Here is a 56698-nt window from a genome sequence, read left to right on the forward strand (position 1 = left end):
CCTCAATAGATATCTCGACGACATCCGCAAATTTCCGATGCTGGAGCCGCAGGAAGAGTACATGCTTGGCAAGCGTTATGCCGAGCATGGCGACCGCGATGCCGCGCACAAACTCGTCACCAGCCATCTGCGTCTCGTCGCCAAGATCGCCATGGGTTACCGCGGTTACGGCCTGCCGATCGGCGAAGTCGTGTCCGAAGGCAATGTCGGCCTGATGCAGGCGGTGAAGAAGTTCGATCCGGAACGCGGTTTCCGCCTGGCCACCTATGCCATGTGGTGGATCAAGGCTTCGATCCAGGAATATATCCTGCGTTCGTGGTCTCTGGTGAAGATGGGCACGACGGCCAACCAGAAACGCCTGTTCTTCAACCTGCGCCGGCTGAAAGGCCGCATCCAGGCGATTGACGACGGCGATCTGAAGCCGGAACACGTCAAGGAAATCGCCACCAAGCTGCAGGTGTCGGAAGAAGAAGTCATCTCGATGAACCGCCGCCTGCATGGCGACGCCTCGCTGAATGCGCCGATCAAGGCCTCCGAGGGCGAGTCCGGCCAATGGCAGGACTGGCTGGTGGATGACCATGAGAGCCAGGAAGCCGTGCTGATTGAGCAGGACGAGCTGGAAACGCGTCGCCGCATGTTGGCCAAGGCCATGGGCGTACTGAATGAGCGCGAACGCCGCATCTTCGAGGCCCGCCGCCTCGCCGAAGATCCGGTAACGCTGGAGGAACTCTCATCCGAGTTCGACATCAGCCGCGAACGCGTCCGCCAGATCGAGGTTCGCGCCTTCGAGAAGGTGCAGGAAGCGGTGCAGAAGGAAGCGCTGGAAGCCGCGCGGGCGTTGCGCGTGGTGGACGCGTAAGCAGCGCGCTCTTCACGCCAATGCGCTGACGTTGAATCATCCTCGGCCTTCGGCCGGGGATTTTTTGTTTGTAAAAGGCAGGCGATGGGAAATGGTCTGCCTCTGAGACCCGCGATTGTGCTGGAGGAAAAGCGGTAAGGAAAATATCCGTGCTTCGGAGTATGCCGCTTCCCCCCCTCTGCCCTGCCGGGCATCTCCCCCACAAGGAGGGAGATTGGCAAGACGCGCCCGCGTTGCGCTATCTCGACTGTCAAGAAAGGCGAAACTTTGCCGCGATTCGATCTCCCCACCTGTGGGGGAGATGCCCGGCAGGGCAGAGGGGGGTAAGCGGCACCCACCAACATCCCCAAAAGCCCATCACCCGACAAAGCAAAGACACCGCCGCAGCCATTCCATAAGGACGTCGCCCGTTGCCTTACAACAAAAGGGCGGCCTGAGCCGCCCTTAAACCATCACTGACCGCCAGCGGCCGGTGCTGCCGCCGCCCATTCACTAAGCGCCTTGTCGAAGGCGGCGATGCCGTCATTGCCCTTTTGCAGGGTCAGCAGCGCGCGCCGGCCGTTGCGATAGGAGACCGGAATGTCGATCCAGTTGCGGCTCTTCAGCAGCTCCAGATTGGTCTTCATCGCATCCGGGAAGTCGTTGAGCGCGATCATGTGGAAATCGTCGGTGATCTTGGCCGGAACCGCGATCAGCGCGTTGCCGCGATCCTGCTCGGTGCTCTTCATCGCGATACGCTGGACGCTGTCGATCGCGCCGCCTTCGAAGCCGGGCGAAACCGAGAAGACGATCTCGATCAGATGGCTCGCCGGCAACGACGGATCGGTGTTGCGCTTGAAGGTGATGAGCGCGCTGAGGCCACGGCCGGGAACGGTGATCTGGCCCTGCACGGTGGGCGAAGGCTTGCCTTCCGCGTCATTTTCCTGCTGCAACGACCAGGAAACGCTGCCCTGAATGGCAGTCGGAACCGTCTGACCCAGCACTTCCTCATAGAGGAACATGCGGTCGCCGGTGGCGGCAGCGGCAGGCTGCTGTCCCGCTGGCGTGCCAGCAGGCGTTCCCGCAGGTGCACCGGCATTATTGGCCGGATCCGCGTCCGCAGGCGGCGGCGCGACGTTCTGTTCATAGACAGACTGGCCTTCGGCCGTAACGGGTTGACCGTTCGCACCGGCTGCCGGTCCTTCGTCACGTTCGGTGCCATCGGCCATCAGGCGCTGGGTAAACTTGGTGCCGGTGACCGACCCGTCATCGCCATGCGACTGGGCCTGGTGATTGTTGTTGGCGGCCGGTTGCTGCTGGCCATTCGTGGCCGGCGGCTGCTGGGTCGCAGGCGGCGTCGAAGGCTGCGTCTGCGCCGTATCTGCCGGGGGCGTCTGGCCATTGCCGCCATTCTGCGCGGAACTGACCAGACCGCCGACCATATCGTTCAGCGCATCGCGGTTCATCCACACGGCATAACCGCCACCGGCAAGCAGCGCCACGCCGACAATGGCGAGCACGACCGAGGCATAGTTACGGCGCGGCTTCTTCTTGACCATATAGGCGGGCGTCGCCGCCGCGGCACCAAGACCCGGCGTTTCATCCGAAGCCTGCCGGTTGGACGAGGAAGCGCCGTCATAACCGATCAGCTCGTCCAGATCGTCCCAGGGCGTGCGTTCTTTATTGTCTTTTGCCGCCGCCTTTTCTCCGAAGAGATCATCATCCGCACGCGGCAGCGCCGGCGCGTCCTTGGGCGGAATGGCAATATCCGCATCCTGGAAATAGGACGAGAAATCCTCGACCACGGCTGCCTTTTTCGGCGCCTGCTCTTCCACCTGGCGATGTTCGTCAAAATCGTGCCGGCCGCCAAAGGCGGGCGCATGCTCCACCGCGGCAGGGCCGAAACGGTTATCCGCCTCGCGACGCTCATGCTCTTCGTAAGGGGCCGGCTCGAAATTTACCTCCGGCTCCTGATAGTGCTGCGTTGCATAACCGGCAACGAGCGGACGTTCGCCGCTCTCGTTGCCAGTTTCCCCATAGGCTTCGTCAGCCGGACGCGCGTCATGGTTCTGCGCTTCCTCGAGCTTGCGCCAGTCATCCTCCTCCACCGGCTGCGCCCAATGGGAGGGAACGGAATCATCGGCAGGAGCGGGCACCGTTTCAGGCTCCGCATAGTCATCCTGCGGCTGGTGAGCCGGCTCTTCTTGCGTGCGGGTGAAATAGGTGCCGACCTCTTCGTGGGAAGCGGTCACCAGGGCCGGTGCGACAGGCGCCGGTTCCGGCGCATCATAAAGCTCTTCCGGCTCGTGCTCTCCATGATGCCGCTCCTCTTCAGAGGCATGGGCATCGGGGCGGGGTTCGTCGTGATGGGCGGGCTCTTCGTAAACCGGTTCCGGCTCAGCCGATGCAGGTTCTTCATAAACCGGTTCGTGCTGCACCTCTTCGCGATGGGCTGGCTGTTCCGGTTCGACGTCGTGCTCGGCTTCGGCGGCATGGGCAGCCGGCTCATCGACGGCATCCTGATGCTCATAGGATGCCGCCGTTTCTTCGGCCACCGGGGAGAACGCATCATCCTCGGTGAGCGCCGGCAAGGCCTCGGCATATTCGCTGTCCACCTCGGCAATGGCGGCGTCCAGCTTGGCGATCTGCCGGCGCAACAATTCTTCCGGCGGACGTGGCTTCATATTCTCGAGTTGGCGCACAACCGCACTGCGCGCCTTGTCGTAAACCTTCGCCCGATTTTCGGGAGTATTGTTCGCCAAGCCATCCACGGCCTTGCGAATGACTGCTACAAAATCCGCCATAAGCACTTTCTCGTCGTGACCGGCGACGTACCGGCCCGATATGGTTTATGAATCTAGATCGCCGTGGACATTAGTCCTCAAACGGATCAGTCACAAGTATGGTGTCGTCACGCTCCGGACTTGTCGACAGAAGCGCGACAGGCGCCCCGATCAATTCCTCGACCTGACGGACATATTTGATTGCCTGAGCAGGCAAATCCGCCCATTTTCGGGCACCGACGGTAGATTCTTTCCAGCCTTCCAATGTGACGTAGGTCGGCTCGACCCGCGCCTGCGCGCCCTGGCTTGCCGGAAGGTGATCGATTTCCTGTCCGTCAAGCTTGTAGCCGACGCAGATTTTCAGCTCGTCGAGACCATCGAGAACATCGAGCTTGGTCAGCGCGATGCCGGTAATACCATTGGTGGCGACCGACTGGCGCACCAGCGCGGCATCGAACCAGCCACAACGACGCTTGCGACCGGTAACAGTGCCGAACTCATGACCTTTTTCGCCGAGGAACTGGCCGATTTCGTCATGCAGTTCGGTCGGGAACGGGCCTTCGCCGACGCGGGTGGTGTAAGCCTTGGTGATGCCGAGAATATAACCTAGGGAACCCGGACCCATGCCCGAACCGGCAGCGGCCTGGCCGGCAACCGTGTTGGACGAGGTCACGTAAGGGTAAGTGCCGTGGTCGATATCAAGCAGCGAGCCTTGAGCGCCCTCAAACAGGATGCGCGCACCGGCGCGGCGCTTCTTGTCGAGCAGCAGCCAGACGGTTTCGCTGAAGGGCAGGATGCGCTCGGCAATCGAGCCCAGCTCTTCCATGATGGTTTCATGCGACACTTCGGTCGCGCCAAAACCACGGCGAAGCGCATTGTGATGCGTCAGGATGCGATCGACCTTGGCGGAGAGCGCCTCCATGTCGGCGAGATCCATGACGCGGATGGCGCGGCGGCCGACCTTGTCTTCGTAAGCCGGGCCGATGCCGCGGCGCGTGGTGCCGATCTTGGTGCCGCTGTTGGAGGCGGCGTCTTCGCGCATGCCATCCAGTTCGCGGTGCAGGGAAAGAATGAGCGTGGCATTGTCGGCGATGCGCAGGTTTTCCGGCGTGACCTTGACGCCCTGCACTTCCAGACGACCGATTTCAGCAATCAGCGCATGCGGATCGACCACGACGCCATTGCCGATGACGGCGAGCTTGCCGGGACGCACGACGCCGGACGGCAGAAGCGAAAGCTTGTAGCTGATGCCATCGATGACAAGCGTATGGCCGGCATTATGGCCGCCCTGATACCGCACGACGACATCTGCCCGCTCGGACAGCCAGTCGACAATCTTGCCTTTGCCTTCGTCGCCCCATTGCGAGCCGACCACCACAACATTCGTCATTTCTTGCTTTCCTGCTCATGGCGCTTGCGCGCCCGATAACCCGATGGGAAACCCAAACCCGCGAATGTATACTGCGTTGTTTTACGGAAAGCGACCCTGTTTCTTATGGAGAAATTTGCTTTTTCCGTGACAAGGCGCGGATTTCCCGCATTATCTCGCCCCGTGGGGGACAGGCGCGGGCGCAAGGCCGCGGTTCACCCCCCTGCCATTTTTCCCACCCGATGAAGAAGTGAAACATCCGCGTGCCGTCGAAAGCCTATCTCGCCCTCATCATCGCCACGCTCTGCTGGGGTGGCAACACCGTTGCCGGCAAGCTCGCCGTCGGCCACATCAGCCCCATGGCCTTCACGTTCCTGCGCTGGGTCTTCGCCGTCGCCATCATCTTCGCCATTTCCGTGCCGCAGCTCATCAAAGACTGGCCGGTGGTGAAACAGCGCCTGCCCTATTTCTTCGTGCTCGGCAGTGTCGGGTATACCGCCTTCAACGTGTTTCTCTACACGGCGCTGCAGCATACCTCGGCCATCAATGCCGCCGTCATCCAGGCCGGCATTCCCATGGTCATCTTCGTCCTGAACTTCGTCCTGTTCCGCACCCGCGTGCTGTTCGGCCAGATTGTCGGTTTCTGCCTCACCATTTCAGGCGTGGCGCTGCTCGCCTCGCATGGTGATCCTCTCTCGCTGCTGCAGCTGGAAATGAATGTCGGCGATGCCGTCATGCTGCTCGCCGTGCTGGTCTATGCCATCTACACCGTCATCCTGCGCTGGAAACCGGCTGTGGACTGGCGCACGCTGATGGCGATCCCCGCCTTTTTCGCCCTCCTCACCTCGGTGCCGCTGGTCTTTTTTGAAATGTCGCGCGAAAGCCTGATCTGGCCGGACCAGAAGGGCTGGATGCTGGTGGTCTATGCCGGTATCTTCGCGTCGCTCATCGCGCAGATCCTCTACATCAAGGGCGTGGAGCAGATCGGCGCCAACCGCGCCGGCCTCTTCATCAACCTCGTGCCGGTCTTCGGCACGCTGCTTTCGGTCTTCGTGCTCAGCGAAACCCTGCACACCTATCAGATCGCGGCACTGTTCATGGCGCTTGCCGGCATTGCCGTGGCCGAACGAAAAAAATCGCCGGCTTCCTGAACCAACGAGGATCAGGAAAACCGGCGCAGTCTGGCAGGCATGAACGAGTGGAGCATCGGATCGAAAATCTCGTCCGGTGCCCGAAGGGGAAGGTCAGAGCGCGGTTTCGCGGCTGGCCGGAGAAAAGGCGGCGTTGCCAAGGACGACATCGCCCTTGTCGGTGGTAACAACAAGCACTTTTTCGAGCGATCCGTCATCCTTGAGTGCAAAGGCAAGTCGCAGCGCTTTGGAAGACCAGCCGGCACCGGCAAGGGCCGCGCGCTTGATCGCCGCGCAATCACCACAGTCGCCAAGACTTGCCGACGGCGTTGCCGGAAGATCGGTTGCAAAACCGGAAACATAATCATCGAGCGCGCCCATGGTGGCGTTCACATCGCGGTTGACGCGCAGCAGTTCCTCACGGCGCTCGACCGTCAGCGGCGCGGCAATAGTGGAAACGCATTGGCCGGCGGCAAGAGCGCAGCCATCAAAAGCATCAGGCGCGGAAATACCCATCGCAGTCACGGCGGACTTTTCGACGGCGGCAAAACCGCGGGCAAAACCGGCAGCACCCGCCGCATCGGCATGGGTGGACATGGAAGCAATGGCAATTCCGCAGATGGCGGCAGCAATAATCTTCTTCAACATTTCATACCCCGTTTGCGATCCGCCGGCTTGTGCCGGTCTCGATTTCGTTTCCGGAGCGCCTCTTTTTAAGGGCACTCCCTGTCTGTGATCCCACAATGGCACACCACTGTTTTCAGCCGCTTTAAGCCGATTGCTACAATTTTATCGGTTTTCATTTTTGAACAGCGGGTGCTTTTTTCGAATATGCGCGAGCACCGTCGCCACGGATTCCGGGCAACGTTGGAAACGATGATGGGGCCGCATCGCTGCGGGGGTATGAGATGGTAGTGCAGGGTTTTGCAGACGATGCGGCCCCGGCTCCGACATTTCAGCCTGTGACACACCCGCCAAACCGGTTCCTGTTTGGAGGATGGACACATGCCGGCCGCCTCAACCGTGACATTGGGAAATTCCCCGGTCTCGGCCGCCTGCCCCGTCCACCTTGCGCCGCGCGCGCGCTCAATGACCGGGATGGAGAGGAGTCTACCGCACCCGGCGGCAGCGGGGACGCACGGGGACAAACAAATTCCAAAAAGGGCGAGAAAGAGACGCGCGGCGCATGGTTTCGCCCCATCCCGGACACAGGAATTTTCACCGGGTTAACGGCCGCCCGATCTGGGGCATTTGAATTAACCTTGTCTTAAAACCCGGCGTTAATGGTTAGCAATTTAAGAATAGCGGAACGAAAGGGTTCCGTTATGCGTGGCGTATCTGCCGTTGTTTTCCTGATGCTCGTGCTCGCCGGCTGCGCCACCGCACCGTCGCAGGTCACCAATGCCTGTGCGATCTTCGAGCAGCGGAACGGCATCTTCAACAACTGGCGGCGCGATGCAAAGGCAGCCGAGCGCGAATTCGGCGTGCCCGTGCCGGTCATGATGGCGACGATTTACACCGAATCCGCCTTCCGCCCCTATGCGCGGCCGCCGCGCACCAAGCTCCTGGGCTTCATTCCCTGGACACGCCAGTCGACGGCCTATGGTTATGCGCAGGCGCTTGATGGCACATGGAGTGTTTACCAGCGCGAAACCGGTCGCTGGTCGGCAAGCCGCACCGATTTCACCGATGCGATCCATTTCGTCGGCTGGTACCACGCCAAGAGCCGGCGCGAAAACGGCATTTCGCTGAACGACCCCTATAATCTCTATCTCGCATATTATTCCGGCCATGTCGGTTACGCGAAAGGCAGCTGGCGCAACAATTCCGCCGTCCAGAAAGCCGCCCGCCGCTCCGCCAACATGGCGATGCGTTACGAGGCACAGCTGCAGCAGTGCGGATATCGCTGAGGCAGGGCGGGAATTACCCGCCCTGACGATTCTCTAGGAAAATCCCCCGCAGCGTGCGTTATCCCCCGTAAGCCGCCAGAAAACCCCTGACCGCATCGATCTCGCCGGAGCGGATTTCATGCCCGCCCGGGTGCCACACGGTTTCCACCGTGCCACCCTGGGCCTTCAGGCTCTCTTCCAGCGCCCTGGTCAGCGGCACCGGGCAGATCGGATCGCGCTCGCCCGCCGTGATGAGCACGCGGCGCGTGGGTTTTGCCGGGGAAATCTCCGGCTCGAACGGGATGAGCGGATGCATCAGCACCGCCGCATCAAAAAGCTCCGGCTGTTCGATCAGCACATTGGCGAGAATATTCGCGCCGTTGGAAAAACCGAGGCCGATGACCGGCCCGGCCTGATAATGCTCCCGGTTTGCCTTGATGAAATCGGCCATCTTGCCGGTTGCCCGTTCAAGATCGGCCATGTCGTAAACACCCTCGCCCGTGCGCCGGAAGAACCGCGCCGCACCATGTTCGGAGACATCGCCGACCGGCGAGAGAATGGTGGCCTGCGGCAAAAGACGCGCGCCGAAATCGAAGAACTGGTTCTCATCGCCGCCGGTGCCGTGCAGCAGAACGAAAAGCGGTGCGCCCGCAGTGCCGGCGCGGGATTTGTGGAAATAGCTATCCTTGGTCATGGGAGTATCCTTTCTGGAAGGAAGGAGGTTCAACGGCTTCCGCAAGGTCTCTTCGGCCAAGCAGAGCAGTCATATGGAGCGGATGGGCACGGCTTGTTTCTTCTCCCCGCCGGGGAGAAGTCCGCGGCAGCGGGATGAGGGGGCAAGGGTCGAGATATACGGAGAGCTTGCCCCCTCATCCGACCCTTCGGGCCACCTTCTCCCCGAACGGGGAAAAGAAAAGCGCGGCAATGTCCTGCCAAACGTTATCGAGGGGTTAAACCGTCTTTTCATCCCCAAGCGGTTCCAGCTGCTTTTCCAGCGCGGCACGCAGATGCGCGTGCTGGCTTGGCAGCTTCAGCGCCTCGCCGAGATGGGCGGTATCCTCGTCACGGTCGAAACCGGGCTCGTTGGTGGCCACCTCGAACAGCACGCCACCCGGCGTGCGGAAATAGATCGCCCAGAAATAATCGCGGTCGATGACCGGCGTCACCTGGTAACCCGTATCCATCAGCGCCTTGCGCACTTCCAGCTGCTTTTCACGGTTTTCGACCGCAAAGGCGATGTGGTGCACGGAACCGGCACCCAGCCTTGCGCCTGATATATTCGGCATGGTTTCGATATCGATGACATCAGCACCGTTGCCACCGGGCATACCGAGACGCAGCACGCCGTCCTGACGGTCCACTTCCTCGTAACCCATGAATTTCAGGAGTTCGGCAGTCGCGCCTTCGTCGCGAAGCCGCAGCGAAGCACCCTGAAAACCATGGATCGCCTGATCTTCACCGACGCCATTACCGGTCCATTGCGCGCGATTGTCGTCCCTGACCTCAACCAGCGCGAAACCGTCGCCGTCTGGGCCCGCGAAATGCAGGCGCTTGTTGCCGAAAGCGTCGTCCGATTTCAGGCCATCGACGCCGGCCTTGGAAAGGCGGTCCTGCCAGTAGCCGAGCGACCCTTCCGGAACGGAAAACAGCGTCGTCCCCACCTCCCCGGTGCCGGGACGGCCGCGGGCAATATGCGGGAACGGAAAATAGGTCATGACGGAGCCGGGCGTGCCGGCTTCATCGCCATAATAGAGGTGATAGACGTCAGGCGCGTCGAAGTTGACGGTTTTCTTCACCCGGCGCAGGCCGAGCGTATCGGTGAAAAAGCCGTTGTTCTGGCGCGCACTCGCTGCCATCGAGGTGACGTGGTGCAGGCCCTTGATCTGGTTGAGCATGATTAAACCCCTTTTCGCCGGCAGGCCTCGCAATCGGGCCTGCCCTTTTCATGGCGTTAAGATGGGGTAAGAGCCGCCTCAGGCATAGAGTGGACGACAGGAACGGATTGTTCCCGATCAGTGAACAATAAAATCGACTGTTCAACCAGTCGCGCAGACCATTCTAGTGGTCGTCGGCAGCGCCCATGGTCCAGTAACCCACGGCACGCAGAGATGCCTTCGGGAAGCCGATTTCGTCGGTCAGGAAGGATTTTACCGCTCTCGCCTCGGATTTTTCGCAGGCTGCGAAGACGTGCAGACCGTCGTGATCTGCACTCCACGCATGCTCGCGCAGCGCCTTTTCGATAAGGCCGGAGGTGCCGGCAGGCTTGCCGCGACGATAAAGCCATGTCCATTCGACATTGGCAGCGCAGACCACCTCCTGCCGCTCGGCCTCGTTGTCAATTTCCGCATAGACGCTAAGCGTCTTGCCGGCAGGCATTTCGGCTGCCATGCGCAGCATCACCGGCAGCGCTGTTTCATCCCCGGCAAAGACGTAACGGTCGGCTTCCGGGCAGACACCACTCGGGCCGACGATGCCGACGACATCGCCCGGCTTTGCTGTCGCGCCGAAGGTGGCGCCCGGCATATGGTCACCCTCATGCATGACGAAATCGATATCCACTTCACCACGGCCGACATCGCCGGAACGAATGGTGTAGACCCGCCGCGTCAGAAGATCGTCACCCTGTGGCCAGATGATCGCACCGGTGGGGGCGAGATGAGGCCAGACCGGCGCACGGGCCTGATCGGGCACCAAGAGCAGACGCACATGCATGCCGCCCGTCAGCAGCCTGTCGATGCCGCTTTCGACTGACACGACCAGCCGGCGCATATGGGGCGTGAGATTATAGGCGCGCGCGACCTTGCCCCGGAAAAGATTGGGCAGCTCACGCTGCTCGGCGCCGTGGCCGCTCCAGCGGAAATCCAGCCCCGCCTCGCCCGAAAACTCCGCAATATGCTCGGCCACCATGGCCTTGACCGACGTCAATATATGTTCGGAAACGCAATTCACCCGCGCGGCGAAACGGCTACCCTCGGCGCTGAAGCTACCATGGCCATATTCCGTCTTGAACCGCACCGTCGATCCGTCGCGCTCCATCTCCATATGCTCGGAGAAATGATCCTCGAAAGCTTTAACGATGGACAGCGGATCGGGCAGCGAAACGGAGGTTTCTGCGGACAGGAGAGACACGGGCATAATCCTTCACTTTGTAGTCCGGTTATCTTTAACCCCGAGACTGGCAAAGCGCAAAGGTATTTATGAGTATTTAAAGAAGGTTTTTATCGCCTTCCACCACGTCAGGCAATTGCCAGTCGATCGGATCGCGGCCATGCGAAACGAGGAAAGCATTGGCCTTGGAAAAATGGCCGTTGCCGAAAAAGCCGTTATGGGCCGAAAGCGGCGAAGGGTGCGGCGAGCGCAGCACGAGATGTTTGCGCTGGTCCACGAAGGCCGCCTTCTTCTGGGCATAGGAACCCCAGAGCAGGAAGACGACATTGTCACATTCGTCGTTGACGGCGCGGATGACCGCATCGGTAAATTTTTCCCAGCCTTGTCCCTGATGCGAGGCGGCCCGCGCCTCCTCCACCGTCAGCACGCTGTTGAGCAGCAGCACGCCCTGTTTTGCCCAGCTTTCCAGAAAACCGTGCTTGACCGGGCGAATGCCGAGGTCGCTCTGCAGCTCTTTGTAGATATTGACGAGCGAGGGCGGAATGCGCACCCCGGGCTGCACCGAAAAGCAGAGCCCATGTGCCTGACCGAGCCCATGATAAGGATCCTGGCCCAGAATGACGACCTTGACCTCGTCGAGAGGCGTGAGGTCGAGAGCGCGGAAATAGTCCGCGCCCTTCGGAAAGATGCGCTTGCCGGCGGTTTTTTCGGCAAGCAGGAACTCTTTCAGCTTCTGCATGTAGGGGCTGGCGAATTCGCCTGAGAGAACGTGCTTCCAGCTGTCTTCGAGTTTGACGCCTGCCTCTGCCATGCCCGCCTCCATCAGAGCTTATTTGAACCGGTTGCCGCGCTGCAGCACTTCGATCTTGTAACCATCCGGATCGCAGATGAAAAAGTATTTTGCGAAAGGCTGGCCCTTATGATCGGCTTCGATCATCTTGCCGGGGGTAAGCCCGATCTCGATAAAACGCTGATGTTCGGCGTCCACGTCAGCTACACTGACGGCGAGATGGCCATAACCGTCGCCCAGCGCATAGGGCACTTCGCGAGCCCGGTTGACGGTCAGTTCCAGCTCGAAATCGCCCTCGGCATTGCTGAGATAGATCAGCGTGAAATTCTCGAACTCGGCGCGTTCCGCGATCTCAAGCCCGAAAGCCTGCTTATAAAATTCCACCGAACGCTTTTCGTCCAGCACCCGGACCATCGAGTGGATCAGCTTGGCCATGGTGTTTCCTTCTTCTTCATGTTGACGGCCCGGTTATGCTCCGGGCATCGCGGCCCAAGGGAATAAGGATTGAGCGCCGCGCTTTCAACCCTAAAGGCGCCCGGCGGCGAAGCGTAACGGCCCGATCACGGCAAATGTGATGGCGAAACCCCCCGATTTTTCCGGTGCGGCCGGACCTGCGGCAACGGGACCACATCGATTTGACGCCTGCGCTCTATCCTGAGTGATGAACTCATGATACCGGCTTGGACATGCGCCTTTTATACCTCTGTCTTGGCTGGCTGATGGTCGCGACCGGCATTGTCGGCGCGTTTCTTCCCGTTTTGCCCACCACGCCCTTTCTGCTTCTGGCGCTCTGGTGTTTTTCCCGCTCTTCGCCGAAGCTCGAGGCATGGCTTCTCGCTCATCCGAGGTTCGGCCCCTCGCTTCGCCGCTGGCGCGAGCGTGGCGCAATCGCCCGCAAGGCCAAGATCGCGGCACTTTTGGCCATGACGGTGAGTTATGCCGCCTTCTGGTTTCTGAGCGAGCCGCCGCCGCTGCGGGCGACAATCGTCGCCGCCGTCATGCTCGGTTCTGCGCTCTTCATCGCCACACGGCCGGAAAGCTGAAGACGGGCTCTATCCTCTTGTTTTCGCCGCACTGTCCGACGCCGAAGCGAAAACGCTTCGGCTGGAAATGCTCTAGCGATGCCGCGATTGCGGCAGCACATAGGGAATATGCCGCGCCGGCAGCCGGCCGACAACGCCGCCAATGCCATAAACCCGGGCGATCGTCTCATCGCTGATCGTGTCCAGCGAAGGGCCGCTCGCCGTTACCCGGCCGCCATGCATGACGATAAGTTGATCGGCAAATTCCGCCGCCAGGTTGAGATCGTGCAGGATCGCGAGCACCAGCCCGCCGCCGCTGGCAAAATCACGCGCCGTTTCCAGCACGGAGATCTGATGGCCTATATCGAGGCTAGCCGTCGGCTCGTCGAGGAAGAGCGCCCGTGCCTGCCCATTTTCCACCGGGTTCGGCACCTGCGCCAGCGCCCGGGCAAACTGCACGCGCTGCTGCTCGCCGCCGGACAGCATATTGTAGGATCGCTGCTCGAAGCCCCGCAGCCCGGCCCGGGCAAGCGCCCGGCGGGCCTGTTCTTCCGGTGCGCGCGAGCCCTGCGCCACAGCCCCCATGCGCACGATCTCAAGCGCGGTGAAGGGAAAGGCAAGCTGGGTATTCTGCGGCAGAACTGCACGCAGGCGGGCAAGCTGGACGGGCGTGAATTGCGGCAGGGCGACATTATTATAAGTCACCGAACCGCCTTCAGCCCGCATCTCGCCCGAAAGAACCTTCGTCAGCGTGGATTTGCCGGCACCGTTCGGGCCGATGATGACATTGACCTTTCCCGGTTTCAGATCGACGCTGACATCGTCCAACAGGCGACGGCCGGAGCGGATAAGGGTGATGTTTTCAGCCCGGATCATGGCGCATTCCGCATGGAAAATCCGCCACGGCCAAGCAGCAGGAACAGGAAGACCGGCGCGCCGATGAGCGCTGTGACGACACCGATCGGCAGTTCCGCCGGCGACGCCACCGTGCGCGCGAAACTGTCGGCCAGCAGCAGCAGCGCCGCGCCGCCCAGCGCCGAAGCCGGCAGCAGGAAACGATGCGACGGGCCAATGGCGAGGCGAAGCAGATGCGGCACGACGATGCCGACGAAACCGATGGAGCCGGCCGCAGCCACGCTTGCCCCGCAGGCGGCGGCAACCGCCAGAATGACGACCCGCTTCAGCCGCTGCACCGGAATGCCCATGTGAAAGGCCGCCGCATCCCCAAGGATCAGCGCATCCAGCCCACGGGCGACGAAGGGAATGATGGCAAGCACGACGATGATGAAAGGCAGGGTGGCGAGCACCTTGGCCGGCGTTGCCCCACCCAGCGAACCGAGCGACCAGAAGGTAATGTCGCGCAGCGCGCGATCATCGGCCACGAAGATCATCAGCCCGGTCAGCGCGCCGCTGATGGCGGCCACTGCGATACCCGCCAGAATGAGCGTGGTGGTGGAAGTCGCGCCGTCCTTGGTGGCGATTACATAAAGCACCCAGGTGTTCAGCAGCCCGCCGAAAAACGCCATCAGCGGCAGGAAATGCGGGCCGAAAAACACGGCAACCGCGGCAAGCGAGCCTTCCCCCAGTGAAATGGCCGCAACCGCAAACAGTGCTGCCCCCGAGGTGACGCCGACAATGCCCGGATCGGCCAGCGGATTGCGAAACAGGCCCTGCATCATCGCGCCCGAAACGCCAAGCCCGGCGCCGATCAGCATGCCAAGCGCCGTGCGCGGCAGACGCACGGCTTCGAGAATGACCCTGTCACGCGCATCGAGCTGATCCGCACCACCGGTGAGATAGGCAAAAAGTTCGGAGATGCCGACACCCGTTGGGCCGCTGACCAGCGATACGCCACAGGCAAACAACAGGATGCCAACAAGCACGGCAAGGGTGACGACCCCCTGACGGGATCTGTCACCCGCAACCCCGCCCCCGGTGGAACTCAAGACCGCAAGGCTCACGGCTTCACCACGTCAGGGTAAAGCTTGTGCGCCAGTTCGCGGCCGGCGGCCGGTGTGCGCGGGCCGAAACCAATAAGATAAAGCCCGTCCATGCTGATGAGGGCTTTGCTGGCAGCGGCTGGCGTGGACTGGAAGGCCGGCAGCGCGAAAATCTCATCTGCCTTGCCGGCATGATCGCCGCGCGCCATGGTCAGCACCACGTCGGGTGCTGCGGCGATGACCGCCTCATCCGTCAGCGGCTTGTAACCGTTGATCTCCTGCGCCGCATTGATGCCGCCGGCCATTGCGATGATCGCCGCCGCCTCGGTATCCTTGCCCGCCGCCATCACACGACCGCCGGCGCTGGAAAGCAGGAAGAGCACACGTTTCCTGCCCTTTTCCGGCACCGCGGCGACATCCTTGGCGAGAGCATCGAGCCCGGCTTTGGTTTCGGCAGCCAGTGCCCTGGCCTTGTCGGAAAGACCGACGGCCGCGCCGACATCCTCGATCTTCTTGGGGATGGTATCGCCGCTTGGCGGCGTATCGACGGTGACGAACGGCACCGCACTTGCCTTGAGGATGGAGATGACATCCGCCGGGCCGGCGCCGTCTTCGGAGAGAATGAGATCGGGCTTCTGCGACAGGATGCCTTCCGAAGAGAGCGCCCGCATGTAACCGATATCTGGCTTGGCAAGTACGTCGGCCGGGTAGCTGCTGGTGCTGTCACGCGCCACGATGCGGTCCTGTGCACCCAGCGCATAAAGGATTTCCGTCACCGTTCCGCCCACAGCAACGATGCGTTTCGCCTCCGGATTACCCTTGTCCGATGCCATGGCAGCTGGCGCAGCAAAGGCGATTGCGGCGGGCACGAGGGTGGCGAAAACGAGGGAATGAAGGCGGGAATTGAACATGACGTTATCCTGAAACACGACCCGGCGCAGTTTCGCCCGCGCCACTAATCTTGAGTTATTTGCACATGTTTATACACCGTGCAATCGATAAGTGGAGTATTTTTGTTTGCTTTTTCGTGAACCCCTTTTCAACCTCGTCCTGGGTCGATATCCTGACTGAAACTGGAAACTTAAAGGGAGACTTTCATGTTTATCGCAATGAACCGCTTTCGTGTCGTGCCGGGTTATGAAGAAACCTTCGAATCCATCTGGCGCGAGCGCAAATCGCACCTGAGCGAATTGCCGGGCTATATCGAATTCCAAATGCTGAAGGGCCCGAAGGCGGACGATCATACGCTTTATGCCTCGCACACCGTCTGGGCCACCAAGGACGATTTCCTTGCCTGGACGAAATCCGAACAGTTCCGCGCCGCCCATGCCAAGGCCGGCGAGAACCGCGGCAAGGTGGAGTATCTCTCCGGCCCGCATTTCGAAGGTTTCGACGTCATCATCCATGAAGACAAGAATGGCGAACGCCATTCGATCGCCGCCTGAGGCCTACCCGATGAGCATTGCAGCCCAGAAGACCGACGACGACAGGCGGGCCCGCGCGCTCGCCGCCCTTGCCGAAAAACCCGACGGTATCGTCGAGGCCATCGCCGCCAAGGCTGAGGTGGCGCCGGCCGAAATTCTGGCGATCCTGCCGCAAGGTGCCGCCGTTTCCGCGCCGGCCGACCGGTTCGACGCCATCTGGAACGAGATGCGCGGCTGGGGCGAAATCCTGATGATCGTGCAGACCGGCGATATCGTGCTGGAAGTGCCGGGCAACCTGCCGGAAGGCAGTGAAAGCCATGGCTGGTTCAACATTCACGGCGACAGCCCCATTGGCGGTCACATCAAGAAGGACAATTGCGCTGCGATTACCTTCGTCGACCGCGGCTTCCACGGCCGCCGCTCCTGCTCCGTCTGGTTCATGAATGCCGCCGGCGGCGCCATGTTCAAGGTCTTCGTCCGCCGCGACGAGAACAAGGAACTGCTGGCCGGGCAACTGGCGAAGTTCGAAGAACTGCGGGACGGTTTCCGCGGCTGAGAATTGAGGAGAGGCTGCCCGGCCTCTCCTGCCCTCATTCCTGTGCTTGTCACAGGAATCTAGCCAGCCCAAGTTCTTGGGCTGGAAGGACTCTTCCCGCCATGCAGACGCAAGGCGACTGGATTCCTGTGACAAGCACAGGAATGAGGGCGGTGGGATGCGCTGGCATCGGCTTTCATGATCACACTCATCGTCATCCGCCCTTGATCTCGCCACCTGCACGCGACGAAATATCCACGGTTCATCGCCCGTTCAGTGCCGTTTTTTATCATCCGTTGAAATTCAAACCGACCCAGCACGGAGCAAAGCATCATGAACGACCACCAGCCTCTTCTTTCGCGCCGCAGTTTCGCCGGTCTCCTCGCGCTTGCCCCGCTTTTTGCCGCAGGCGGCGCGGCGGCCGCGCCGGCAAGCCTGCGTGGCAGCGTTTCCTATCGCGAACGCATCGCCCTGCCGCCCGGTGCAACCGTGACGGTGCGGCTGATCGATGTTTCGCTGGCGGATGCGCCGTCACAGACGATCGCCGAGACCACCATCCGCCCGCGCGGCCAGGTGCCCGTCCCCTTCGTGCTGCGTTATGACGACCGCGACATCAGGGCCCGCCGCTCCTATGCGTTGAGCGCCGAAATCCGCGACCGCGACCGGCTGCTCTTCACCACCACGCAGCGTTACTCCGTCCTGACCGGCGGCCGCGACAATACCGACCTCGTGCTGGAGCGCGTCGGCGCTGGTCCGGGCAGGCCGGAGCCGGAAGCCGGTATTGACGGACGCTGGCTGGTGCAGGAGATCCGCGGCGAGCGGGTTCGCGGCCGCCGCCAGGCAACGCTCGAAATTTCCCGCGAGGGCCGCGTGTCCGCCAATGCCGGCTGCAACGGCATCGGCGGCGAGGTGAAGATCAGCCGCAACCGTGTCGATTTCGGCCGGATGATTTCCACCCAGATGGCCTGCGCACCCGATATCATGCGTCAGGAACGGCAGTTCATCGAGGTGCTGGAAGGCGCGCGTTCCTTCAGGCTGGAGCCGCGTCGCGGTACACTGGAGCTCATCGACGGCCGCGGCCGCACGGCCATGCGCCTGCGCCGCGCCTGACCGGCAGCGCCCTCCTTCAATATGCCGGCGGCGCCGTGCTGGTCGTGGAACATTCCATGTCGTTTCCGGCACGGCGCGCGGCACTTTCCCGCCCTAAGACTTTGGCTACGTCGCCTTGGCGCTTTGTTCTTTGCTCCGTCACCAAGCTGCGCTATGCAACACGTCGAACCGCGCCGGCTTGAGGCCGTCGCGACGTCTTTGGGGGAAAACGCATGACATCCTATGTTCTGACCGTAGCCTGCAAATCGACCCGCGGTATCGTCGCCGCGATTTCCGGTTATCTGGCGGAAAAAGGCTGCAACATCGTCGATAGCTCGCAGTTCGACGACCTCGAGACCGGCAAATTCTTCATGCGCGTCTCCTTCATTTCCGAGGAAGGCGCATCGATTCAGGCCATCACCGAAGGCTTTCAGCCGGTGGCGGAAAAATTTGGCATGGAAGCGGACATCTATCCGGATGGCCAGCGCATGAAGACGCTTTTGATGGTGTCGCGTTTCGGCCATTGCCTCAACGACCTGCTTTACCGCTGGAAGATCGGCGCGTTGCCGATCGATATCGTCGGCGTCGTTTCCAACCATTTCGATTACCAGAAAGTGGTGGTCAATCACGACATCCCCTTCCACCACATCAAGGTGACGAAGGAAAACAAGCCGCAGGCGGAAGCCCGCATCATGGAAATCGCCGACAGCACGGGAACGGAACTTATCGTGCTGGCCCGTTACATGCAGGTCCTCTCCGACGAGATGTGCCGCAAAATGTCTGGCAAGATCATCAATATCCACCACTCGTTCCTGCCGAGCTTCAAGGGCGCAAACCCCTACAAGCAGGCCTATGAGCGTGGCGTGAAGCTGATCGGCGCGACCGCCCATTACGTCACCGCCGACCTCGATGAAGGCCCGATCATCGAGCAGGACACGGTGCGTGTCACCCATGCACAATCGGCAGAAGACTATGTCTCGCTCGGCCGCGACGTGGAAAGCCAGGTGCTGGCCCGCGCCATCCACGCCCACATCCACCACCGCACCTTCATCAACGGCAACCGAACCGTCGTCTTCCCGCCAAGCCCGGGAAGTTATGCTTCGGAACGGATGGGGTGATAAGGCGGCGGCAGACAAGGCTGCCTGATAGGCTGCCCTGCTAGGCCGCGCTTTCCGGCGCGGCGAACACCACTCGCGCCTTCAACCCGCGCCCGCCCGCACCGTCTTCCAGCGTCAGCCGCCCACCGAACAGCCCGGCGATTTCCTCGATAATGGCAAGGCCGAGGCCGGCACCGGGGGCAGCATTGGCTTCGCCGCGGGCGAAGCGCTGGCGTACCATGGCGCGTTTTTCCGGGGGGATGCCGGGGCCGTTATCCTCCACTTCCAGCCATACCGCACCCGCTGGCCCGCCGACGCGGACGGTGACTTCCGCCCCGCGCCCGGCATAGTTGATGGCATTGGAAACAAGGTTGCCGATCAGCTCGCCGATCAAGAGCGGCTCGGCGAGAATGGTCGCCTCGCCCTCGCCTTCGAAACCGAGATCGATGCCTGCGTCGGCCGCGCGCGGCACAAAATCGGCCGTCACATTCTGGGCTACCGCCACGAGGTCGATGGCGGAAAAATCATGTTTCTCGCTGGAGCCGGCCGCATCGATATTGGCCATGCGCAGGAGCTGGGCAAGGATATGTTCGGCATGTGCCACCGATGCCCCGCCCTTCCGTGCCGCCGCCTGCGCCTCCTCAAGACTGGCGGCGCGCGCGGAAAGCGCCAGCTGGGTGCTGATAATGGCAAGCGGCGTGCGCAGCTGGTGGCTGGCATTGCCGGTGAAATGCCGGAGCGCATCAAGCGCCGATTGCAGCCGCACCATGAAGGAATTGACGGTTTCCACCAGATTTTCCACCTCTACCGGCACGGATTGGCGGATGGGATGCAGGTCGTTGGGGCTGCGCTCGGCAATGGCTTCGCTGAGCCGGTAAAGCGGCCTGAGCGAAATCGTCACCGCGATCCAGACGATGATCGCCGCCCCCACGATCATCAACAGCAGGCGCAGGGCAGAGCGCAGGATGATCGCTTGCGCCAGCTGGCTGCGGGCAATCGTGGTTTCGGCAACCGTGACGGAAAACGGCACGGAATTGATACCTGTGGAAGCAAACCGGCGGATAGCGGCGATGCGGATCGGTTCATCGCGAAACACCGCGTCACGATAGGCGGGCGTATCGCCAGCCGTGTTCTCCACCGTCGGCAGGTTCTGGTAACCGGTGAGGAATTGCCCATTCGGCCCGTCGACCCGGTAAAAAACCCGGTCCTGCGCCGCCGATGTCAGCATTTCCAGCGCGACATAGGGAATATCGACTTCCAGCGAACCGTCCTCGGCCACCACCACCCGCTCGGCAATGGCGAGCGCCGAACCTGAGAGCACCCGGTCGGACACCACATTGGCGGTATTGACCGCCTCGCGCCAGGTGTCGGTCAGTGCAACGCAGCCGATGATGGCGGTGGAGATGAGAAGCCAGCCTAACAGTCGCCGCCTGAGCGAATAGGCGGCCTGTCTCATTCAGCCATCTCCGGCAGCTTTTCCAGATAATAACCGATGCCACGCGCGGTCTTCACCGTCAGCCCGTGGGGGGCAAGCCGCTTGCGCAGGCGGCTGACATATTGCTCGATGGCATTGGCGGAAATATCGTCGTCGAAACCGGTCAGCGACTGCACGATCGCCTCCTTGGCGACCACCTTGCCCGCCCGCATGAACAGCACTTCCAGCAGCGCCACCTCGCGCGCCGGAATATCGAGCGGGCGCCCATCGGCAGAAAAGGTCCGCGAGGTCAGATCGAACAGCACCTTGCCGAAGCTAAGCGCGGAGGACCGCAGGCCGGCATTGCGGCGCAGAAGCACTCGCACCCTTGCCTCGAATTCGGTGATGTCGAAGGGCTTGATCATGTAGTCGTCGGCGCCGAGATCGAGCCCCTTGACCTTCTCCTCCGGCGTGCCGCGCGCGGTCAGGATCAGCACCGCCGCCTTGTCCTGGCGCGAGCGCATAGAGCGCAGCACCTCGATGCCGTCCATTTCCGGCAGGTTGAGATCGAGAATGACGAGGTCGAAGCTCTCAGCCGCAATCGCCGCATCGGCCGAGGCGCCATCTGAAACGACATCCACCGCATAGCCGCTGCCGCGCAGCAGCGCCGAAAGCCCCTCCGACAGCACCTGATTGTCCTCGACCAGCAAAATACGCAAATCTTCCCCTCCACAATATCCTAATTTAGCCAAGCCCTGGCCGCTTGTGAATGGCAAGCGCCTGCGGCATGATCTTTTCCATGCGTATCTGTCTTCTTCTTTGCCTCTGTCTTTGCATGGCCTCGCCCGCGCTTGCCCAGGTTGCCGTTTTTCCGGCCCCATCAGGCAAGGCGGATGCGCAAACGCTGGTGGTTTATTCCTCTCTGGATGAACCTTTGGCAACGCCGATGATCGAGGGTTTCCAGAAGGCCAATCCCGATATCACCGTCCATTACGAGGATATGCTGACCGGTGAAATCTACGACCGCATCGTCAAGGAAACCGATGCCGGCAAACAGACCGCCGATTTCGCCTTTTCCTCCGCCATGGATCTGCAGGTGAAGCTGAGCAATGACGGTTACGCCCAGCGCTCGGATCTTGCGATGAGCGCCCGCTGGCCCGCCTGGGCGAACTGGCGCAACACGGCTTACGCGCTGACCTTCGAGCCGGCGGTCTTCGTCTACCACAAGCCGAGCTTCACCACCGAAAAACCGCCCGCCACCCGCGCCGAATTCGTCGATTATCTCGAACGCCACGCGAAAGAGGTGCATGGCCGCATTGCCACCTACGACATCGAGCGCTCGGGCGTCGGCTTCCTGTTCATGTCAAGGGATCAGGAGCAGTTCGGCGATATATGGAGCGTTATCAAGGCTATGGGCGCGGCGGGCGTGAAGGTCTATTCCACCTCCTCGGCCATTCTGGAGCGTGTCTCCGACGGGCGCTTCGTGCTGGGCTATAATATTCTCGGCTCCTACGCCGCCGACTGGGCCTCACGCCACCCCGATGTCGGGATCGTGCTGCCGAAGGATTATACCGTGGTCATGTCGCGCATCGGTCTGGTGCCGGAAGCCGCTGCCAATCCCGAGCTCGGCCGCCGTTACCTCGAATTCTTCATGTCCAAGGAAGGCCAGACGATCATGGCCCGGCAGTTGCAGATCCCGGCCGTCAGCCCTGAAGTGGCGGGTGAAAACACCGCCAACACCATGCAGGCCATCCATGGCGCGCAATTGCGGCCCGTGCCCGTCAGCCCCGGGCTTATGGTCTATCTGGATCAGGTCAAGCGCAGCCGGTTGATCGAACGCTGGAACGAAGCGTTGCGGTCGCAATAACATCCCACCTCCCGCATCCTTCTGCTGATCACAGGAACAAATCTGTCTCAAGTCCCTGGTTTGAAAGGGCGTTTTTCGCCGCGCTGATGCGCGTCGGCTCAACTCCTGTGACCAGCACAGAAATGGGGGAGCCAGCATCCCACACGTCCGAGTGGACGCCCTCCATAAATTAATAGACAGTAATTGAGCGAAGACTTGCTTAGTGTCAGTTAAATGACAGCTTTTTATGATGCTCTGTAATCCTTCTTCATTCCGTGGAGGCGGAAGAAGATGCGGGAGGAAATCTTGAGAACCGCCGGAACTCCGCGCTGCTGTGGCAGCGACGGATAAGCGTGTCCTGAAAGCCCCCCGCATAAACGAAAAACGACGCCCAAAAGGGCATCCTGAGGAGGGTTTTCCAAGTGAAGCATTTTCTTATCGGCACATTTCTGGCAGGCGTGATCGCGCTTCCGGCTGTTGCAGCGGACTACACGGTCATCGCGCCGGCCAATCCCGGCGGCGGCTGGGACCAGACGGCGCGTTCCCTGCAGTCCGTGATGCAGGAAGAAGGCATTTCCAAGAGCATTCAGGTGCAGAATGTGCCGGGCGCCGGCGGCACCATCGGCCTTGCGCAGTTCGCCAGCCAGCAGAAGGGCAACCCCAACGCCCTGATCGTCGGCGGTTACGTGATGGTCGGCGCGATCCTTACCAACAATGCGCCCGTCACTCTCAAGGAAGTGACGCCTATCGCTCGCCTGACCGGCGAATATGAGGCCATCGTGGTTCCGGCATCCTCGCCGCTGAAAACCATCGGCGATCTCGTCGACCAGCTGAAGAAAGACCCGGGCAGCGTTTCCTGGGGCGGCGGCTCGGCCGGCGGCACCGACCATATCGCCGTTGGCCTGATTGCCAAGGCAGCCGGCGTCGATCCGACCAAGATCAACTACATCGCCTATTCCGGCGGTGGCGAAGCGCTCGCCTCCATCCTCGGCTCGCAGGTTACGGCCGGCGTTTCGGGCTATGGCGAATTCGAAGGCCAGGTCAAGGCTGGCACGCTGCGGCTTCTCGCCGTCACCAGCGAAAACCGCCTTGAAGGCGTGGACGCACCGACGCTGAAGGAAAGCGGCCTCGATGTCGTCGTCCAGAACTGGCGCATGGTCGCGGCCGCTCCCGGCATTTCCGCCGATCAGGAAAAGGCCATCAATGCCGACGTCGAAAAGCTGGTGAAATCCGCCAAGTGGCAGGAAACGCTGAAGACCAAGGGCTGGATGGATACCTATCTCGCAGGCGACGAATTCAAGGCGCAGCTCGCCAAGGACACCGACGCCACCGCCACCATCCTCAAAGACATCGGACTGGTAAAATGAGCCAGGGTAGCAACCCTTCCCAATATCAAAAGCGCCGCCCTGACTGGGCGGCGCTGGCGATCGCCGTCGCGCTCGTCCTTGTCGCCAGCGTCATCTTCTGGGATAGCGCCCGCCTCGCCAGTGTCACCGGTTATTCTCCGGTCGGCCCGGCCACGGTGCCTTATGCCATTGCCTTCTGTCTTGTCGGACTGGCGATCTGGACGGCCGTCGAAGCCTGGCGCGGTGATTTTCCCGAGCGTGACAGGCAGGAAATTGCCCCGGTCGCGTGGGTCATCGCCGGCCTTGCCGCGCAGATGCTGCTGCTGACAGTCGCAGGTTTTTCCATTGCGACTGGCCTGCTGTTTGCCTTCACCGCCCGCGCTTTCGGCAAACGCAAGCTGTGGTTTTCCATACCGGTTGGCGTCGTGCTGAGTTTTGCCATCTGGGTCGTTTTCGCGCAGCTTCTGCAACTTTCGCTGCCCGCAGGACCTCTGGAACGGCTGTTTTTCTAACGGCCATTCCAGCCACTATTCGAGATCACAGGAACCGCCGGCGCGCGATGACGCATATGCCAGCCGTTCCGCCCGCCCTTCTGCTCGACTTGGGGGACATCTGCCCATGAGTACCTTTGAATTTCTGCTGCACGGTCTTGAGGTTGCCGCCCAACCCATGAACCTGCTCTACGCGCTGATCGGCGTGACACTCGGCACCGCCGTCGGCGTTCTGCCCGGCATCGGCCCGGCGCTGACCGTGGCGCTGCTTCTGCCCGTCACCTACAGGCTCGATCCCGCCGGTTCGCTCATCATGTTCGCCGGTATCTATTACGGCGGCATGTATGGCGGATCGACCACTTCGATCCTGCTCAACACGCCAGGCGAAAGCGCCTCGATCGTCACGGCACTCGAAGGCAACAAGATGGCCCGCAAGGGCAGAGGCGGACCGGCGCTCGCCACCGCCGCCATCGGCTCCTTCGTCGCCGGCCTCATCGCCACCATCGCGCTCGCCTTCGTCGCCCCCTATATCGTCAAGCTGGCGCTGGTGTTCGGCCCGCGCGAATATTTCGCGCTGATGGTGCTCGCCTTCGTCACCGTTTCTTCCGCCTTCGGGGATTCGGCGCTGCGCGGTCTCACCTCGCTGTTCATCGGCTTTGCGCTTGCCATCGTCGGCATCGACCAGTTGACCGGCCAGACCCGCATGAGCTTCGGCATTCCCGACCTGCTCGACGGCGTGGAAGTGACAACGCTTGCGGTGGCCATGTTCGCCATCGGCGAAACACTGTTCATCGTCGCACAGGGCAATAGCGGCGACGAAAAGGTCGAGGCCGTCAAAGGCTCGGTCTGGATGAGTGCGCAGGACTGGGCGCGCTCCTGGAAGCCGTGGCTGCGCGGCACGTTGATCGGTTTCCCCATCGGCGCGATGCCGGCGGGTGGCGCTGAAATCGGCACCTTCCTCTCCTATGCCACCGAAAAGAAGCTGACCAAATATCCGGAAGAATTCGGCCACGGCGCCATCGAAGGCGTCGCCGGTCCGGAAGCAGCCAATAATGCGTCGGCCGCCGGTACGCTCGTGCCGCTGTTGACGCTCGGCCTGCCGACGACGGCGACCGCCGCCATCATGCTCGCCGGTTTCCAGCAGTTCGGCCTGCAACCGGGTCCCCTGCTGTTCGCCACCAATCCGCAGCTCGTCTGGGGCCTGATCGCCAGCCTGTTCATCGCCAATCTGATGCTGCTGGTGCTTAACCTGCCGCTCGTCGGCCTGTGGGTGAAGCTGCTGACCATTCCGAAACCCTGGCTCTATGCCGGTATCCTGCTGTTTGCTACGCTCGGCACCATCGGCGCCAACCCGTCGGTGTTCGAACTCGGCATGCTGCTCGCCTTCGGTATCCTCGGTTACATCATGCGCATCTTTGGTTATCCGATTGCGCCGGCGGTGGTGGGCCTCATCCTCGGCCCGCTTGCCGAACAGCAGCTGCGCCGCGCACTCGCCATCGGCCAGGGCGACCCGACCGTGCTGCTCACGTCGCCGATTGCCGTTGGCCTGTTCATCGTGGCGGCTGCCGCCTTCATCGTCCCGCTCATCATGCGCATCCGCGGCCGTGGCGAGGTGTTGTCGCAGCTTGCCGCCAACGAGGACTGAAAAACCGGAAACCTCCCAAGGCAACTGGCCCCGTATCTCCGGATGCGGGGCCTTTTTTTGTTCACGCCAACGGGATGTGTAGCGCCGGCGCGACCGTGATATGATTCCGCCCCAAACGCAGGAGAAAAACATGCGAACGATCGCAATCATGATGGTTCTGGCGCTCGCCGGCTGCACCACCGTTACCCCCAATGTTGAACCCATCCCCGGCAGCATCACCTATGGCGGGCAGCCGCGAACCAAACTGACCAAGTCCCCCATCGGCAGCACGCTCAGCAACGAATTCGTGATGGGCGACGGACGGCTGGCGATCGAGACATACCGGGTGCAGCCGGACCGGTCCCTCAAGCTCGAGAGACGGGAAATCGTTGGCGACTGGCCGCAGGATTGATGGGACTACGGGCGTTGACGCCGTCCCCTGCCGACCACCCCTTTCCCGCTCACGGCAATTCAGAACCGTTCTAAAACATAATTTTGATTTCCGCCGACCTTGCCAATAAAGCTGACAGCGAACATCAAGTTAACCCGTCGGAACAACTTTCGCCGGCTCAGAACCATATTGCAAGGGACATATTCGTGGCCATCAACTTCACCTTCCCCGTTCGGCTGCTGGCGGCAGCGGCCTTCAGCCTTGGCACAATGACGGCGAGTGCCGAGGAAATGACGATCAGGCACGCTCAAGGTGAGACGGTACTGAAAGCGGCGCCGAAGAAGGTTCTGGTTCTGGATATTCCCTCGCTCGACAATCTCGATGCGCTCGGTGTCGAGCCCGCCGGTGTCGTCAGCTCAAACCTGCCTGCCTATCTGCAGAAATATGCCGACGGCAAATATCTGAAGGTCGGCACGCTGTTCGAGCCCGATTACGAGGCAATCAATGCGGCTGAGGCCGATCTTGTCATCGTCGGCGGCCGTTCGCGGGCGAAATATCCTGACGTTTCGAAGATCACGCCCGCCATCGACATGTCGATCGATTCCAAGGAATTCATCGACAGCGTCAAAGGCAATATCGCCAAGCTCGGCGATATCTTCGGCAAGCAGGAAGAAGCCAAGAAGCTCGACGCCGCCATCGATGAAAAGGTCGCAAGGCTGAAAGAGATCGCCCCGAATTCCGGCACGGCGATGATCCTGCTGACCAATGCCGGCAAGGTTGGCGTTTATGGCCCGAGCTCCCGCACCGGCTGGCTGCACACCGAACTCGGCTTCAAGCCGGTCGCCGCCGACATCGACGACCGTTTCGACCGCGGCGATGTCGTCTCCTTCGAATATCTGGCCGAGGTCAATCCCGAATGGCTGTTCGTGATCGACCGTGACGCCGGTATCGGCCGCGCGACCGACCCCGGCAAGGCGGCCGCACAGGTGCTGGACAACGAGCTGGTGCACCAGACCAATGCCTGGAAGAAAAAACAGATCGTCTATCTCGATCCGCAGGCGGCCTATATCGTCAGCAGCGGTTATACAGCGCTCACCACTTTGCTCGATCAGGTCTACAAGGCCGTCTCCGAGAAGAAGTCTTAGACACCCGCGCACCATCCGCTCCATACTCGGCGTCATCCTCGGCCCTGTGCCGAGGATCTAATCACGCCAGACAAAATCAATCGGTTGCAGATCCTCGGGACAAGCCCGAGGATGACGGAGGAGAGGTCTGGACCCTCTATACCCTCTAGGTCGCCGGAGCTTTCACCATTTTCGAAAAATCACCAACGTGAAATCCCTGCCCCTAATATCAGCCCTTCTTCTGGCTCTGGCGCTCGCCATCACCAGCCTGTTCGTCGGCGTCAGCAATGTGTCGCTCGCCACGCTCTTCGCACCGGACACGAGCGCGGACGCGCTGCGCGTACTGCTGGTCAGCCGCATTCCGCGCACACTGGCGCTGATCCTCGCCGGCAGCTCGATGGCGATTGCCGGCCTCATCATGCAGATGCTGGTGCGAAACCGCTTCGTCGAACCGTCAACGGCAGGCACCACCGAATCCGCCGGCCTTGGCCTGCTCACCGTCACCCTGCTTGCGCCGGAAACGCCGATCTTCGGCAAGATGCTGGTGGCCGCGGCTTTCGCGCTGGCAGGCACCGCGCTGTTCCTGCGTATCCTGCGGCAGGTGCCGCTGCGCGACGTGCTGCTGGTGCCGCTGATCGGCATCATGCTCGGCGGCGTCATTGCCGCCGTCACCACCTTCTTCGCCTATCGTTTCGACCTGCTGCAATCGCTCGGCGCCTGGATGACCGGGGATTTTTCCGGCGTGCTGCGCGGTCGTTATGAGTTGCTGTGGGTCGGTTTCCTCTTCGCCATCGCCGCCTATCTCGCCGCCGACCGCTTCACCGTGGCCGGCATGGGCCGCGATTTCACCACCAATCTCGGCCTCAACTATCGCCGGGTCATGGCGCTTGGCCTCACCATCGTTTCGCTGGTCAGCGCCGTCGTCGTCGTCACCGTCGGCATGATCCCCTTTCTCGGACTGATCGTGCCGAATGTCGTCAGCCTGATGATCGGCGACAATATGCGCCGCTCCGTGCCCTGGGTGGCAACGCTTGGCGCGGTCTTCGTGCTTTCCTGCGACATCATCGGCCGAACGGTGCGCGCGCCTTACGAAATCCCGATCGGAACCGTGGTCGGCGTCATCGGCAGTGCGCTGTTCCTCTATCTCCTGCTGCGGAAACGCCACCATGCGTGAGAGACATCCCGACCGGCGCGCGAAAACCGTTCTCATCGTGCTTGCGGCAGTCGCGCTCATCGCCATGGCCGCATTCATGACACTCGGTGCAAAGGGCAGCTGGAGTTTCGTGCTGCCGTTCCGCGGCATCAAGTTGCTGTCCCTCTTACTGGTGGCCTATGCCATTGCCGTCTCCACCGTGCTGTTCCAGACAGTCACCAACAACCGCATCCTCACCCCTTCGGTGATGGGCTTCGATTCGCTTTATGTGCTGATGCAGACCGGGCTGATCTTCGTCTTCGGCTCGGCAACCGTTGTCATGATCGATCCGCAGCTGAAGTTCATCGTTGAAACCGCGCTGCTCGTCACCTTTTCCGCTTTGCTCTATCGCTGGCTTTTCGTTGGCGCGGAACGCAGCCTGCATCTTCTCGTACTGGTCGGCATCGTCTTCGGCGTCTTTTTCCGCAGCCTCTCGGGCTTCATGCAGCGCGTGCTCGATCCGAACGAATATACAGTGCTGCAGGATGTGCTCTTCGCCAGCTTCAACTCCATCGATCCCACACTTCTGACGATCTCGGCGATCATCATCGGTGTCGTAAGCATCATCGGGCTGCGCCTCATGCACACGCTCGACGTTCTCTCGCTCGGCCGGGCAACGGCCATCAGCCTCGGCGTCGAATACAAGCGCACGGTCACCATCATCCTTGTGCTGGTCTCCGTTCTGGTCGCGGTCTCAACCGCGCTCGTCGGGCCGGTCATGTTCTTCGGCCTGCTGGTCGCAGCTCTTGCCCATTATCTGACGGGCAACGGCAAACATGCCTATGTGCTGCCGGCAGCGATTCTCATCGCCGTCATCTGCCTTGTCGGCGGGCAAGTGGTGCTGGAGCGGATCTTCGCCTTCGACACGGCCCTTTCCATCATCATCGAATTTCTGGGCGGCATCATCTTTATCGGTCTTATTTTGAAGCGGGGTGCGCGATGATCATCGCCAGTCAGATCAGCAAATCCTATGGCGATACACTCGTCATCGACGGCGTCTCCATCGCCATTCCCGCAGGCGGCGTCACCTCGATCATCGGGCCGAACGGGGCGGGCAAATCGACGCTGCTTTCCATCGTCGCGCGACTGATGTCCATGGACACGGGAACCGTGACGGTGGACGGGCTGGATGTGAGCAAAACCCCGTCCGATACGCTGGCAAAACGGCTATCGATCCTGCGGCAGGACAATCACATCTCCTCGCGGCTGACGGTGCACGACCTCGTCGGTTTCGGCCGTTACCCCTATTCCAAGGGCCGCCCGACCATTGAGGACAAGGTCCATATCGACCGGGCGCTGGAATATCTCAATCTCGAACCCCTGGCCGGCCGCTTTCTGGACGAGCTTTCCGGCGGCCAGCGCCAGCGCGCCTTCGTAGCCATGGTTCTGTGTCAGGATACGGATTATGTGCTGCTGGACGAACCGCTCAACAATCTCGACATGAAACACGCCTCCAGCATGATGAAGATCATGCGCAAGGCGGCCGACGAGCTGAAGAAGACCGTTGTTCTGGTGCTGCACGACATCAACTTCGCCTCCTGGTATTCCGATACCATCATCGCCATGCGCGAGGGCCGCATCTGCCATCAGGGGCCGGCGGAAGAGATCATCCGCCCGGAGATTCTCAAGGACATCTACGACATGCCGATCCGCGTCGAAGAGATAGACGGCCAGCGCATCTGCCTGTTTTACGAATGACATGATGATTGCGCAGGATTTTTGCCGCAGCAGTGCTTAGCATGGAACAGGGCCACAGGCCCGGACGTTAATCGACTGACTTTTCCAAAGCGGCATTCCGTCCGCAACTTCAGGAGACATCGATGAAGACGCACAAGACGAAGAACGACCTGCCTTCCAACGCCAAATCGACCGTGATCGGCATTCTGAACGAATCTCTGGCCTCGGTGATCGATCTCGCGCTTGTCACCAAGCAGGCGCACTGGAACCTGAAAGGCCCGCAATTCATCGCCGTCCACGAGCTTCTCGACACCTTCCGCACCCAGCTCGACAATCACGGCGATACGATTGCCGAACGCGTCGTGCAACTGGGCGGCACCGCACTCGGCAGCCTGCAAGCCGTCTCCTCGACGACAAAGCTCAAGGCCTATCCGACCGATATCTATAAAATCCACGATCATCTCGACGCTCTGATCGAGCGTTATGGCGAAGTCGCCAACATGATCCGCAAGGCGATCGACGATTCCGATGAAGCCGGCGATCCGACGACGGCCGACATCTTCACCGCCGCCTCGCGCGATCTCGACAAGTCACTGTGGTTCCTCGAAGCCCATGTGCAGGAAAAGAGCTGAGCCGAAAGCATTTCCAGCAGGCCCGTCACAGCAAAGCGCCCGAGAGATTCGGGCGCTTTTTTAGTAGAGATGATGTCATCAATGGCGGCGCAGAACCGCAAGCCCTATGTCGCGCAGCATTTCATGATCCAGAATGCCGCGCTGAGCGCTACGGATCAAAATTGCTGCACATTCATTGGCAACATGGCTGCTGCGATCTTGAAGGCACTCGAAACAAACACCGTCGAAAATATTCTGCAAATCGGTGATTTGTTCTGGCGACAATTGTGCGCCGACTCTTTCAAAAGCTGCGTACGACAAGGCTCATCCTCCCGATGATGATATGCCAAGTATCGTTTGTTTTCCGTGGGCATCAATTTTGTACACCCGAACGAATCACTTGTCGAATCAGATTTTAACCAAATGTAAACAGGTTATTTCCTGCATTATCGGTCGTCCGTGCACCCTTTGCCACGGGAATAAACACCAGCCGAAACAACGCTTTCGCCAGCCCCTGCCTCCATCTGGAGCCGTATCGGGTGCGCCCTTTGGAATAAACCCGCGGCCGGAGGGATTTCCACCGAAACCGCAAAAGAAACTATTGCATTCCAAAATCGATTGAGCGATATAGCAGCCGTCGCCGAACTTCGGCGGCCCGCAGTCCAGCGAACTACCCCGGACCAGCGGTTTTGAGCGGGTGTAGCTCAGGGGTAGAGCACAACCTTGCCAAGGTTGGGGTCGAGGGTTCAAATCCCTTCGCCCGCTCCAGTTTCCAGATAGATAAGACAATTGGCGGCGGCTGTGGCTCATGCCATGCCATTGGCATTCGCCGCCTGCCTCACACCAGCCCGTGAACCAGCTTCGCCAGCCAGTCGACAAAAACGCGCACCTTGTTGGTCACATGCCGCGTCTGCGGATAAACCACATAGATCGGCATGGCTTCGCGCCGCCATTCCGAAAGCACCGGCACCAGCTCACCGCGCGAGAGCGCATCCCTCACCATGAAGACAGGAAGCTGCACGATGCCCATGCCTGCCAGCGCCGCATTGAGATAGGTGCGGCTGTCATTCACCGAAACGACGTAGTTCGGGGTCAGCTCGACGCTGCGCACGCCATTGTCGAAAGAGGCCGGCATGATCTGGCCGGTGGTGGCATTGAGGTAACCCACCGAATAGTGATTCTTCTCCAGATCTTCCGGCTCACGCGGCATGCCGAAATTTTCGATGTAGGATGGCGAGGTGAATGTCTCGAACCGCAGCTCGCCGACTTTACGGGCAATCAGCGACTGATCGCGCAGCACACCCACCCGCAGCGCACAGTCGACATTCTCCGCGATATAGTCGACCAGGCGGTCGCCAACGCCGAGATCGAGACGGATTTGCGGATAGCGCTGGTAAAATTCGCAAAGATGTGGGATAACCACCATGTCCGCGAAGACACCGGCCATTTCCACTCGCAACCGGCCGGATGGCTGCACCTGCGCGCTGGACATACTGCCGTCCAACTCTTCGATTTCCGATAAAATCTGTGATGCCCGCTCATAATAGAGAGCGCCGTCCGTCGTCAGCATCACCCGCCGCGTGGTGCGGTTGAGAAGCGTGGTCTGCAAATGCGCCTCGAGCGCCTGCACCATATTGGTGACGGTGGTTTTGGGCATGTTCAGCGCGGTGGCGGCGCGGCTGAAATTGCCGGTTTCCACGACCCGCGTAAAAACCCGCATGGCGGAAAGCTGATCCATGAAGCTATTATCCGTTTTTTTGGAATAGTGTTTTCATTTTGACATACTTGATCGTTTTCTCCCGAACAATAATATGAATTTCAGATTTTGCAAATATGGTGCGTTGCCGATGGCGATGCACGGGACCGGATCAGATGAACGCGCACTGGGAAAATATCAAACGTTGTGGAGGCTCCGCATCTGAGCTCTCCGTGCGTCGATATGAAAGTGCCGGCCTGTGCAGCCATCCGCCCGTGATCCTTTATCTGCGCGGCGGTTCGTTTCTGGACAAGGGCGGCAATTGCCCGGAACTTCCCGTGGCCCGCGCTTTGGCGGAAAGCGGTGCCATCGTTGTCGAGGCTGACTATAGCAAGCCCTCCGGCAATGAATTTCCGATGGTGATCGATTGCGCATTCGAAGCGCTCGATCATCTGAGCCGGGATCGCAAGCATTATGGCGGTGCGAAATCGCTGCTGTTCGTGGCCGGCGAAGAGGCTGGCGGGAATGTGGCGGCGGGTCTTGCGCTGAAGGCCCGTGATCGCATGCCGGGCAAACTCGCAGGCCAGATTCTTCTGTCGCCCATGATCGATCCGATGATGACGACGGAATCATTCCGCGACGCGGACAGGATTGGTATGCGCCAGCGTTGGGCTGATGGCTGGAGCCATTACCTTGCCAAGGCGTGCGGGTTTTTCCACCCCTATGCCGCGCCCTGCCAGTGTACGCGGCTGAACCGGGTGGCACCGGCGCTGATCTTTACCGCCGAGGATGATCCTCTGCGCGACGAAACGGTCAATTATGGAGACCGCCTCATCGCTTCGGGTGTCAGCGTGCGGAGCCATGTTTTCCCCGCCGGCGTCGGCTGGACGGGGCTTTATCAAGGAGAGGGCGGCGGATGGGTTTCCTCCGTCTGTTCGGAGTTCAAGACCTTCGTTGACCAATTGAAACACTGAATACCGCATTTATTGAGAAACTGATCGGCTCCTGATCTGGGGCCAAGGAGATACCCATGACGCTGAACACAAAGCGCCGGGCCCTGACGGGTGCCGGCATCGGGCTTGCCATGTCCGTTGCAGCAGGAGCACTGTTTTTCGACCTCCCCACCAGCCGCAATGCCACGGCCGCTTCCACGCCTGCCGAAACGCCGGCGATCCCGGTCACCGTCGCCAAGGTGGAAAGCCGTGATGTGATGCGCTGGGAGGAATTTTCCGGCCGTCTCGAAGCTGTCGACCGGGTGCAGATCCGCTCCCGCGTCGCCGGCCAGATCAAGGCCGTGCATTTCCGCGAAGGCGCGCTGGTGAAGGAAGGTGACCCCCTCTTCACCATCGACCCGGCCCCCTATCAGGCCGCAGTTGCGGGCGCTGAAGGACAGGTCGCTTCCGCCGAAGCCAAGGTCAGCCTTGCAAAGACGGAACTCGACCGTGGCCGCAGGCTTTCCGACAACCGCACCATCTCCCAGAGCGATCTCGACCAGCGTCAAAGCTCGTTTGCGGATGCCGAAGCCCAGCTTCGCGCCGCCCGCGCAGCATTGACCACCGCCCAGCTTGATCTTGGTTACACCGAAATCATCGCGCCGGTTTCCGGCAGGGTCGGCAGGATCGAAATCACCGCCGGCAACCTCGTTGCCGCCGGCTCGACCTCGCCGGCACTGACGACGCTGGTATCGGTCAACCCGATCTATGCGAGCTTCAATGCCAGCGAGGGTACGGTGGCAAAGGCTCTCGCAGAGCTGCCGAAGACCGATGGCGCCCTGCCGGCACTGGAACAGATTCCGGTCGAAATCGGCACGCTTTCGGATGAAGGCACGCCGATCAAGGGCACGCTGCACCTGATCGACAACCAGGTGGATTCGGCAAGCGGCACCATCGGTGTGCGCGCCATCTTCGACAATCCGGATGGCAGGCTGATTCCCGGCCAGTTCGTGCGGGTACGCATGGGCGAACCGAAGCCGGAAAACCGCATCGTCATCAGCGACCGCGCCATCGGCACGGATCAGGACAAGCGCTTCGTCTTCGTGGTCGATGCCGAAAACAAGGTGAGCTACCGCCAGATCAAGCCCGGCGCTCCGGCTGATGGCCAGCGCATCATCGACAGCGGCCTTGCCGCCGGTGATACGATCGTCGTCAACGGCCTGCAGCGCATCCGTCCCGGTGCGACCATCGCACCGCAGGCGGAGGACAAGGTTGCGGCCTCGCAGTAACCCGCCTCTTTGATCAGTAAGCGTCCCGCAGTATCGCGAGACGCGCATTCACACAGAACCGGCCTTCACCGGCGGCAGGATTGCCGCCGGAACAGCCTTCGCATTCCTAAATACCCGGAGAGGGACTGGATATGAATATTTCCAGATTTTTTGTCGACAGGCCGGTATTCGCCGGCGTGCTGTCGATCCTGATCGTGGTCGCGGGCCTTCTCGGCATGCGCGCCCTGCCGATTTCCGAATATCCGGAAGTCGTTCCGCCATCCGTCGTCGTCCGTGCCACCTATCCCGGCGCGAACCCGACCGTTATCGCCGAAACCGTTGCAACGCCGCTGGAAGAACAGATCAACGGCGTCGAGGACATGCTCTACATGGGCAGCCAGGCAACATCTGACGGCGTGCTGACGCTGACCGTCACCTTCAAGCTCGGCACCGACCCGGACAAGGCGCAGCAGCTGGTTCAGAACCGCGTGTCGCAGGCCGAACCGCGCCTGCCGGCGGAAGTGCGCGCGCTCGGCATCACCACCGTCAAGAGCTCGCCCGACTTCATCATGGTCGTCAACCTCGTCTCGAAGACCGACGCCTATGACATCACCTATCTGCGCAACTATGCGACGCTGAACGTCAAGGATCGTCTTGCCCGCATCGAAGGTGTCGGCCAGGTTCAGGTCTTCGGCGCGGGTGACTATTCCATGCGCGTCTGGCTCGATCCGCAGAAGGTGGCGGAACATGATCTGGCCGCCGCCGACGTTTCCGACGCCATCCGCCAGCAGAACGTTCAGGCCGCAGCCGGCGTCATCGGCGCTTCGCCAAGCCCGAACGGGGTCGATCTTCAGCTCAACGTCAATGCCCAGGGCCGTCTGACGACACCGGAAGAATTCGGCAACATCATCGTCAAGAGCGGCGCCAATGGCGAAATCACCCGCCTGCGTGATGTCGCCCGCATCGAACTGGGTGCGGCCGATTACACGCTGCGCTCGCTGCTGGATGGTGAACCCGCCGTGGCTGTGGCAGTACTTCAGGCTCCCGGCTCCAACGCCATCGAAATCGCCGACAATGTCCGGGCGACCATGGACAATCTGCAATTGGCAATGCCTGACGGTGTGAAATACGAGATCGTCTATGATACGACGAAATTTGTGCGCTCCTCCATCGAGAAGGTTGTCGATACACTCCTCGAGGCCGTTGGCCTCGTGGTGCTCGTCGTCATTCTCTTTCTCCAGACCTGGCGCGCCTCGATCATTCCGCTGATCGCCGTTCCGGTCTCGATCATCGGCACCTTCGCCGTCATGTATGCCTTCGGTTTCTCCATCAACGCGTTGACTTTGTTCGGCCTTGTGCTGGCCATCGGTATCGTGGTGGATGACGCGATCGTGGTTGTCGAAAACGTCGAACGAAACATCGAAAACGGGCTCTCACCGCGTGACGCCACCTATAAGGCGATGCGTGAAGTCTCCGGACCGATCATCGCCATTGCGCTGGTTCTGGTCGCCGTCTTCGTGCCGCTTGCCTTCATCTCCGGCCTGTCCGGCCAGTTCTACCGGCAGTTCGCGCTGACGATCGCCATCTCCACCGTCATTTCGGCCATCAATTCGCTGACGCTGTCACCAGCGCTTGCGGCCCTGCTGCTCAAGGAACACGGTGCGCCGAAAGACTGGCTGACCCGCTTCATGGACCGGATTTTCGGCTGGTTCTTCCGTGGCTTCAACCGTGCCTTCGGCGCTGCCTCGAACGGCTACGGCAAGACCGTCGGCGGGCTGGTGACGCGCAAGAGCCTTGTCATGATCGTCTATATGGCGCTGGTGGCCGCCACTTACGGCATGTTCACGACAGTGCCGAGCGGCTTCGTGCCGGCGCAGGACAAGCAGTATCTGATCGGTTTCGCCCAGCTTCCCGATGGTGCAACGCTCGACCGCACCGAAAGCGTCATCAAGCGGATGAGCGCGATCGCCATGGAAACGCCCGGCGTCAGCCACGCCATCGCCTTCCCCGGCCTGTCGATCAACGGCTTCACCATCGGCTCCAATTCCGGCATCGTCTTCGCGGTTCTCGATGACTTCGAAAAGCGCAAGACACCGGAACTGTCCGGTGGCGCCATCGCCATGCAGCTGAACCAGAAATTTGCCGGCATTCAGGATGCCTTTATCGCCATGTTCCCGCCGCCGCCGGTCAACGGTCTCGGCCAGACAGGCGGCTTCAAGCTGCAGATCGAGGATCGCGCCGGTTACGGTTACCAGACGCTCGACGAAGCGGCGAAAGCCGTGATCGCCAAGGCGTATCAGACGCCGGAGCTGGCGGGCATCTTCTCCAGCTTCCAGATCAACGTGCCGCAGCTCTTCGCCGATCTAGACCGCGCCAAGGCCGAACAGCTGGGTGTCTCTGTCAGCGACGTCTTCCAGACGCTGCAGATCTATCTCGGCTCGCTCTATGTCAACGACTTCAACGCCTTCGGACGGACATACAGCGTTCGGGTGCAGGCGGATTCACAGTTCCGCGCCCATGCGGAAGATATCGGCCGCCTGAAGGTTCGCTCCGCAACGGGTCAGATGATCCCGCTGTCCACGCTGCTGAAGGTGGATGCGACGACGGGACCGGAGCGCACCAACCGTTATAACGGCTTCCTTGCGGCCGATATCAACGGCGGTCCCGCACCGGGCTTCTCCTCGGGACAGGCTCAGGCGGCTATGGAGAAAATCCTTGCTGAGAACCTGCCCGCCGGTATCGATTACGAATGGACCGACCTGACCTATCAGCAGATCCTGGCAGGTAACTCCAGCATCGTGGTCTTTCCTCTAGCGCTGCTGCTCGTCTATCTCGTGCTCGCTGCGCAATATGAAAGCCTCACCCTGCCGATCGCGATCATCCTGATCGTGCCGCTCGGCGTGCTCGCGGCCCTCACGGGCGTCTGGCTGACGGGAGGGGATAACAACATCTTTACGCAGATCGGCCTTGTCGTCCTTGTGGGTCTGTCGGCGAAGAACGCGATCCTGATCGTGGAATTCGCCCGGGAGCTGGAGTTCGAAGGGCGAACGCCGCTTCAGGCGGCCGTGGAGGCAAGCCGGCTTCGCCTTCGCCCGATCCTGATGACCTCGCTCGCCTTCATCATGGGCGTGGTGCCGCTGGTCATCTCGACAGGTGCGGGTGCGGAAATGCGCGCCGCCATGGGTGTCGCAGTGTTCTCCGGCATGATCGGCGTGACGTTCTTCGGCATCTTCATGACCCCTGTTTTCTACGTGCTGGTGCGCAAGCTGGCGGGCAACCGCCCGCTCATCCAGCACAAGCAGGAAGAACCGGCCAATTCGGACTACAAGCTCGAAAAGGCCGGCTGACGCCGCACCCCATCCACCGCAACCTTCGACGCAAGCCCGCCGCGCATCATCAGATGCGCGGCGTTTTTCATGGCTGAAGGCATTCATGCGACATCGCTGAAATAGAATCCGTTTCAAATACTTAAGTGGAGATCACTCTTATATTGCGCCGCGTTAAAACTGGCAAAAGGCAATATATCCGCAAGGTCAGCCAGCGATGAAAGAAACAATGCTATTTTATGCTTTATATTTTGTGGTAATTTTCGAGATCAGGGTGATTCGGACTAAATGATTTAGTTCAGGGGCGACATGATGGAGCAGGATTACGAAAACTGGGCAACCACCGTTGCCTATTCGATCGTGATGCATGAGGGTCTCGATCTCGCGCTTTCCGCGCAGAATCTGGACAGGGGCAAAACCAGGAACAACCGAGAGCGGCTGATGGAGGCCATTCGCACGTCGTTGCTCGAAGCGCGCTCGCGCAGCGGTCATTTGACGGCGGCGTGAAGGACTGCAAGTCGCGCCGGATGGGGCAGCGGCTCAGGCCGCAAGCAGGTCGGTGCGGATCGCGGCTTTCAGCGGCAGATGGTCCGAGGCGATGCGCGCCAGCGCGCTGTCATGCGCCTCCACCTGCTCGATCAACCCTTCGCGATTGGCGATGATGCGGTCGAGCGCCAGCACCGGCAGGTTGGACGGAAAACTCGGCACCGCCGGCGGCAGGGTGCCGAAAGCATCCCGGAACGTATTGAGTGACGATCCGTTACCGAGACGCCATTCATTCAGGTCTCCCATGAGGATGGTCGCGCATTCGTTGCGCGCCTCCAGAAGACCGACAAGCGCCTTGGCCTGCTGGGCGCGGGAATGTCTGAGAAGGCCGAAATGGGCGGCGATGACCCGGAGCGTGCCGCCGCTTTTCAGATCGAGTTCCACGACGAGCGCGCCGCGCGGCTCCAGCCCCGGCAACTTCAGCGTATGCACGTCCCTGACAGCCCCTTCCCTGAACAGCACGACATTGCCATGCCAGCCATGCGCCTTCACGCCTGCCTGCACCGGCACGGGAACTAGGCCGCTTTCCCGCTCCAGCCGGGCAAGATCGAGCAGGCCCGTGCGCTCGCCGAAACGGCTGTCCGCTTCCTGAAGGGCGATGATGTCGGCGCCGATTTCCTGAATGACGCGGCTGGTACGATCAGGGTCGAACTTGCGGTCGCGGCCGACGCATTTATGCACATTGTAGGAAGCGATGACCGGAAAGGAATGATCTTTGGTCGCCGGCGCCGCATTCTGCCGCTGGCGGCGGTCGCGCAGCGATTGCATGACGAAGGCGGACAGGCTGGTATTTTTCGTCAAAGCCGTTTTTTCATCATCCAGCAAACCGTTCTTTTTCACGCGTTTATGCCTCCGGTCTCGCGGGACGTCCTTTCGGGCGCACCGCACTCTAAAGATAGGGTGAAGCGAGCCACAGGACACGCTCCACAAAACGGACAACGAATGGCCGCGCATTCAGTTCGCTGAGCCGCACGGGCAAGGCAGTTTCACGCGCATTCCGGATGCGATCTCCGATCGTCCCGGCAAATTCTTCGTCCATGACTTCGAGATCGATCTCGAAGTTCAACCGCAGCGACCGCGGATCGAGATTGGAGGAGCCGATATAGCTCCAGCGCCCGTCAATCACCAGAAGCTTGGAATGATTGAAAGCCCCGGTCGCCCGCCAGATGCGGCAATAATTCTTCAGCATCTGGTCGAACTGCGCCGTCATCGCCCTGTCGACAAGCACCAGATTGTTGCTTTTCGGCACGATGATATCCACGACGCACCCCCGCCTTGCCGCGGTAATGAGGGCCGAAATAAGCTCCCGATCGGGAAGAAAATAGGGCGACATGATGAGAATGGAGGAGCGTGCCACCGAAAAGGCCCCCATCAGCATCTTGTGACTGGTCTCGATGCTTTTGTCCGGCCCCGAGGAGCAGACGCGGGCAACGATCTGCGACCCCGGCACACCATCGGGAATGGCGATATCCCAGACCGGTGCGTCGAGAACCTCCCCCGTCGTGAAGCGCCAGTCTTCCGCGGCAATGGAGAAAAAATCGGAGACCACCGGCCCGGTAATCTTGAAATGCGTGTCGTGCGACTGGCTTTCGCCACCGAATTCCAGGGTGAAACCCTCGCGGATATTCATGCCGCCGCTGAAGGCGATACGTCCGTCCACCACGAGGATCTTGCGGTGGGTACGCAGATTGGCATAGGGCAGCCGCAGCCCCATGATGACATTGCCGTTGAAGACATCCGCAACGATATCCTTATCCCTGAGTGTCGGCAGGATGCTCGGAACCGAATAGCGGGCGCCGACCGCATCGATGAGCACCCTCACCTCCACGCCACGCAGCTTCGCCCTTTCAAGCGCCGCGACGAAACGGGCGCCGATCCGGTCATTATCGAAAATATATGTTTCGAGAATGATTGACCGCTTCGCCTCCTCGATCGCCTCCAGCATGGCGGCATAGGCGACATCCCCGCTCACCAGCGGCTCGATGCCGTTGCCGGTCGTCAGCGCGTGGCGTGTCACCCGGTCGCCAAGCGTCTTCATCGCCTCGAAACGGCGGCCGAAACGCGTCGCGATCATATCGTTGCTGGCATCGAGGCGCGCCACGCGATCCATGATCTCGTCCAGCATGAAGGACCGCTGCTGGGTGATGTTCGACCGGCGGATGCGGTTGATGCCGGCGATGGCGTAGATGACCGCGCCGACGATCGGCGACAGCACGATGACGCCCACCCAGCCCAGCGCGGAACGCACCTCCTCCTTCGTCATCGTGGCATGCACGGCCGCCACGGTACCCATCAAGATGGAGAGAACGGCAAGGATATGCGGCCAATAGGCAATGACGAGATCGAGCATGAAAAGACTATAGAGCACTCAGCCGATCCCGCAATGACAGGTGACGCCCCTGCAACAGAAGAACGCCCGGCCCCGCTCATGCTTTTGCGGGACAGACCCTTGCGGGATTAACGGTGGAAACCGGCCTTGCGATATGTCATGAGAGCGCATCTTGATCTCTAGGCAGGAGCACTTGCGCGCTTCTGCGATGTTTGAAAGCAAGAAGGCCGTGATGCAGGAAAATACACAGGGCGCCGTCATCGTCATTTCCAGCCACGTCATGCGTGGCTCCGTCGGCAACCGCGCCGCCGTTTTTGCGCTGGAGACCCTCGGTTATCCGGTCTGGGCGGTGCCGACCATCGTCATGCCCTGGCATCCCGGCCACGGCCCATCCACCCGCATGCGCTTTCAGGATGACGATTTCGACAAGGCCATGACCGACCTCGAAAACGCCCAATGGATTGGCGAGGTCAAGGCTGTTCTGACCGGTTATTTCGGCAGCGCCGCGCAGGTCCGCTCCGTCGCAAGGCTGATCCGCAATCTGAAGGAAAAGAACCCGGCGCTGATTTACGCCTGCGACCCGGTCATGGGCGATCTGGGCGGGCTTTACATTCCCCTTGAGACCGCCGAAGCCATCCGCGATCACCTCATCCCGCTTGCCACCGTCGCCACGCCAAACCGCTACGAACTCGCCTGGATGAGCGGCGCGGAACTTGAGACCAACAATGCCATCATGGATGCCGCATTGTCCCTCGGTCCGCCGAAAATGCTGGTCACCTCAGCCGTGCCGATGATGACGGGCGGCACCGGCAATCTTTACCTCAGCGGCCGTCACGCCCTGCTTGCCGAACACCGCGCCATAGAGAATGCGCCGAACGGCCTCGGCGACCTGATGTCGGCGCTGTTCCTTGCCCGCCTGCTGGAAGGCGTGGATGATGAAAAGGCGCTGCAACTGGCAACAGCCAGCGTCTTCGAAATTCTGGCGCGAACGAAAAAACGCGGGATGAACGAACTGACGCTCGAGACCGACTCATCAAGTCTTTCCACACCCATGGCCATGGTGCAGATGCGTCATCTCTTGCATCCTTCACGCAGCAAGCGCAAATAGCGACTAGAGCATTTCCAGGAAAACTGGATCCCGGTTTTCCGTCCGGAAATGCGGCAGACAAGGAGTTGGAGCGGTTTCGCGGTTCGAAGAAAAGCGAAAATGCTCTAAAGGATTGGTCTTCAACGCGCCGAGTTCCTCTCTTGATCTCGGTCCAACCACAACGGTACTGCGATAGATGAAAGATTTTCCGGAAACCCTTCTCAACGGCTACAAGAACTTCATGAGCGGCCGCTATGTCGATGAGCGCGAAAGATACCGCGTTCTCGCCGATACCGGACAGAAACCGCAGACCCTGTTCATTGCCTGTTGTGACTCCCGTTCGGCGCCGGAAACCATTTTCGACTGCGGACCGGGAGAGCTTTTCGTTGTTCGCAACGTCGCCAACATGGTGCCGCCCTTCGAGCCGGACGGTCAGTACCACGCCACATCAGCCGCAATCGAATATGCCGTACAGGTTCTGAAGGTGAAGGATATCGTCGTCATGGGCCACGGCCGCTGCGGCGGCATTCAGGCGGCACTCGACCCCAATCTCGAGCCACTGTCACCAGGCGATTTCATCGGCAAATGGATGAACATGGTCAAATCGGCGGCCGAACAAATCCAGAGCAACGACATCATGACCGCCTCCGAACGGCAGACGGCGCTGGAGCGCGTTTCCATCCGCAATTCCATCGCCAATCTGCGTGGTTTCCCCTTCGTCAAGGCGCAGGAGACCGCCGGCAAGGTCAAGCTGCACGGCGCATGGTTCGATATCTCGACCGGTGAATTGTGGGTGATGGACAGCAAAACGGGCGACTTTCGCCGCCCGGATTTGTAAGTGAAGCTGGTGGTTCAATAGGCACTTTTCAGGCCCGCTCCGGCAACTAACGTCATCCTCGGGCTTGTCCCGAGGATCTAACCACCTCACAGAAAATCGAAGCGTCGCAGATCCTCGGGACAAGCCCGAGGATGACGTCGAAAATGCGGACAAGGTCCTGTGATCACAAGACCTTTCAAGCTAACAGCCTTATTGGCCGTCGATCGCCTTGCCGATGAAGGCGATGGCCTGCTGGTAGACGCTTGCGGCGTTCCAACCCTGGATCGCCGCAAAACTCGGCTGTCCCTGCTGATAACCCGCACCGCGCTGCCATCCATGGCCGACGAGGAAATTGGCCGTCGAGGCCAGCGCATCGGCGCGCGAACCGACGAGATCGATGCGGCCGTCGCGATCGAAATCCACGCCGTAACGCACGACGTTCAAAGGCAGGAACTGCGTCTGGCCGATTTCACCATGGGCCGCACCCTTGGCATTGACGTTGAGCGAACCGCTGCCGACCAGCTTCAGCGCCGCATAAAGCTGCTCGGTGAAATAATCCGAACGGCGGCAGTCGAAGGACAGCGTCGCCACGGCCGAAAGCGTGTGCTGGTTGCCCATGAAGCCGCCAAAGCCGGTTTCCATCCCCCAGATGGCCAAAAGCGGGCCGGCCGGTACGCCGTAAGTTCTTTCGATCGAGGCGAAGAGAGCTGCATTGTTCTTCTTCATGGTCTTGCCGCGCGAAATGATCGTCTGACCACCGCGCTTCTGCATGAACTGTTCGAAGGACAGCTTGAAACTGTGCTGGCCGCGATCGGCGCGGATGGTCGCCTGATTGTAGGAGACGCCGGAGAAGGCGCGATCGAGCACCGAAGCGCTGACGCCGCGGCCTGCCGCTTCCTGCTTGAAGGCGCTGACCCAGGCATCGAAGCCCGCCGAAGTGTTGCCGCATTGCGCCGCCATAACCGGCGTCGCCGCCAGAACCGAGACCATGGCCACACCAGCCAGAATTGCCTTCATTGCCCGCATCAAAATCTGCCTTTGATATATTTTGGGGAAAATTTCCCGAGAACCAAACCATCAATACTGTATGATTCAGGTGCCAAACTAGCCTTTGGCGGCCTAAATTGCCTTTCGGCAGCAAGGCCTGCAAATAAACTGGCCGTGATGACGGCCAATTGAAAAACCCGCCTGCCCCACACAGAACAGACGGGTTATACTTAACGAACCTTAAAAAATCGTATCAGGCAGCCGCCTTGCGGGGCTTGATGAGACCACGATTGACCAGCAGTTCGGCGATCTGGATGGCATTGAGGGCAGCACCCTTGCGCAGATTGTCCGAAACAACCCAGATGTTGAGGCCGTTTTCGACCGTCGCATCCTCGCGGATACGCGAAATATAGGTTGCATCTTCACCGGCGGATTCAACCGGGGTGATGTAGCCGCCATCTTCATGCTTGTCGATGACGAGGCAACCCGGCGCTTCGCGCAGGATGTCACGCGCCTGGTCGGCAGTGATCTCGTTTTCGAACTCGATATTGACCGATTCCGAATGGCCGATGAAAACCGGAACGCGCACGGCCGTGCAGGTTACCTTGATCTTGGGATCAAGCATCTTCTTGGTTTCGGCCAGAACCTTCCACTCTTCCTTCGTATAGCCGTCTTCCATGAAGACATCGATATGCGGAATGACGTTGAAGGCGATGCGCTTGGTGAACTTCTTGGTTTCGACCGGATCGGCCACGAAGACGGCGCGGGTCTGCTGGAACAGCTCGTCCATGCCTTCCTTGCCGGCGCCGGAAACCGACTGGTAGGTGGAGACAACGACGCGCTTGATCTTGGCGAAATCATGCAGCGGCTTTAGCGCAACAACGAGCTGTGCCGTAGAGCAATTGGGGTTGGCAATGATGTTCTTCTTGGTGAAGCCCGTAACCGCATCCGGATTGACTTCCGGAACAATCAGCGGAACCTCCTGATCGTAGCGCCATGCAGACGAGTTATCGATGACGACGCAACCCTGCTGGCCGATCTTCGGCGACCACTTCTTGGAAATCTCGCCGCCGGCCGACATCAGGCAAATATCCGTGTCGGAAAAATCGTAGTTTTCGAGGTTGGAAACCTTCAGCGTGCGATCGCCATAGGAGACTTCCGTGCCCTGCGAGCGGGCGGAAGCGAGCGGCACGACTTCATCTGCCGGAAAACCGCGTTCGGCCAGGATATTGAGCATTTCGCGACCGACGTTGCCGGTGGCGCCTGCAATTGCAACTTTGAAACCCATGATCAAGCTCTCTTTCTGTCTCTCCTCTTTTTGGTGAGGTGGGGAACCCGCATTAGATCGCGGCTTCCTCGATCCCCAGCCAAACCGGGGAGAGAGCGGTGGCCAGAGACGTCAGACGGTTTTAATCGTCGTTTTGGCCGTAATTCGGATAGAATAAGAAAGGCGCGGATCATCGCCGGCGGATTGTGCCGGTCCTTCCATGACGAACATGTCTGCAACATGCATGCGCAAGGTGATGCTCCTTCTTCGCGAGAAGCTATTAGAAGGTTTCTCCTTTGTGTCAAGGAAAAAGGCGCATCGAAAGGCCACCTGAACGATAGCCAAACCGCATCGCGCGACATTTTCAGGACGCCCCGCCTTAGACTAAAGTCATAATCCGAAAGCATCGCTCTTACTGGGGTTAATTTTCTGTCACTCTGATGTCACGCGCATCGCAGCCGCAAGGTGAGTCCGGAGGAGAGAGACGGGCTCCGCAATGCGTCGATTGGGACATCTGTGGAGGACAGAGAATGGCAAATATTGCAGCCGCAAGCGGCGCTGCCCGTCCAATGACGGGCGAGGAGAAGAAGGTGATTTTCGCCTCTTCTCTCGGAACAGTCTTCGAATGGTACGATTTTTATCTATACGGCTCGCTCGCGATCTATATCGGCGCGAACTTCTTCAGCCAATATCCGGAAACAACGCGTAACATTTTCGCGCTTCTGGCTTTTGCCGCCGGCTTCCTCGTGCGCCCCTTCGGCGCGCTGGTGTTCGGGCGCCTCGGCGACATTGTCGGCCGTAAGTACACCTTCCTGATCACCATTCTCATCATGGGTGTTTCGACCTTCCTCGTCGGTGTCCTGCCCGGTGCATCCCAGATCGGCATCGCAGCCCCGATCATCCTGATCGTCCTGCGCATGCTGCAGGGTCTGGCGCTTGGCGGTGAATATGGTGGTGCTGCAACCTACGTGGCAGAACACGCGCCCAACGGTCGCAGAGGCTATTACACCTCATGGATCCAGACGACGGCGACGCTCGGCCTGTTCCTATCGCTGATGGTTATTCTCGGCGTGCAGTTCGCACTCGGCAAGGAAGCCTTCGCCGCCTGGGGCTGGCGCATTCCGTTCCTCGTTTCCGTTCTGCTGCTTGGCGTTTCGGTCTGGATTCGTCTGAAAATGAACGAATCCCCCGCCTTCAAGAAGATGAAGGAAGAGGGCAAGACCTCCAAGGCGCCGCTCAGCGAAGCCTTCGGCCAGTGGAAAAACGCCAAGATCGCGCTCATTGCGCTTGTCGGCGCCGTCATCGGCCAGGCCGTTGTCTGGTACACGGGCCAGTTCTATGCGTTGTTCTTCCTGCAGAGCATTCTGAAGGTCGATGGCCAGTCCGCCAATATCATGGTGGCGGCAGCGCTCATTCTCGGCACCAGCTTCTTCGTCATCTTCGGCTGGCTGTCCGACAAGATCGGCCGCAAACCGATCATCATGGCCGGCCTGATCCTTGCCATGCTGACCTATTTCCCGCTGTTCAAGGCACTGACATGGGCAGGTAACCCCGCGCTTGCGCAGGCACAGTCCAGCGTTCGCGCCACCGTCAGCGCCGCGCCGGGCGACTGCAAATTCCAGTTCAACCCGACGGGCACGGCAAAATTTACCACATCCTGCGATATCGCCACCTCGTTCCTGACACGCAATTCCGTGCCTTATGACGTGGTTGCAGGACCCGCCGGCCAGCCGGCAACCGTGAAGATCGGCGATGCCACCATCACCAGCTATGATGTGGTCGCTGCGGGTGCAGATGCGGCAGCCAAGGACAGGGCCTTCCAGAAGCAGGTCAATATTGCGCTTCACGATGGCGGCTACCCGCTGGTGCGCGGCGCGGCACAGGTGCCGGACGCAAAACTGGATGCCTTCATTGCCGCAAACCCGGAGCTTAACCTCAATGCCGATGCCGTTCGCGCCACCGACAAGAAGATGGTTGCGACCGACAAGCTGGTGGCCGACAAGCTGCTGACACCGGCCGAAGCAACCGGAGCGTCGGAAATGGCCGTCTACACCGTGGCCGGCGGTGGCGCCTTTGCCATGGTGGCCGATCCGGCTGCCGTGAACTGGGTCGTCATTATCGCGGTTCTCACCGTCCTCGTCATCTATGTGACGATGGTCTATGGCCCGATCGCGGCACTCCTGGTCGAACTGTTCCCGACCCGCATTCGCTACTCCGGCATGTCGCTGCCCTATCACATCGGCAACGGCTGGTTCGGCGGCCTTCTGCCCGCCACCGCCTTTGCGATGAGCGCGGCGAAGGGCGATATCTATTACGGTCTCTGGTACCCGATCATCTTTGCAGGCATCACGCTGGGCATCGGCCTGCTGTTCCTGCCGGAAACCAAGGATCGCGATATCCACGCCATGGATTGAGCGAAAACCATAGCAAACAAGAGCCCGGCGCCACGGCGCCGGGTTTTTTATTGTCGCCGTACCGCGACCGCCCCAAATGGCCTTTTCCCGCCCGTCAATCCGCCGCAGGTAGAAAAACAGCAAGAACAAGACAAAAACGCCCGAAATGGGCTATGACGGCTTATCAGGACGGGAAATGGGAGAGCAGTTTTGAGAATCGGAACGCCTAAGGAATTATATGAGGGCGAAGCGCGCGTCGGCATGACGCCCGACAGCGCGCAGGCCCTGCAGAAACTCGGATATGATTGCGTGATCGAGGCCGGCGCCGGCAAGGCGGCCGGTTTTTCCGACGACGCCTATCGCGCGGCTGGGGTCACCGTGGTCGATAGCGCCGACGCGCTCTTCGCCGGCTCCGACATCATCGCCAAGGTTCGTCCGCCGGAAACGTCGGAGATTGATCGCCTGTCTTCGGACAAGACGCTGATCTCGTTCTTTTATCCCGCCCAGAACAAGGACCTTCTGGAGCAGGCGAAGGAAAAGGGCGCCAACGTCATCGCCATGGACATGGTGCCGCGCATTTCCCGCGCCCAGAAAATGGACGCCCTGTCCTCCATGGCCAATATCGCCGGTTATCGCGCCGTGATCGAGGCCGGTAACAATTTCGGCCGCTTCTTCACCGGTCAGGTAACAGCCGCCGGCAAGGTGCCGCCCGCCAAGGTTCTGGTCATCGGTGCCGGCGTTGCCGGTCTTGCCGCCATCGGCACGGCCACCTCGCTCGGCGCCATCACCTACGCCTTCGACGTGCGTCCGGAAGTGGCCGAGCAGATCGAATCCATGGGCGCACAATTCGTCTATCTCGATTTTGCCGAACAACAGGATGGCGCAGCGACCGGCGGTTATGCCGCCCCCTCCTCGCCGGAATTCCGCGAAAAGCAGCTCGAGAAGTTCCGCGAACTCGCGCCGCAGATCGATATCGTCATCACCACGGCGCTGATCCCCGGCCGCGACGCCCCGAAACTGTGGCTCGCCGACATGGTGGCGGCAATGAAGCCGGGTTCTGTCATCATCGACCTCGCTGCTGAGCGCGGCGGCAATTGCGATCTCACGGTGCCCGACCAGCGCGTCGTGTCCGACAATGGCGTCATCGTCATCGGTTACACGGATTTCCCGAGCCGCATGGCGGCGCAGGCCTCGACGCTCTATTCCACCAATATCTGTCACATGATGACCGATCTGACGCCCGCAAAGGACGGCAAGCCGGTTCACAACATGGAAGACGACGTCATCCGCGGCGCGACCGTCACCTATCAGGGCGAGATCACTTTCCCGCCGCCGCCGCCGAAGATCCAGGCCATTGCCGCGCAGAAGCCGAAGGAACGGATCAAAGAGCTGACGCCCGAGGAAAAACACGCGAAAGAACGGGCCGAGTTCAAGGCGCAGACCAAAAGCCAGGTCGGGCTGCTGGTTATCGGCACGGCACTGCTGCTGCTCGTCGGTCTTTTTGCACCGGCAAGCTTCATGAGCCACTTCATCGTCTTCGTGCTCGCCTGCTTCATCGGTTTCCAGGTTATCTGGAACGTCAGCCATTCGCTGCACACACCGCTGATGGCCGTGACGAACGCCATTTCCGGCATCGTCATCATCGGCGCGCTGCTGCAGATCGGCTCCGGCAACTGGCTGGTGGTGATCCTTGCCTCGCTTTCCGTCCTGATCGCGACGATCAACATCGTCGGCGGTTTCCTCGTGACACGGCGCATGCTCGCCATGTTCCAGAAGTCCTGAGCGTGCGGGGATTTAAATAAATGACCATTGGTATCGTTTCCGCGGCCTATGTTGCCGCAGCCGTTCTTTTCATCCTTTCCCTCGGTGGCCTTTCCGGACAGGAAAGCGCCAAGCGCGCCGTCTGGTACGGCATAACAGGCATGGGTCTCGCCATCGTCGCCACTGTCTTCGGCCCTGAAATCAGCAAGGGTGTCGGGCAATGGCTCGTCGTCCTCCTGATGCTAGTCGGCGGCTCGGTTCTCGGCTACTTCGTCGCAAGCCGCGTGCAGATGACCGAAATGCCGCAGCTTGTGGCCGCCCTTCACTCCTTCGTCGGTCTTGCCGCCGTCTTCATCGGCTTTAACGCCCATATCGAAGAAGCGCATGTCGCCTCGCTCGATGAGACGGCGCGGTCGTTGCTGACAGGCTTTTCCGCCATCCTCGCCCACAAGACGCCGGTGGAACTGGCGATCATGAAGGTCGAGGTCTTCCTTGGCGTCTTCATCGGCGCAGTCACCTTCACCGGCTCCGTCGTCGCCTTCGGCAAGCTTGCCGGCAAGGTGGACGGCAAGGCGAAGAAGCTGCCGGGCGGACACCTGCTGAACGCCGGTGCTGCGATCCTGTCGCTCGTGCTGCTCATCATGTATTGCAACGGCGCTGGCGCATGGACGCTTGTCCTGATGACGCTCGCCGCCTTCTTCATCGGTTACCACCTGATCATGGGCATCGGCGGCGCGGACATGCCTGTCGTCGTTTCGATGCTGAACAGCTATTCCGGCTGGGCGGCCGCCGCCATCGGCTTCACGCTCGGCAACGATCTCCTGATCGTGACGGGCGCGCTGGTCGGCTCCTCTGGTGCGATCCTCTCCTACATCATGTGCAAGGCGATGAACCGCTCCTTCATCTCGGTCATCCTCGGCGGCTTCGGCGGCACGACGGGACCGGCGATGGAAATCGAGGGCGAGCAGGTGGCGATCGACGCCGAGGGCGTGGCCGCAGCACTCAACGACGCCGACAGCGTCATCATCGTGCCCGGTTATGGCATGGCGGTGGCGCAGGCCCAGAGCGCGGTCTCCGAACTGACCCGCAAGCTGCGCGCCGACGGCAAGACCGTGCGTTTCGCCATCCATCCGGTGGCAGGCCGTCTTCCGGGTCATATGAACGTGCTGCTCGCCGAAGCGAAGGTGCCCTACGACATCGTGCTGGAAATGGACGAGATCAACGACGATTTCCCGAGCACCGACGTCGTCATCGTCATCGGCTCCAACGACATCGTCAATCCGGCGGCACAGGACGATCCGAATTCACCGATCGCCGGCATGCCGGTTCTGGAAGTGTGGAAGTCGAAGCTCGTCATCGTCTCCAAGCGCGGCCAGGGAACGGGTTACTCCGGCATCGAGAACCCGCTGTTCTACAAGGACAATACGCGCATGTTCTATGGCGACGCGAAGAAGTCGATCAACGAGCTTCTGCCGCTCATCAAGTAATGAGAAAGGCGTTTCCGGGAAACCGGGAACGCCTTCTTCCTATCCCGATATGGGTAAATCGACCCGTTCAAAGCACCCGGTAACGCCGGTTGAAATACATCAGCGCTTCATCACCCGCATTGATCTTCATATCAACGACAGTGCAGATCAGAATATCATGCGTGCCGCCGTCATGCGCCTCGCGGATACGGCAATCGAAAGAAACCAGTGCGTCTTCCAGAACCGGAGCGCCAGTCTCGAGCACACCCCAGCTGCCGGCTGCAAAGCGCTCGTCCGCCGGCGTCTTGCCGCCGAAAAGCGTGCTCAGCACTTCGTGATGGGCGGCAAGCGTATTGATGCAGATAACGCCATTAGCCTTCACCACCTTGTAGGCTGAGGCATTGCGGTTGAGGCAGACGAGAAGCGTGGGGGGATTGTCGGAAACGCTGCAAACGGCCGTGGCTGCAAAGCCCGCACGACCAGCCGCACCATTGGTCGTGACGATGTTGACCGCCGCACCGAGCCGCGCCATGGCGTTTCTATAATCGAGGCTGCGCTGCTCAGCAGTCTTCGTCTCCATTGCCGCTTCCTTTTCGAGAGACATCATCTGCATCTAACCCATCCTTCCTTAACAGGCCATCAAGCCAGCACACATCAAGCCAGCACACAGGCGTCTTCAAATCCAAGGCGCGGCAGGCGGCCGAAGAGCTTCGACGGATCGCCATAACCGAGATTGATCAGGAAATTAGACTTCCACGTCGTCCCGGCAAAAAATGCCGCATCCACCTTGCCCTTGTCGAAACCCGACATGGCGCCGGTATCCAGTCCTAGCGCGCGAGCGGCAAGGATCAGATATCCGGCCTGAAGCGTGGCGTTGCGAAAGGCCGTCTCTTCGGCCACCGCCGGGCTGGAAGTGAACCACGAACGCGCATCGGCATGCGGAAACAGTTCCGGCAGTTTCTCGTAGAATTCGCTGTCAATGGCGGCGATGACAGTCACCGGTGCGGCCATGGTCTTTTCGAGATTGCCGGAAGACAGCGCAGGCTTCAGCTTTTCCTTGCCCTCCTGGCTGCGCACGAAGACGAAACGCGCTGGCGAGCAATTGGCTGAGGTCGGTCCCATCTTCGTCAGGTCGTAAAGCGCCTTCAGCGTCTCGTCGCCGATCGGCTTGTCCGTCCAGCCATTGTGGGTGCGTGCTTCGGTGAAAAGCGTTGCCAGTGCCCCGTTGCCCAGTGCCCCGTTGTCCAGTGCCCCGTTGTCCAGTGCATTGTCATCAAGTGCTTTCGTCATCTTGCTCTAAAATCCTGTCATCATATCTGGTCGGCTGGCAGAAGGAACTGCAACAGCCGGGTGTTGAAAAGGTCAGGCTCGGTGATATTGACCGCGTGGGCCCCGAAATCCAAAAGGCAAAGCTCGCTTTGCGGCAATCCCTCCGCCAAACGCAGCGAACGAGTGTACGGAACCAGAAGATCGTCCTTCGTCGCCACCACCAGCACCGGATTGTCGATCTCACCAAGCCGGCTATCGACATCGAAAGCCCGCAGCGCCGCAATACGCCGCAGCACATTCACCTTGCCCTGAAAATGCGCGACGCCATGGGCATCATCCCGCGCCAGCCGCTCCTGATGTTCCGACATCCAGGCCGCCGGATAAAGAAACAGCGGCTGGGCTTTCACGAACGCCTCGACGCCGGATTTTTCCAAAAGCTCGATCCGCACGTCAAAGCAGCGCCCGGAATGCGGATCGGCCTTGCTCCAGGCATTGATGAGCACAAGCTTGTCAATAAGGCCAGGTCGGCGCAGCGCGATATCGAGGCCGATCAGACCGCCAAGCGCATGACCCATGAAGTGGAATTTTTCGAGGTTCAGAGCCGAGACAATCTCCAGCACATCATCCGCCATGGCAGATATGCCGCCATCCTCCGGCACCTCCCCGCCCGTCCTTCCGGTTCCGCGGTGGTCATAGGTGACCACGCGGAAATGACGGGAAAGGAATTCGATCTGCGGCACCCAATAGGCACCGGATCCGCCCAGCCCCGAAGACAAAAGGATGGTGGGCGCCTCGACATTGGTCCGGCCATGAACCTCGAAATGCATCATCTGCCGTCTCGCCTATTTGCCGATATGGGCAACGGTGGCGATTTCCACCAGCGCGTCGGGCTTTACAAGGCCGCACTGGATGCAATATCGCGCAGGTTTGTCGCCGGGGAAATATTCGGCATAGACCGTGTTGACGGCCTGATAATTCGCCCAGTCGGTGATGAAAATGTGGTTCATCGTCACGTCTTCCATCGTGCCGCCGGCGGTTTCGATGACGGACTTGATGGTTTCCAGAACATGGCGGGTCTGGGCGCTGGCATCGCCCACATGCACGACATTATTGTCCTTGTCGAAGGGCAGCGTGCCGGACACATAAACCACGCCATCGGCAAGGGTTCCCGGCGAAAAGGGAGCGATGGGTTTGCTGGTGCCAACAGGCACGATGATCTTCTTCGGCATTTCGTTCTCCTCTTTGTGGTTGGATATCAAGCGCTGACGGGTGCGGCCTGCGAAATGACGCCGCAGAAATCATTGACGGTGGCGACCCAGCCGAAAAATTTCTCGACATTGTAGACCGTCGCCTGCTGGATAAAATCCGGCCCCAGATGATGGGTGGCATCCTCCAGCATCACCCCGAAATATTCGAGATGAAAGGCGTCGCGCAGCGAGCTTTCCACGCAGACATTGGTGGCAATGCCGACGAAGACCAGATTGCGGATACCGCGGGCGCGCAAAACGCTGTCCATATTGGTGTTGAAGAACCCGCTATAACGCGTCTTCGGCACCAGAATATCGCCTGGCTGGGGTTGCAGCTCATCGACAATGGCATAATCCCACGTGCCCTTGGCCAGCAGCTGGCCCTGCAATTCGGGCCTCTTGCGCATGGTCTTAAGCGCATTGGACTTGTGCCAGTTGGGCGAGCCCGGCCCTCCCGCCTCGACATAATCCTTGTCCCAGCCATTCTGGAAATAAATGACCTGAACGCCCGCCGCCCGCGCCGCATCCAGCGTTTTCTTGATGTTGGCGATGGTGCCCTTGGCGCCTGATATGTCGAAACCGGCCAGATCGACGTAACCGCCCTCGGTCGAATAGGCGTTCTGCATGTCGACCACGACAACGGCGGTTTCGCTGGGTTTCAGGGTGATCGGCTCCGGCCTCGCGGGAAGCGTCACGCTTTCCGAGCGGCTTTCAGGTCCCTTATATCCCGCCACGACGGCTTCACTCATTCCGCTGCCTCCAGTTCGGCCAGCACATGCTGGCGGCTCTTCATCAGCGGCTGCACATATTTGCCGAATTTTTCGACGCCCTCGAGGAAGTCGTCAAAGGTCAGCATCACACCGCCCGTGCCCGGCACTTCGCTCATCTCATCGAGCATCGCCGCCACTTCCTCATAGGAGCCGATCAGCGTTCCCATATTGATGTTGACCGCCGAGACGGGATTGGACATATGCCGCACATTGGTGTCGGAGCCGGATTTGGTGTCGACGGCGCTTTGCAGGCCGAGCCACTTGATGGCGTCCTCATCCGCGCCCGCCTTGTAATGCTCCCACTTCGCCCAGGCGTCTTCGGATTTTTCCTCGGCAAGCACCATCGTCAGCACGACGGATTTCACCTCGCGGCCGGACTTTTCCGTCGCCGCCAGCAGCCGCTCATTGGTGGGCGCGAAGGCCTTCGGTGTATTGACGCCAACACCGAAGCAGAAGCTGTAATCGGCAAACTTGGCCGAAAATGCCATGCCGGAATTGGAAGAGCCGGCGCAGATGAGCTTCACATCGCCCTGCGGCACCGGTTTCATGCGGCAATCCTCCATCTTGAAGAACTTGCCGTTAAAATCCGATTGCCCGTCCGTCAGCAACTCTTTCAGAACGGTGGTGTATTCGCCGAGATATTCGTAGCGGTCGCCGAAATAGTCATCGCCCGGCCACAACCCCATCTGGCTATATTCCGGCCGCTGCCAGCCGGTAATCAGGTTGATACCGAAACGGCCGCCGGAAATGGAATCGATCGTCGTCGCCATGCGGGCAACAATGGCCGGCGGCATGACCAGCGTGGCGGCGGTGCCGAACAGCTTGATCTTGGAAGTGACGGCGGCAAGGCCTGCCATCAACGTGAAGGACTCCAGATTATAGTCCCAGAATTCGGTCTTGCCGCCAAAGCCGCGGAGCTTGATCATCGACAGCGCGAAGTCGAAACCATATTGCTCCGCCTTCAGCGTGATCGCCTTGTTGAGATCAAAGCTCGGCTTGTATTGCGGCGCGTTTTCGGAAAGAAGCCACCCATTGTTCCCGATCGGGATAAAAACACCAACTTCCATTTTGCAGTTCCCTTTTTAACGTCAGGTGTCTCCTGACTTGACAAAAAGAGTAGCAGGTTCTGTGCCAGACCAAATAAAATAATTTTATCAAATGGATAAAATTTTGGGGCGCATCGAGCCTTTACCAAAAGATAAAATTTTTATCATTTGGTAAAAATATTTGCCTGTTTATTCGGCAGAAATGAGTGCTGGAGGCATAGGAGAGGGGCTCTCGCAGTAAGTCCGAAAGTGCCGCAAAGCTCGCCTCACACTCTGCGTCATCCTCGGGCTTGTCCCGAGGGTCTAATCATGTCGCGTAAAATCAATCGGTTGCAGATCCTCGGGACAAGCCCGAGGATGACGAAGTACCGTTTCAGGAACTACGATCAACCCGCGATAGCTCTCTTGAAGCTATGCCAAAACCTCAACCCAGCCGCTGCTGCGCATAGGCATGAACCGCCCGGAAAGCAGCCCCAGCACCAGCGACGACGCGCTCTTCCTCTTCCACCGTCAGCGAAATTTCATCGAGCGCGGCGGTGAAGGTGCGCCAGTGGAGGCCGCGTCCTTCCGGTGCGCCGGCCAGATGGCGCGCGCCGAATTCTTCGGTCAGGCCAAGCTTGGCCGCATCTTTCAGAAGGAAAGCCGCACCGAGATTGGAGCCTTCGACCACATAAAGCCAACCCATCGCTTCTGGCAGATCAAAGGGCGTTTCGCCGGTGAAACGGGCATCCTTGGTTTCGGGAATGGCGAGGCCGAGATCGGCAAGGTCCTGTTCGATCATCGCCAGACGACGGCGACCTTTGAGGTCGGGAAGCAGGCCATCCAGCGTGGCATTGGAAAAGAAAACATCGAGATCGCGATGGAAAAGATATTGCGTTTCGACGAACTTGCCGAAGTTCTCCCGGCTCTCGAACGGCTTTGCGGCCATGATGAAGCTATCGAGATCACCATGCGCGCCGCGCGTCGCTGCCTTCAGGCGCTTGACGCGGCTTTGCTCTATCTCTGCTACAGGCGCTGCCGGCTCCGCAATGGTCATGATGATGGTCCCTTATCCCTATATTCAGACTGCCTGATAAAAATCTTTACTCCAACAGTCAAATTTTATTTTCGCATTTTTTCTTCTCCTTGCCGGTGAGGCTTGCGTGTCTCGCACCGCGATAAACCCATGCCCATCCGGATCGACCCAATCACTCCTCCTCGGTCCTCGCAGACCCACCCCCGAACTCGTTTCCCAAGCAAACTCCTTCACACTCATGCTCCGAACAATCATATTGCAATTAGCTCTTTACAACTAACATGTCAGTATGCCATCAATCCGTTGTCACCTTGGAGGAGCATCTTAATTGACCCAGAAATTCGGCCTTTCGGCAGCCCTGACGACACCTTTCAAAACGGACGGAACGGTCGATATCGATGCCATGATCGCCCATGCGCGCCGCTGCTTGTCCAATGGCTGCGACAGCGTCACCCTCTTCGGCACGACAGGTGAAGGCTGCTCCGTCGGCAGCCGCGAACGGCAGGCGATCCTCTCCAGCTTCATCGCAGCAGGCATTGCGCCGTCGCGCATCGTTACCGGTGTTCTGGTGGATTCTATCGAGGATGCTGCAGACCAGTCGGCCGAAGCGCTGAAAGCCGGCGCGCGCAATATTCTGCTCGCCCCGCCCTCCTATTTCAAGAATGTCAGCGATGACGGCCTGTTTGCCTGGTTCTCGGCTGTCTTTTCGAAGATCGGCAAGGATGCACGCGACATTCTCGTCTACA

Annotated in this window: 54 protein-coding genes and 1 tRNA gene (2 of these 55 running past the window's edge); 29 read left to right on the forward strand and 26 right to left on the reverse strand. The window is 60.3% G+C overall.

The features are described from left to right. Positions 1-859, forward strand: partial view of an RNA polymerase sigma factor RpoH gene (rpoH, locus tag NYR50_RS10705; RefSeq protein ID WP_080824422.1) — the 3' portion only. It extends 44 nt beyond the left edge of the window; the window shows 859 of its 903 coding nt (coding positions 45-903); its start codon lies off the left edge, out of view; the stop codon is at positions 857-859. Between the two features lie 452 nt (positions 860-1311). Here rpoH and NYR50_RS10710 read toward each other — a convergent pair whose 3' ends face one another. Beyond that, complete coding sequence (locus NYR50_RS10710; RefSeq protein ID WP_418135921.1) at positions 1312-3642, reverse strand: hypothetical protein; 2331 nt, start codon at positions 3640-3642, stop codon at positions 1312-1314. A 70-nt stretch (positions 3643-3712) separates the two neighbouring features. Beyond that, positions 3713-5011, reverse strand: coding sequence for an adenylosuccinate synthase (locus tag NYR50_RS10715; RefSeq protein ID WP_418135922.1), 1299 nt, complete (start codon positions 5009-5011; stop codon positions 3713-3715). A gap of 242 nt (positions 5012-5253) precedes the next feature. On the opposite strand from NYR50_RS10715, the gene NYR50_RS10720 reads away from it, so the two are divergent. Next, positions 5254-6141 carry a DMT family transporter gene (locus NYR50_RS10720; protein ID WP_418135923.1) on the forward strand — a complete coding sequence of 296 codons (888 nt, stop codon included), beginning with the start codon at positions 5254-5256 and terminating at the stop codon, positions 6139-6141. A gap of 93 nt (positions 6142-6234) precedes the next feature. Here the strand turns inward: NYR50_RS10720 and NYR50_RS10725 are convergent, their stop codons facing one another. After that, a complete protein-coding gene (locus NYR50_RS10725) occupies positions 6235-6768 on the reverse strand; it encodes a transglutaminase-like cysteine peptidase (RefSeq protein WP_418135924.1) in 534 nt (177 codons plus the stop codon). A 677-nt stretch (positions 6769-7445) separates the two neighbouring features. Between NYR50_RS10725 and NYR50_RS10730 the strand changes: the two genes are divergently transcribed. Then, entirely contained in the window at positions 7446-8030 is a 585-nt protein-coding gene (locus tag NYR50_RS10730; protein WP_418135925.1) for a transglycosylase SLT domain-containing protein, read from the forward strand. 58 nt (positions 8031-8088) lie between these two features. Here NYR50_RS10730 and NYR50_RS10735 read toward each other — a convergent pair whose 3' ends face one another. The 5 genes from NYR50_RS10735 to NYR50_RS10755 form a co-directional block, all read right to left on the reverse strand. Beyond that, positions 8089-8703 carry an alpha/beta hydrolase gene (locus tag NYR50_RS10735; protein WP_418135926.1) on the reverse strand — a complete coding sequence of 205 codons (615 nt, stop codon included), beginning with the start codon at positions 8701-8703 and terminating at the stop codon, positions 8089-8091. 256 nt (positions 8704-8959) lie between these two features. Continuing rightward, positions 8960-9904, reverse strand: coding sequence for a VOC family protein (locus NYR50_RS10740; protein ID WP_418135927.1), 945 nt, complete (start codon positions 9902-9904; stop codon positions 8960-8962). A gap of 163 nt (positions 9905-10067) precedes the next feature. Further along, the gene (locus tag NYR50_RS10745) at positions 10068-11144 is read right to left on the reverse strand and encodes a siderophore-interacting protein (RefSeq protein ID WP_418135928.1); all 1077 of its coding nucleotides are present in this window, start codon (positions 11142-11144) and stop codon (positions 10068-10070) included. A 70-nt stretch (positions 11145-11214) separates the two neighbouring features. Further along, positions 11215-11928, reverse strand: a complete 714-nt coding sequence (ung, locus tag NYR50_RS10750) for a uracil-DNA glycosylase (protein ID WP_418135929.1) — start codon at positions 11926-11928, stop codon at positions 11215-11217. An 18-nt stretch (positions 11929-11946) separates the two neighbouring features. After that, positions 11947-12342 (reverse strand): VOC family protein, encoded by a 396-nt coding sequence (locus NYR50_RS10755; RefSeq protein ID WP_174009242.1) that lies wholly within the window; start codon positions 12340-12342, stop codon positions 11947-11949. A gap of 251 nt (positions 12343-12593) precedes the next feature. Here NYR50_RS10755 and NYR50_RS10760 point away from each other — a divergent pair, with 251 nt between their 5' ends. Further along, a complete protein-coding gene (locus NYR50_RS10760; RefSeq protein WP_418135930.1) occupies positions 12594-12950 on the forward strand; it encodes a YbaN family protein in 357 nt (118 codons plus the stop codon). Positions 12951-13022: 72 nt separating this feature from the next. Here the strand turns inward: NYR50_RS10760 and NYR50_RS10765 are convergent, their stop codons facing one another. The 3 genes from NYR50_RS10765 to NYR50_RS10775 are packed head-to-tail and all read right to left on the reverse strand — an operon-like array spanning position 13023 to position 15780. Next, positions 13023-13805, reverse strand: coding sequence for a heme ABC transporter ATP-binding protein (locus NYR50_RS10765; RefSeq protein ID WP_418135931.1), 783 nt, complete (start codon positions 13803-13805; stop codon positions 13023-13025). Beyond that, complete coding sequence (locus NYR50_RS10770) at positions 13802-14890, reverse strand: FecCD family ABC transporter permease (protein WP_418135932.1); 1089 nt, start codon at positions 14888-14890, stop codon at positions 13802-13804. The genes NYR50_RS10765 and NYR50_RS10770 overlap by 4 nt, the downstream gene beginning before the upstream one ends. Next, entirely contained in the window at positions 14887-15780 is an 894-nt protein-coding gene (locus NYR50_RS10775) for a heme/hemin ABC transporter substrate-binding protein (RefSeq protein WP_418135933.1), read from the reverse strand. The genes NYR50_RS10770 and NYR50_RS10775 overlap by 4 nt, the downstream gene beginning before the upstream one ends. A gap of 186 nt (positions 15781-15966) precedes the next feature. On the opposite strand from NYR50_RS10775, the gene NYR50_RS10780 reads away from it, so the two are divergent. From NYR50_RS10780 to purU, 4 genes are all read left to right on the forward strand, one after another. Beyond that, on the forward strand, positions 15967-16314 hold the full coding sequence (locus NYR50_RS10780) for an antibiotic biosynthesis monooxygenase family protein (RefSeq protein WP_418135934.1): 348 nt from the start codon (positions 15967-15969) through the stop codon (positions 16312-16314). A 10-nt stretch (positions 16315-16324) separates the two neighbouring features. After that, a complete protein-coding gene (hutX, locus tag NYR50_RS10785) occupies positions 16325-16849 on the forward strand; it encodes a heme utilization cystosolic carrier protein HutX (RefSeq protein WP_418137292.1) in 525 nt (174 codons plus the stop codon). Between the two features lie 312 nt (positions 16850-17161). After that, positions 17162-17938: a YbaY family lipoprotein gene (locus NYR50_RS10790; protein ID WP_418135935.1), complete on the forward strand. Its 777-nt coding sequence runs from the start codon at positions 17162-17164 to the stop codon at positions 17936-17938. A 212-nt stretch (positions 17939-18150) separates the two neighbouring features. Beyond that, positions 18151-19035: a formyltetrahydrofolate deformylase gene (gene purU, locus NYR50_RS10795; RefSeq protein ID WP_174009249.1), complete on the forward strand. Its 885-nt coding sequence runs from the start codon at positions 18151-18153 to the stop codon at positions 19033-19035. A 40-nt stretch (positions 19036-19075) separates the two neighbouring features. Here purU and NYR50_RS10800 read toward each other — a convergent pair whose 3' ends face one another. Together NYR50_RS10800 and NYR50_RS10805 are read right to left on the reverse strand one after the other, a co-directional pair. After that, on the reverse strand, positions 19076-20470 hold the full coding sequence (locus tag NYR50_RS10800) for a sensor histidine kinase (protein WP_418135936.1): 1395 nt from the start codon (positions 20468-20470) through the stop codon (positions 19076-19078). Continuing rightward, complete coding sequence (locus NYR50_RS10805; protein ID WP_010972345.1) at positions 20467-21147, reverse strand: response regulator transcription factor; 681 nt, start codon at positions 21145-21147, stop codon at positions 20467-20469. Before NYR50_RS10805 ends, NYR50_RS10800 begins: the two co-directional genes overlap by 4 nt. 68 nt (positions 21148-21215) lie before the next feature. Between NYR50_RS10805 and NYR50_RS10810 the strand changes: the two genes are divergently transcribed. The 10 genes from NYR50_RS10810 to dps all read left to right on the forward strand — a co-directional run bounded on the left by NYR50_RS10810 (position 21216) and on the right by dps (position 30751). Continuing rightward, positions 21216-22295 carry an ABC transporter substrate-binding protein gene (locus NYR50_RS10810; RefSeq protein ID WP_418137293.1) on the forward strand — a complete coding sequence of 360 codons (1080 nt, stop codon included), beginning with the start codon at positions 21216-21218 and terminating at the stop codon, positions 22293-22295. 401 nt (positions 22296-22696) lie between these two features. After that, positions 22697-23641, forward strand: coding sequence for a Bug family tripartite tricarboxylate transporter substrate binding protein (locus tag NYR50_RS10815; protein ID WP_418135937.1), 945 nt, complete (start codon positions 22697-22699; stop codon positions 23639-23641). Then, entirely contained in the window at positions 23638-24132 is a 495-nt protein-coding gene (locus NYR50_RS10820) for a tripartite tricarboxylate transporter TctB family protein (protein ID WP_418135938.1), read from the forward strand. The genes NYR50_RS10815 and NYR50_RS10820 overlap by 4 nt, the downstream gene beginning before the upstream one ends. 106 nt (positions 24133-24238) lie before the next feature. Continuing rightward, the gene (locus NYR50_RS10825; RefSeq protein ID WP_006312081.1) at positions 24239-25756 is read left to right on the forward strand and encodes a tripartite tricarboxylate transporter permease; all 1518 of its coding nucleotides are present in this window, start codon (positions 24239-24241) and stop codon (positions 25754-25756) included. Positions 25757-25886: 130 nt separating this feature from the next. After that, positions 25887-26147: a hypothetical protein gene (locus NYR50_RS10830; protein WP_174009252.1), complete on the forward strand. Its 261-nt coding sequence runs from the start codon at positions 25887-25889 to the stop codon at positions 26145-26147. 185 nt (positions 26148-26332) lie between these two features. After that, positions 26333-27271 (forward strand): siderophore ABC transporter substrate-binding protein, encoded by a 939-nt coding sequence (locus tag NYR50_RS10835; protein ID WP_418135939.1) that lies wholly within the window; start codon positions 26333-26335, stop codon positions 27269-27271. A 187-nt stretch (positions 27272-27458) separates the two neighbouring features. Continuing rightward, complete coding sequence (locus NYR50_RS10840; RefSeq protein WP_418135940.1) at positions 27459-28424, forward strand: ABC transporter permease; 966 nt, start codon at positions 27459-27461, stop codon at positions 28422-28424. Continuing rightward, on the forward strand, positions 28417-29385 hold the full coding sequence (locus NYR50_RS10845) for an iron chelate uptake ABC transporter family permease subunit (RefSeq protein WP_418135941.1): 969 nt from the start codon (positions 28417-28419) through the stop codon (positions 29383-29385). Before NYR50_RS10840 ends, NYR50_RS10845 begins: the two co-directional genes overlap by 8 nt. After that, a complete protein-coding gene (locus tag NYR50_RS10850; protein WP_418135942.1) occupies positions 29382-30140 on the forward strand; it encodes an ABC transporter ATP-binding protein in 759 nt (252 codons plus the stop codon). The genes NYR50_RS10845 and NYR50_RS10850 overlap by 4 nt, the downstream gene beginning before the upstream one ends. A gap of 122 nt (positions 30141-30262) precedes the next feature. After that, positions 30263-30751 (forward strand): DNA starvation/stationary phase protection protein Dps, encoded by a 489-nt coding sequence (gene dps / locus NYR50_RS10855; protein ID WP_006312098.1) that lies wholly within the window; start codon positions 30263-30265, stop codon positions 30749-30751. Between the two features lie 78 nt (positions 30752-30829). Here the strand turns inward: dps and NYR50_RS10860 are convergent, their stop codons facing one another. Next, the gene (locus tag NYR50_RS10860; protein WP_161991265.1) at positions 30830-31051 is read right to left on the reverse strand and encodes a hypothetical protein; all 222 of its coding nucleotides are present in this window, start codon (positions 31049-31051) and stop codon (positions 30830-30832) included. Positions 31052-31423: 372 nt separating this feature from the next. Here NYR50_RS10860 and NYR50_RS10865 point away from each other — a divergent pair. Continuing rightward, positions 31424-31498: transfer RNA gene (locus NYR50_RS10865), tRNA-Gly, on the forward strand. Positions 31499-31568: 70 nt separating this feature from the next. Here the strand turns inward: NYR50_RS10865 and NYR50_RS10870 are convergent. Beyond that, a complete protein-coding gene (locus NYR50_RS10870; RefSeq protein WP_418135943.1) occupies positions 31569-32468 on the reverse strand; it encodes a LysR family transcriptional regulator in 900 nt (299 codons plus the stop codon). Positions 32469-32602: 134 nt separating this feature from the next. On the opposite strand from NYR50_RS10870, the gene NYR50_RS10875 reads away from it, so the two are divergent. The 4 genes from NYR50_RS10875 (at position 32603) to NYR50_RS10890 (ending at position 38459) form a co-directional block, all read left to right on the forward strand. Continuing rightward, positions 32603-33400 carry an alpha/beta hydrolase fold domain-containing protein gene (locus NYR50_RS10875; RefSeq protein WP_035215019.1) on the forward strand — a complete coding sequence of 266 codons (798 nt, stop codon included), beginning with the start codon at positions 32603-32605 and terminating at the stop codon, positions 33398-33400. Positions 33401-33456: 56 nt separating this feature from the next. Continuing rightward, the gene (locus NYR50_RS10880; RefSeq protein ID WP_174009258.1) at positions 33457-34647 is read left to right on the forward strand and encodes an efflux RND transporter periplasmic adaptor subunit; all 1191 of its coding nucleotides are present in this window, start codon (positions 33457-33459) and stop codon (positions 34645-34647) included. A gap of 131 nt (positions 34648-34778) precedes the next feature. Further along, positions 34779-37973, forward strand: a complete 3195-nt coding sequence (locus NYR50_RS10885; protein ID WP_418135944.1) for an efflux RND transporter permease subunit — start codon at positions 34779-34781, stop codon at positions 37971-37973. Positions 37974-38261: 288 nt separating this feature from the next. Continuing rightward, positions 38262-38459: a hypothetical protein gene (locus NYR50_RS10890; RefSeq protein ID WP_006312106.1), complete on the forward strand. Its 198-nt coding sequence runs from the start codon at positions 38262-38264 to the stop codon at positions 38457-38459. A 33-nt stretch (positions 38460-38492) separates the two neighbouring features. Here NYR50_RS10890 and NYR50_RS10895 read toward each other — a convergent pair whose 3' ends face one another. Then, the gene (locus NYR50_RS10895) at positions 38493-39338 is read right to left on the reverse strand and encodes an endonuclease/exonuclease/phosphatase family protein (RefSeq protein ID WP_174020748.1); all 846 of its coding nucleotides are present in this window, start codon (positions 39336-39338) and stop codon (positions 38493-38495) included. Between the two features lie 49 nt (positions 39339-39387). Continuing rightward, positions 39388-40848 carry a phospholipase D-like domain-containing protein gene (locus NYR50_RS10900; protein WP_174009320.1) on the reverse strand — a complete coding sequence of 487 codons (1461 nt, stop codon included), beginning with the start codon at positions 40846-40848 and terminating at the stop codon, positions 39388-39390. Between the two features lie 211 nt (positions 40849-41059). On the opposite strand from NYR50_RS10900, the gene pdxY reads away from it, so the two are divergent. Continuing rightward, on the forward strand, positions 41060-41935 hold the full coding sequence (gene pdxY / locus NYR50_RS10905) for a pyridoxal kinase PdxY (protein ID WP_306017945.1): 876 nt from the start codon (positions 41060-41062) through the stop codon (positions 41933-41935). A 175-nt stretch (positions 41936-42110) separates the two neighbouring features. Further along, the gene (locus tag NYR50_RS10910) at positions 42111-42752 is read left to right on the forward strand and encodes a carbonic anhydrase (RefSeq protein WP_418135945.1); all 642 of its coding nucleotides are present in this window, start codon (positions 42111-42113) and stop codon (positions 42750-42752) included. 189 nt (positions 42753-42941) lie between these two features. Here NYR50_RS10910 and NYR50_RS10915 read toward each other — a convergent pair whose 3' ends face one another. Both NYR50_RS10915 and NYR50_RS10920 read right to left on the reverse strand, forming a co-directional pair. Next, positions 42942-43757 carry a lytic murein transglycosylase gene (locus NYR50_RS10915; protein WP_006312113.1) on the reverse strand — a complete coding sequence of 272 codons (816 nt, stop codon included), beginning with the start codon at positions 43755-43757 and terminating at the stop codon, positions 42942-42944. Positions 43758-43971: 214 nt separating this feature from the next. Next, positions 43972-45006: an aspartate-semialdehyde dehydrogenase gene (locus tag NYR50_RS10920; RefSeq protein ID WP_418135946.1), complete on the reverse strand. Its 1035-nt coding sequence runs from the start codon at positions 45004-45006 to the stop codon at positions 43972-43974. A 509-nt stretch (positions 45007-45515) separates the two neighbouring features. Between NYR50_RS10920 and NYR50_RS10925 the strand changes: the two genes are divergently transcribed. From NYR50_RS10925 to NYR50_RS10935, 3 genes are all read left to right on the forward strand, one after another. Beyond that, the gene (locus NYR50_RS10925) at positions 45516-47399 is read left to right on the forward strand and encodes an MFS transporter (RefSeq protein ID WP_418135947.1); all 1884 of its coding nucleotides are present in this window, start codon (positions 45516-45518) and stop codon (positions 47397-47399) included. 189 nt (positions 47400-47588) lie between these two features. Then, positions 47589-49160: a Re/Si-specific NAD(P)(+) transhydrogenase subunit alpha gene (locus NYR50_RS10930; protein WP_418135948.1), complete on the forward strand. Its 1572-nt coding sequence runs from the start codon at positions 47589-47591 to the stop codon at positions 49158-49160. A gap of 20 nt (positions 49161-49180) precedes the next feature. Next, positions 49181-50626, forward strand: coding sequence for an NAD(P)(+) transhydrogenase (Re/Si-specific) subunit beta (locus NYR50_RS10935; RefSeq protein ID WP_418135949.1), 1446 nt, complete (start codon positions 49181-49183; stop codon positions 50624-50626). Positions 50627-50693: 67 nt separating this feature from the next. Here the strand turns inward: NYR50_RS10935 and rutF are convergent, their stop codons facing one another. The 7 genes from rutF to NYR50_RS10970 form a co-directional block, all read right to left on the reverse strand. Next, complete coding sequence (gene rutF, locus NYR50_RS10940; protein WP_418135950.1) at positions 50694-51218, reverse strand: NADH-dependent FMN reductase RutF; 525 nt, start codon at positions 51216-51218, stop codon at positions 50694-50696. Between the two features lie 41 nt (positions 51219-51259). Continuing rightward, the gene (locus NYR50_RS10945) at positions 51260-51895 is read right to left on the reverse strand and encodes a malonic semialdehyde reductase (protein ID WP_418135951.1); all 636 of its coding nucleotides are present in this window, start codon (positions 51893-51895) and stop codon (positions 51260-51262) included. 20 nt (positions 51896-51915) lie between these two features. Beyond that, positions 51916-52704: a pyrimidine utilization protein D gene (rutD, locus tag NYR50_RS10950; RefSeq protein ID WP_418135952.1), complete on the reverse strand. Its 789-nt coding sequence runs from the start codon at positions 52702-52704 to the stop codon at positions 51916-51918. 12 nt (positions 52705-52716) lie between these two features. Then, the gene (gene rutC, locus NYR50_RS10955; RefSeq protein ID WP_004443491.1) at positions 52717-53103 is read right to left on the reverse strand and encodes a pyrimidine utilization protein C; all 387 of its coding nucleotides are present in this window, start codon (positions 53101-53103) and stop codon (positions 52717-52719) included. A 26-nt stretch (positions 53104-53129) separates the two neighbouring features. Beyond that, entirely contained in the window at positions 53130-53870 is a 741-nt protein-coding gene (gene rutB / locus NYR50_RS10960) for a pyrimidine utilization protein B (RefSeq protein ID WP_006312121.1), read from the reverse strand. Next, positions 53867-54958 (reverse strand): pyrimidine utilization protein A, encoded by a 1092-nt coding sequence (gene rutA / locus NYR50_RS10965; RefSeq protein WP_174009268.1) that lies wholly within the window; start codon positions 54956-54958, stop codon positions 53867-53869. Before rutA ends, rutB begins: the two co-directional genes overlap by 4 nt. 403 nt (positions 54959-55361) lie before the next feature. Then, on the reverse strand, positions 55362-55973 hold the full coding sequence (locus NYR50_RS10970) for a biliverdin-producing heme oxygenase (protein WP_418135953.1): 612 nt from the start codon (positions 55971-55973) through the stop codon (positions 55362-55364). 307 nt (positions 55974-56280) lie between these two features. On the opposite strand from NYR50_RS10970, the gene NYR50_RS10975 reads away from it, so the two are divergent. Continuing rightward, positions 56281-56698: the beginning of a dihydrodipicolinate synthase family protein gene (locus NYR50_RS10975; RefSeq protein WP_418135954.1), read on the forward strand. The gene runs 467 nt beyond the window's last position; the window shows 418 of its 885 coding nt (coding positions 1-418); its start codon is at positions 56281-56283; its stop codon lies beyond the right edge, outside the window.

The organism is Agrobacterium sp. El2ro-1b (assembly GCF_048298475.1).
GTDB classification, from domain to species: Bacteria; Pseudomonadota; Alphaproteobacteria; order Rhizobiales; family Rhizobiaceae; genus Agrobacterium; species Agrobacterium fabrum.

Excerpts from the sequence above, each read along its gene's own strand:
- NYR50_RS10710 (WP_418135921.1), bottom strand. The coding sequence starts at position 3,642 with ATGGCGGATTTTGTAGCAGTCATTCGCAAGGCCGTGGATGGCTTGGCG.
- NYR50_RS10715 (WP_418135922.1), bottom strand. The coding sequence starts at position 5,011 with ATGACGAATGTTGTGGTGGTCGGCTCGCAATGGGGCGACGAAGGCAAA.
- NYR50_RS10725 (WP_418135924.1), bottom strand. The coding sequence starts at position 6,768 with ATGTTGAAGAAGATTATTGCTGCCGCCATCTGCGGAATTGCCATTGCT.
- NYR50_RS10730 (WP_418135925.1), top strand. The coding sequence starts at position 7,446 with ATGCGTGGCGTATCTGCCGTTGTTTTCCTGATGCTCGTGCTCGCCGGC.
- NYR50_RS10735 (WP_418135926.1), bottom strand. The coding sequence starts at position 8,703 with ATGACCAAGGATAGCTATTTCCACAAATCCCGCGCCGGCACTGCGGGC.
- NYR50_RS10740 (WP_418135927.1), bottom strand. The coding sequence starts at position 9,904 with ATGCTCAACCAGATCAAGGGCCTGCACCACGTCACCTCGATGGCAGCG.
- NYR50_RS10745 (WP_418135928.1), bottom strand. The coding sequence starts at position 11,144 with ATGCCCGTGTCTCTCCTGTCCGCAGAAACCTCCGTTTCGCTGCCCGAT.
- ung (WP_418135929.1), bottom strand. The coding sequence starts at position 11,928 with ATGGCAGAGGCAGGCGTCAAACTCGAAGACAGCTGGAAGCACGTTCTC.
- NYR50_RS10755 (WP_174009242.1), bottom strand. The coding sequence starts at position 12,342 with ATGGCCAAGCTGATCCACTCGATGGTCCGGGTGCTGGACGAAAAGCGT.
- NYR50_RS10760 (WP_418135930.1), top strand. The coding sequence starts at position 12,594 with ATGCGCCTTTTATACCTCTGTCTTGGCTGGCTGATGGTCGCGACCGGC.
- NYR50_RS10765 (WP_418135931.1), bottom strand. The coding sequence starts at position 13,805 with ATGATCCGGGCTGAAAACATCACCCTTATCCGCTCCGGCCGTCGCCTG.
- NYR50_RS10775 (WP_418135933.1), bottom strand. The coding sequence starts at position 15,780 with ATGTTCAATTCCCGCCTTCATTCCCTCGTTTTCGCCACCCTCGTGCCC.
- NYR50_RS10780 (WP_418135934.1), top strand. The coding sequence starts at position 15,967 with ATGTTTATCGCAATGAACCGCTTTCGTGTCGTGCCGGGTTATGAAGAA.
- hutX (WP_418137292.1), top strand. The coding sequence starts at position 16,325 with ATGAGCATTGCAGCCCAGAAGACCGACGACGACAGGCGGGCCCGCGCG.
- NYR50_RS10790 (WP_418135935.1), top strand. The coding sequence starts at position 17,162 with ATGAACGACCACCAGCCTCTTCTTTCGCGCCGCAGTTTCGCCGGTCTC.
- purU (WP_174009249.1), top strand. The coding sequence starts at position 18,151 with ATGACATCCTATGTTCTGACCGTAGCCTGCAAATCGACCCGCGGTATC.
- NYR50_RS10800 (WP_418135936.1), bottom strand. The coding sequence starts at position 20,470 with ATGAGACAGGCCGCCTATTCGCTCAGGCGGCGACTGTTAGGCTGGCTT.
- NYR50_RS10810 (WP_418137293.1), top strand. The coding sequence starts at position 21,216 with ATGATCTTTTCCATGCGTATCTGTCTTCTTCTTTGCCTCTGTCTTTGC.
- NYR50_RS10820 (WP_418135938.1), top strand. The coding sequence starts at position 23,638 with ATGAGCCAGGGTAGCAACCCTTCCCAATATCAAAAGCGCCGCCCTGAC.
- NYR50_RS10825 (WP_006312081.1), top strand. The coding sequence starts at position 24,239 with ATGAGTACCTTTGAATTTCTGCTGCACGGTCTTGAGGTTGCCGCCCAA.
- NYR50_RS10830 (WP_174009252.1), top strand. The coding sequence starts at position 25,887 with ATGCGAACGATCGCAATCATGATGGTTCTGGCGCTCGCCGGCTGCACC.
- NYR50_RS10845 (WP_418135941.1), top strand. The coding sequence starts at position 28,417 with ATGCGTGAGAGACATCCCGACCGGCGCGCGAAAACCGTTCTCATCGTG.
- NYR50_RS10850 (WP_418135942.1), top strand. The coding sequence starts at position 29,382 with ATGATCATCGCCAGTCAGATCAGCAAATCCTATGGCGATACACTCGTC.
- dps (WP_006312098.1), top strand. The coding sequence starts at position 30,263 with ATGAAGACGCACAAGACGAAGAACGACCTGCCTTCCAACGCCAAATCG.
- NYR50_RS10870 (WP_418135943.1), bottom strand. The coding sequence starts at position 32,468 with ATGGATCAGCTTTCCGCCATGCGGGTTTTTACGCGGGTCGTGGAAACC.
- NYR50_RS10875 (WP_035215019.1), top strand. The coding sequence starts at position 32,603 with ATGAACGCGCACTGGGAAAATATCAAACGTTGTGGAGGCTCCGCATCT.
- NYR50_RS10880 (WP_174009258.1), top strand. The coding sequence starts at position 33,457 with ATGACGCTGAACACAAAGCGCCGGGCCCTGACGGGTGCCGGCATCGGG.
- NYR50_RS10885 (WP_418135944.1), top strand. The coding sequence starts at position 34,779 with ATGAATATTTCCAGATTTTTTGTCGACAGGCCGGTATTCGCCGGCGTG.
- NYR50_RS10890 (WP_006312106.1), top strand. The coding sequence starts at position 38,262 with ATGATGGAGCAGGATTACGAAAACTGGGCAACCACCGTTGCCTATTCG.
- NYR50_RS10900 (WP_174009320.1), bottom strand. The coding sequence starts at position 40,848 with ATGCTCGATCTCGTCATTGCCTATTGGCCGCATATCCTTGCCGTTCTC.
- pdxY (WP_306017945.1), top strand. The coding sequence starts at position 41,060 with ATGCAGGAAAATACACAGGGCGCCGTCATCGTCATTTCCAGCCACGTC.
- NYR50_RS10910 (WP_418135945.1), top strand. The coding sequence starts at position 42,111 with ATGAAAGATTTTCCGGAAACCCTTCTCAACGGCTACAAGAACTTCATG.
- NYR50_RS10915 (WP_006312113.1), bottom strand. The coding sequence starts at position 43,757 with ATGCGGGCAATGAAGGCAATTCTGGCTGGTGTGGCCATGGTCTCGGTT.
- NYR50_RS10920 (WP_418135946.1), bottom strand. The coding sequence starts at position 45,006 with ATGGGTTTCAAAGTTGCAATTGCAGGCGCCACCGGCAACGTCGGTCGC.
- NYR50_RS10925 (WP_418135947.1), top strand. The coding sequence starts at position 45,516 with ATGGCAAATATTGCAGCCGCAAGCGGCGCTGCCCGTCCAATGACGGGC.
- NYR50_RS10935 (WP_418135949.1), top strand. The coding sequence starts at position 49,181 with ATGACCATTGGTATCGTTTCCGCGGCCTATGTTGCCGCAGCCGTTCTT.
- rutF (WP_418135950.1), bottom strand. The coding sequence starts at position 51,218 with ATGCAGATGATGTCTCTCGAAAAGGAAGCGGCAATGGAGACGAAGACT.
- NYR50_RS10945 (WP_418135951.1), bottom strand. The coding sequence starts at position 51,895 with ATGACGAAAGCACTTGATGACAATGCACTGGACAACGGGGCACTGGAC.
- rutD (WP_418135952.1), bottom strand. The coding sequence starts at position 52,704 with ATGATGCATTTCGAGGTTCATGGCCGGACCAATGTCGAGGCGCCCACC.
- rutC (WP_004443491.1), bottom strand. The coding sequence starts at position 53,103 with ATGCCGAAGAAGATCATCGTGCCTGTTGGCACCAGCAAACCCATCGCT.
- rutB (WP_006312121.1), bottom strand. The coding sequence starts at position 53,870 with ATGAGTGAAGCCGTCGTGGCGGGATATAAGGGACCTGAAAGCCGCTCG.
- rutA (WP_174009268.1), bottom strand. The coding sequence starts at position 54,958 with ATGGAAGTTGGTGTTTTTATCCCGATCGGGAACAATGGGTGGCTTCTT.
- NYR50_RS10970 (WP_418135953.1), bottom strand. The coding sequence starts at position 55,973 with ATGACCATTGCGGAGCCGGCAGCGCCTGTAGCAGAGATAGAGCAAAGC.